The organism is Hyphomicrobium sp. (assembly GCF_019753045.1).
In the GTDB taxonomy this organism is placed as follows: Bacteria; Pseudomonadota; Alphaproteobacteria; order Rhizobiales; family Hyphomicrobiaceae; genus Hyphomicrobium_B.
This window is the reverse complement of record NZ_JAIELN010000003.1, coordinates 1-57,671: the sequence shown is the minus strand read 5'-3', so window position 1 is coordinate 57,671 and position 57,671 is coordinate 1. Positions and strand designations below refer to the sequence as shown.

46 protein-coding genes (1 of these 46 running past the window's edge) are annotated in these 57,671 nt (G+C 58.9%); 24 read left to right on the top strand and 22 right to left on the bottom strand.

Annotated features, from left to right (window positions below; all coding sequences use genetic code 11):
* The 4 genes from K2Q04_RS03390 to K2Q04_RS03375 all read right to left on the bottom strand — a co-directional run.
* Positions 1-76: the start of a Re/Si-specific NAD(P)(+) transhydrogenase subunit alpha gene (locus tag K2Q04_RS03390; RefSeq protein ID WP_291159224.1), read on the bottom strand. The gene continues 1,064 nt to the left of window position 1, outside the view; the window shows 76 of its 1,140 coding nt (coding positions 1-76); the start codon lies at positions 74-76; the stop codon falls past the left edge of the window.
* 109 nt (positions 77-185) lie between these two features.
* Entirely contained in the window at positions 186-329 is a 144-nt protein-coding gene (locus tag K2Q04_RS03385) for an aa3-type cytochrome c oxidase subunit IV (protein WP_291159222.1), read from the bottom strand.
* Positions 330-498: 169 nt separating this feature from the next.
* Complete coding sequence (locus K2Q04_RS03380) at positions 499-2,415, bottom strand: potassium transporter Kup (protein WP_291159221.1); 1,917 nt, start codon at positions 2,413-2,415, stop codon at positions 499-501.
* A 193-nt stretch (positions 2,416-2,608) separates the two neighbouring features.
* Positions 2,609-4,456 (bottom strand): M3 family oligoendopeptidase, encoded by a 1,848-nt coding sequence (locus K2Q04_RS03375; protein ID WP_291159219.1) that lies wholly within the window; start codon positions 4,454-4,456, stop codon positions 2,609-2,611.
* A gap of 339 nt (positions 4,457-4,795) precedes the next feature.
* On the opposite strand from K2Q04_RS03375, the gene K2Q04_RS03370 reads away from it, so the two are divergent.
* The 3 genes from K2Q04_RS03370 (at position 4,796) to K2Q04_RS03360 (ending at position 10,644) form a co-directional block, all read left to right on the top strand.
* Positions 4,796-6,304 (top strand): sigma-54 dependent transcriptional regulator, encoded by a 1,509-nt coding sequence (locus K2Q04_RS03370; protein WP_291159217.1) that lies wholly within the window; start codon positions 4,796-4,798, stop codon positions 6,302-6,304.
* Positions 6,305-6,750: 446 nt separating this feature from the next.
* Positions 6,751-8,874, top strand: coding sequence for a L,D-transpeptidase family protein (locus tag K2Q04_RS03365; protein WP_291159215.1), 2,124 nt, complete (start codon positions 6,751-6,753; stop codon positions 8,872-8,874).
* Positions 8,875-9,090: 216 nt separating this feature from the next.
* Complete coding sequence (locus tag K2Q04_RS03360; protein WP_291159213.1) at positions 9,091-10,644, top strand: DUF882 domain-containing protein; 1,554 nt, start codon at positions 9,091-9,093, stop codon at positions 10,642-10,644.
* A 5-nt stretch (positions 10,645-10,649) separates the two neighbouring features.
* On the opposite strand, the gene K2Q04_RS03355 is transcribed toward K2Q04_RS03360, so the two are convergent.
* The 3 genes from K2Q04_RS03355 to K2Q04_RS03345 all read right to left on the bottom strand — a co-directional run bounded on the left by K2Q04_RS03355 (position 10,650) and on the right by K2Q04_RS03345 (position 12,731).
* On the bottom strand, positions 10,650-11,579 hold the full coding sequence (locus tag K2Q04_RS03355) for a LysR substrate-binding domain-containing protein (RefSeq protein ID WP_291159208.1): 930 nt from the start codon (positions 11,577-11,579) through the stop codon (positions 10,650-10,652).
* A gap of 272 nt (positions 11,580-11,851) precedes the next feature.
* Positions 11,852-12,145, bottom strand: a complete 294-nt coding sequence (locus K2Q04_RS03350) for a DUF2312 domain-containing protein (protein ID WP_092864014.1) — start codon at positions 12,143-12,145, stop codon at positions 11,852-11,854.
* Positions 12,146-12,422: 277 nt separating this feature from the next.
* Positions 12,423-12,731 (bottom strand): DUF1244 domain-containing protein, encoded by a 309-nt coding sequence (locus K2Q04_RS03345; RefSeq protein ID WP_291159205.1) that lies wholly within the window; start codon positions 12,729-12,731, stop codon positions 12,423-12,425.
* Positions 12,732-12,943: 212 nt separating this feature from the next.
* Between K2Q04_RS03345 and K2Q04_RS03340 the strand changes: the two genes are divergently transcribed.
* The 4 genes from K2Q04_RS03340 to K2Q04_RS03325 all read left to right on the top strand — a co-directional run bounded on the left by K2Q04_RS03340 (position 12,944) and on the right by K2Q04_RS03325 (position 17,680).
* A complete protein-coding gene (locus tag K2Q04_RS03340; protein ID WP_291159748.1) occupies positions 12,944-14,239 on the top strand; it encodes a glycerate kinase in 1,296 nt (431 codons plus the stop codon).
* A gap of 89 nt (positions 14,240-14,328) precedes the next feature.
* Positions 14,329-14,757, top strand: a complete 429-nt coding sequence (locus tag K2Q04_RS03335; protein WP_291159746.1) for a DUF1036 domain-containing protein — start codon at positions 14,329-14,331, stop codon at positions 14,755-14,757.
* Positions 14,754-16,199 carry a pyruvate kinase gene (gene pyk / locus K2Q04_RS03330; RefSeq protein ID WP_291159203.1) on the top strand — a complete coding sequence of 482 codons (1,446 nt, stop codon included), beginning with the start codon at positions 14,754-14,756 and terminating at the stop codon, positions 16,197-16,199. The genes K2Q04_RS03335 and pyk overlap by 4 nt, the downstream gene beginning before the upstream one ends.
* Before the next feature lie 149 nt (positions 16,200-16,348).
* Entirely contained in the window at positions 16,349-17,680 is a 1,332-nt protein-coding gene (locus K2Q04_RS03325; RefSeq protein ID WP_291159202.1) for a TAXI family TRAP transporter solute-binding subunit, read from the top strand.
* 43 nt (positions 17,681-17,723) lie between these two features.
* Here K2Q04_RS03325 and K2Q04_RS03320 read toward each other — a convergent pair whose 3' ends face one another.
* Positions 17,724-18,458 carry a tetratricopeptide repeat protein gene (locus tag K2Q04_RS03320; protein ID WP_291159200.1) on the bottom strand — a complete coding sequence of 245 codons (735 nt, stop codon included), beginning with the start codon at positions 18,456-18,458 and terminating at the stop codon, positions 17,724-17,726.
* 83 nt (positions 18,459-18,541) lie between these two features.
* Positions 18,542-18,667, bottom strand: coding sequence for a type B 50S ribosomal protein L36 (gene ykgO / locus K2Q04_RS03315; protein ID WP_013216601.1), 126 nt, complete (start codon positions 18,665-18,667; stop codon positions 18,542-18,544).
* 577 nt (positions 18,668-19,244) lie between these two features.
* Between ykgO and K2Q04_RS03310 the strand changes: the two genes are divergently transcribed.
* On the top strand, positions 19,245-20,150 hold the full coding sequence (locus K2Q04_RS03310; RefSeq protein ID WP_291159198.1) for a Kdo hydroxylase family protein: 906 nt from the start codon (positions 19,245-19,247) through the stop codon (positions 20,148-20,150).
* A gap of 389 nt (positions 20,151-20,539) precedes the next feature.
* Positions 20,540-21,703 (top strand): DUF937 domain-containing protein, encoded by a 1,164-nt coding sequence (locus K2Q04_RS03305; RefSeq protein ID WP_291159196.1) that lies wholly within the window; start codon positions 20,540-20,542, stop codon positions 21,701-21,703.
* A gap of 1,060 nt (positions 21,704-22,763) precedes the next feature.
* Here the strand turns inward: K2Q04_RS03305 and K2Q04_RS03300 are convergent.
* Positions 22,764-22,967, bottom strand: coding sequence for a hypothetical protein (locus K2Q04_RS03300; RefSeq protein ID WP_291159194.1), 204 nt, complete (start codon positions 22,965-22,967; stop codon positions 22,764-22,766).
* A 23-nt stretch (positions 22,968-22,990) separates the two neighbouring features.
* Between K2Q04_RS03300 and K2Q04_RS03295 the strand changes: the two genes are divergently transcribed.
* Both K2Q04_RS03295 and K2Q04_RS03290 read left to right on the top strand, forming a co-directional pair.
* Positions 22,991-23,314: a hypothetical protein gene (locus K2Q04_RS03295; protein ID WP_291159192.1), complete on the top strand. Its 324-nt coding sequence runs from the start codon at positions 22,991-22,993 to the stop codon at positions 23,312-23,314.
* Positions 23,315-23,881: 567 nt separating this feature from the next.
* Entirely contained in the window at positions 23,882-24,307 is a 426-nt protein-coding gene (locus tag K2Q04_RS03290) for an NUDIX domain-containing protein (RefSeq protein WP_291159188.1), read from the top strand.
* A gap of 3 nt (positions 24,308-24,310) precedes the next feature.
* Here the strand turns inward: K2Q04_RS03290 and K2Q04_RS03285 are convergent, their stop codons facing one another.
* The 5 genes from K2Q04_RS03285 to K2Q04_RS03265 are packed head-to-tail and all read right to left on the bottom strand — an operon-like array spanning position 24,311 to position 29,797.
* Entirely contained in the window at positions 24,311-25,033 is a 723-nt protein-coding gene (locus K2Q04_RS03285; protein ID WP_291159186.1) for an HAD family hydrolase, read from the bottom strand.
* Positions 25,034-25,063: 30 nt separating this feature from the next.
* A complete protein-coding gene (locus K2Q04_RS03280; RefSeq protein WP_291159184.1) occupies positions 25,064-25,870 on the bottom strand; it encodes an inositol monophosphatase family protein in 807 nt (268 codons plus the stop codon).
* A 20-nt stretch (positions 25,871-25,890) separates the two neighbouring features.
* Complete coding sequence (locus K2Q04_RS03275) at positions 25,891-27,561, bottom strand: electron transfer flavoprotein-ubiquinone oxidoreductase (protein WP_291159182.1); 1,671 nt, start codon at positions 27,559-27,561, stop codon at positions 25,891-25,893.
* Positions 27,558-28,382: an ethanolamine ammonia-lyase subunit EutC gene (gene eutC / locus K2Q04_RS03270; protein WP_291159180.1), complete on the bottom strand. Its 825-nt coding sequence runs from the start codon at positions 28,380-28,382 to the stop codon at positions 27,558-27,560. The genes K2Q04_RS03275 and eutC overlap by 4 nt, the downstream gene beginning before the upstream one ends.
* Before the next feature lie 17 nt (positions 28,383-28,399).
* On the bottom strand, positions 28,400-29,797 hold the full coding sequence (locus K2Q04_RS03265) for an ethanolamine ammonia-lyase subunit EutB (RefSeq protein WP_291159178.1): 1,398 nt from the start codon (positions 29,795-29,797) through the stop codon (positions 28,400-28,402).
* 391 nt (positions 29,798-30,188) lie between these two features.
* Here K2Q04_RS03265 and K2Q04_RS03260 point away from each other — a divergent pair, with 391 nt between their 5' ends.
* Genes K2Q04_RS03260 through K2Q04_RS03250 form a run of 3 tightly spaced genes read left to right on the top strand, consistent with a single transcriptional unit; the run spans position 30,189 to position 34,385 of the window.
* Positions 30,189-32,633, top strand: coding sequence for an FAD-dependent oxidoreductase (locus K2Q04_RS03260; protein WP_291159176.1), 2,445 nt, complete (start codon positions 30,189-30,191; stop codon positions 32,631-32,633).
* 52 nt (positions 32,634-32,685) lie between these two features.
* Complete coding sequence (locus K2Q04_RS03255) at positions 32,686-33,435, top strand: electron transfer flavoprotein subunit beta/FixA family protein (RefSeq protein WP_291159174.1); 750 nt, start codon at positions 32,686-32,688, stop codon at positions 33,433-33,435.
* An 11-nt stretch (positions 33,436-33,446) separates the two neighbouring features.
* On the top strand, positions 33,447-34,385 hold the full coding sequence (locus tag K2Q04_RS03250; protein WP_291159172.1) for an FAD-binding protein: 939 nt from the start codon (positions 33,447-33,449) through the stop codon (positions 34,383-34,385).
* Positions 34,386-34,395: 10 nt separating this feature from the next.
* Here K2Q04_RS03250 and K2Q04_RS03245 read toward each other — a convergent pair whose 3' ends face one another.
* Positions 34,396-35,163 carry a DeoR/GlpR family DNA-binding transcription regulator gene (locus K2Q04_RS03245; protein WP_291159170.1) on the bottom strand — a complete coding sequence of 256 codons (768 nt, stop codon included), beginning with the start codon at positions 35,161-35,163 and terminating at the stop codon, positions 34,396-34,398.
* A gap of 376 nt (positions 35,164-35,539) precedes the next feature.
* On the opposite strand from K2Q04_RS03245, the gene K2Q04_RS03240 reads away from it, so the two are divergent.
* The 6 genes from K2Q04_RS03240 (at position 35,540) to K2Q04_RS03215 (ending at position 43,459) form a co-directional block, all read left to right on the top strand.
* Positions 35,540-36,475: an ABC transporter substrate-binding protein gene (locus tag K2Q04_RS03240; protein WP_291159164.1), complete on the top strand. Its 936-nt coding sequence runs from the start codon at positions 35,540-35,542 to the stop codon at positions 36,473-36,475.
* Between the two features lie 82 nt (positions 36,476-36,557).
* Positions 36,558-37,553: a glycine betaine/L-proline ABC transporter ATP-binding protein gene (locus K2Q04_RS03235; RefSeq protein ID WP_291159162.1), complete on the top strand. Its 996-nt coding sequence runs from the start codon at positions 36,558-36,560 to the stop codon at positions 37,551-37,553.
* Complete coding sequence (locus K2Q04_RS03230; protein ID WP_291159160.1) at positions 37,550-39,544, top strand: proline/glycine betaine ABC transporter permease; 1,995 nt, start codon at positions 37,550-37,552, stop codon at positions 39,542-39,544. The genes K2Q04_RS03235 and K2Q04_RS03230 overlap by 4 nt, the downstream gene beginning before the upstream one ends.
* Positions 39,545-39,590: 46 nt before the next feature.
* A complete protein-coding gene (locus tag K2Q04_RS03225) occupies positions 39,591-42,011 on the top strand; it encodes an FAD-dependent oxidoreductase (protein ID WP_291159158.1) in 2,421 nt (806 codons plus the stop codon).
* Between the two features lie 9 nt (positions 42,012-42,020).
* Complete coding sequence (locus K2Q04_RS03220) at positions 42,021-42,404, top strand: cupin domain-containing protein (RefSeq protein ID WP_291159156.1); 384 nt, start codon at positions 42,021-42,023, stop codon at positions 42,402-42,404.
* 119 nt (positions 42,405-42,523) lie between these two features.
* Positions 42,524-43,459, top strand: a complete 936-nt coding sequence (locus tag K2Q04_RS03215; protein ID WP_291159154.1) for a phosphotransferase — start codon at positions 42,524-42,526, stop codon at positions 43,457-43,459.
* A 999-nt stretch (positions 43,460-44,458) separates the two neighbouring features.
* On the opposite strand, the gene K2Q04_RS03210 is transcribed toward K2Q04_RS03215, so the two are convergent.
* From K2Q04_RS03210 to K2Q04_RS03190, 5 genes are all read right to left on the bottom strand, one after another.
* A complete protein-coding gene (locus tag K2Q04_RS03210; RefSeq protein ID WP_291159152.1) occupies positions 44,459-45,991 on the bottom strand; it encodes a hypothetical protein in 1,533 nt (510 codons plus the stop codon).
* A gap of 105 nt (positions 45,992-46,096) precedes the next feature.
* Positions 46,097-46,522 (bottom strand): very short patch repair endonuclease, encoded by a 426-nt coding sequence (locus K2Q04_RS03205; protein WP_291159150.1) that lies wholly within the window; start codon positions 46,520-46,522, stop codon positions 46,097-46,099.
* Positions 46,523-46,533: 11 nt separating this feature from the next.
* Positions 46,534-48,297, bottom strand: a complete 1,764-nt coding sequence (locus tag K2Q04_RS03200; RefSeq protein ID WP_291159144.1) for an ATP-binding protein — start codon at positions 48,295-48,297, stop codon at positions 46,534-46,536.
* A gap of 10 nt (positions 48,298-48,307) precedes the next feature.
* Complete coding sequence (locus K2Q04_RS03195) at positions 48,308-50,200, bottom strand: DNA double-strand break repair nuclease NurA (protein ID WP_291159142.1); 1,893 nt, start codon at positions 50,198-50,200, stop codon at positions 48,308-48,310.
* A gap of 87 nt (positions 50,201-50,287) precedes the next feature.
* Entirely contained in the window at positions 50,288-51,784 is a 1,497-nt protein-coding gene (locus K2Q04_RS03190) for a DNA cytosine methyltransferase (RefSeq protein WP_291159141.1), read from the bottom strand.
* 633 nt (positions 51,785-52,417) lie between these two features.
* On the opposite strand from K2Q04_RS03190, the gene K2Q04_RS03185 reads away from it, so the two are divergent.
* Genes K2Q04_RS03185 through K2Q04_RS22170 form a run of 3 tightly spaced genes read left to right on the top strand, consistent with a single transcriptional unit; the run spans position 52,418 to position 54,257 of the window.
* Positions 52,418-53,473 carry a tyrosine-type recombinase/integrase gene (locus tag K2Q04_RS03185; RefSeq protein WP_291159139.1) on the top strand — a complete coding sequence of 352 codons (1,056 nt, stop codon included), beginning with the start codon at positions 52,418-52,420 and terminating at the stop codon, positions 53,471-53,473.
* Positions 53,470-53,757, top strand: a complete 288-nt coding sequence (locus K2Q04_RS03180) for a hypothetical protein (protein ID WP_291159137.1) — start codon at positions 53,470-53,472, stop codon at positions 53,755-53,757. The genes K2Q04_RS03185 and K2Q04_RS03180 overlap by 4 nt, the downstream gene beginning before the upstream one ends.
* Positions 53,754-54,257: a DUF488 domain-containing protein gene (locus K2Q04_RS22170; protein WP_366935736.1), complete on the top strand. Its 504-nt coding sequence runs from the start codon at positions 53,754-53,756 to the stop codon at positions 54,255-54,257. The genes K2Q04_RS03180 and K2Q04_RS22170 overlap by 4 nt, the downstream gene beginning before the upstream one ends.
* Before the next feature lie 888 nt (positions 54,258-55,145).
* On the opposite strand, the gene K2Q04_RS03175 is transcribed toward K2Q04_RS22170, so the two are convergent.
* Positions 55,146-56,141 carry a hypothetical protein gene (locus K2Q04_RS03175; protein WP_291159135.1) on the bottom strand — a complete coding sequence of 332 codons (996 nt, stop codon included), beginning with the start codon at positions 56,139-56,141 and terminating at the stop codon, positions 55,146-55,148.
* A 774-nt stretch (positions 56,142-56,915) separates the two neighbouring features.
* Between K2Q04_RS03175 and K2Q04_RS03170 the strand changes: the two genes are divergently transcribed.
* Positions 56,916-57,671, top strand: a 756-nt coding sequence (locus K2Q04_RS03170) for a tyrosine-type recombinase/integrase (RefSeq protein WP_291159133.1), incomplete at its 3' end; no start/stop codon positions are given.

Below are 57,671 nucleotides of genomic sequence, written 5' to 3'. Positions count from 1 at the left end.
ACTTTTTGACAGTGTCGGGCGAAACCGCAACGCGCGGCTCGTCGGCCGGTTCACTGGTAACAGCTATCGTAACCATGTCTCGGTCCAATTCAGCGGGAGGGACTGCGCGGCCGATATGAAAAAGGGCAGCCCTTATACGGCCCGCCCCGTTTTGAGTCTGTCTGTTGTGCCTGGGAAACCGAGCATCAGACCAGGAAGAACTTCATTCCGGCCAGCAGGATGACGAGAAAAACGATGCCGTACTTCGTCAGACGGAGAAACATCTGGTAGGTCTCGACGTGCTGCTGATAGTCCATTGACGGACTGCCCTTTGACGTATCGATGCTCAAGGCTTTCTCCCCTAGGCGGTTGGTTCGTTTCCTGGTTGGTATCTCAAGTCGCCGCGAGCTTCAAGGTGTCGCAGATCAATCGAGCGGACGGGGGGCTGACGCCGATCGCCGCTGGATCTGCAGAACCACCAAGCAAGAATGAAAAATCGACGCGGACCGGCGTGGAGCGCTAGACCGCGACCTGCGTGCCGACCTCGACGACCCGATCTGTCGGAATCTGGAAATAGGTCGTCGCATCCTCGGCGCTGCCTGCAAGCGCGATGAACAGGCGCTCCTGCCAACGCGGCATTTCGGATTTCGCCGTCGTCCGCAACGACCGCCTCGACAGGAAGAATGATGTCGAGCCGATATCGATGTTGAAGTCTTTGCGGCGCGCATGCTCGAGGATCTTCGGAATGCTCGGCGTCTCCATGAAGCCGTAACGCGCAATGATGCGGACGAAATGATCCGAAATCCGCTCGATCGTCAGCCTTTCCTGCCGTGCGATGCGGGGCGTCTCCTCGGTCCGGATCGAGAGCAGGATGTTGCGCTCATGCATGACCCGGTTGTGTTTCAGGTTGTGCATCATAGACGTCGGCGCGGCATAGGGATCGCCGGTTAGGAAGACGGCAGTTCCCGATACGCGATGCGGTGGCTTCGCTTCGAGCTTGCGCACGAGCCAGTCGAGATCCGCCTCGTTTCGCTTCGTGACTTTGGCGAGAACGCGCGTTCCCCGGACCCACGTGAACATGATGATCGCCAGCATGCACGCAATCGCGAGAGGCACCCAGCCGCCTTCGAAGAGCTTCAGAATGTTGGCCGAGAAGAACGCCTGTTCAATGAGCAGAAGCGGAATGACGATCAGCGCTACGCGCCAGAGCGGCCAGCGCCAGCACTTCCAAATGACGAAGAACGCCATCAGCGTATCGATGACCATGGCGGCCGTAACCGAAACGCCGTACGCCGCCGCCAGATTGGACGACGTGCGGAACGCGAAAATCGCGACCAGAACGGCGATGAAGAGGATCCAGTTGACCCTCGGCATGTAGATCTGGCCCGCCATGCTCTCGGACGTATGCCGGATCTCGAACCGCGGCACGAGCCCGAGCTGGATTGCCTGCCGCGTAAGAGAAAATGCGCCCGTTATCACAGCCTGGCTGGCGATCACCGTTGCGAACGTCGAAAGAATGAGCATCGGGATCAGCATGAAATCGGGGTAGAGGCGGTAGAACGGATTCTCGACCGCGGCCGCGTCGTTCATGACGAGCGCACCTTGCCCGAAGTAATTGAGAACGAGCGCGGGCATGACGAAGTACACCCACGACGCCGTGATGGGACGGCGGCCGAAATGTCCGAGATCGGCGTAGAGCGCTTCGGCGCCGGTACAGGCCAAAAACACGAGCCCCATCACAGTCAGTCCCAGGAACCCGTGATGGTAAACGAACATCATGCCGTAGACTGGGTTCAGCGCAAAAAGCACATGCACATTATCGGCGATATGCGCGAGACCGCCGAGCCCCAGCACGACGAACCAGATCGACATGACCGGACCAAAAAAACGCGCGACCCGATCGGTGCCGCGCGATTGCATCCAGAAAAGAAAGGCGAGAACGATGATGGAGACCGGAATGACCGCTCGCTCGAATTGCGGCGCGATCAATTTAAGGCCCTCGACCGCGGAAAGCACCGAGATCGCCGGCGTAATGACAGCATCGCCGTAGAAGAACGATGCGCCGGCAATGCCGAGCGCGCCAAGCAACGGAGCGCTGCGCCGGGCGACCGTCTGCCCGAGTGCCATCAGTGCGAACATGCCGCCTTCGCCCTTGTTGTCGGCACGGAGCAGCAGCAGCACGTATTTTATCGTGACGACGAGCGTCATCGCCCAGAAAATGAGGGACAGTACGCCGAGCGCAGCCTCGGCGGTCGTCAACCCGCGATGGGCGGCGGCAGTTATGGCCTCCTTGAAAGCATAGAGCGGGCTGGTTCCGATGTCGCCAAAGACGACGCCGACCGAGCCCACCGCCAATGCCCAGAAGTTCTTACTATGATGCCCTTCGCCGACGCCGTATTCGGCGGCGGACTGACCTGAAGCGGGCGCTTGTGCCATTCAGGCACCTCGACCTTATCTGAGGCTGCATCGCAGCAAAGTGGCGGGCTTCTACTCCCACGTCAGGTCATTGGGAAGCGGCAAATTCGCCTCCCACCCCCCGCAAACGCCGGTTCTCCGCTTGACAATGCCCTTGGGAAGGATTCGTCGCGCCCCCTCACCGAGGATTTTTGCTGCCATCGTAATGCCGCCCTCAGCCGATTTTCTCCAATTCGTCGATCATTCCTTCGATGACCTTAAGCCCCTTGTTCCAGAACTCCGGATCGCGGGCGTCGAGCCCGAACGGGGCGAGAAGTTCGGAATGGTGCTTCGAGCCACCGGCCTTCAAGAGGCTGAAATATTTCTGAACGAACTCGGGATGTGCTTCGGCATAAAGACCGTACAGAGAGTTCACGAGGCAATCGCCGAAAGCGTAGGCATAGACATAGAACGGCGAGTGGATGAAGTGCGGAATGTAAGTCCAGAAGACTTCATAGCCGGGCTTCAAGTCGATCGCCGGTCCTAAGCTTTCCGCCTGCACCTCGAGCCACAGGCTGTTGATCTGGTCGGACGTCAATTCGCCCTCCCGGCGCGCCTCATGCACCTTGCGTTCGAACGTATAGAACGCGATCTGGCGCACGACGGTGTTGAGCATATCCTCGACCTTGCCGGCGAGCATGGCTTTCTTCTCGCGCAGATCCTTGGTCTCGGAAATGATTGAATTGAACGTCAGCATCTCGCCAAACACCGACGCCGTTTCGGCAAGCGTCAATGGCGTCGGTGCAAGCAGCGGACCCTGATCGCGCGCCAGCCACTGGTGCACGCCATGACCGAGTTCGTGCGCGAGCGTCATGACGTCCCGGGGCTTACCCAGATAATTCATCATCACATAAGGATGCACTGACGGAACTGTCGACGCCGAAAACGCGCCCGGCGCCTTGCCCGGCCGCACAGGCGCATCGATCCAGTTCTTGTCGAAAAACTGCTTCGCGATCGTCGCCATCTCGGGCGCGAAACCGTTGTAGGCGCGCAGCACGATCTGTTCGGCTTCGGGCCACGAAATCGTCCGCTCCGGCTTGTCCGGCAGCGGCGCGTTTCGGTCCCATGACACAAGCTTCTTCTTGCCGAGCCACTTCGCCTTCATCGCATAATAGCGATGCGAAAGCAGCGGATAGGCAGCTCGCACGCTCGACACGAGCGCATCGACAACTGGCCCTTCGACGCGGTTGGCGAGATTACGGCTATCCGCGACGTCCTTGAAATTGTGCCAACGGTCGGAAATCTCCTTGTCCTTCGCGAGCGTATTCGTGATCCGCGTGAACAGGGGCAGATTGGCCTTGAAAACCTTGGACAGCGCTTCTGACGCCGCCTTGCGCTTCTTCTCATCCGCATCCGACAGGAAGTTCAGCGTCGGCTCCAGCGACAATGGCTCCTTGTAGCCTTTGACCTGGAAGCGGAGCGACGACATCGTCTCGTCGAACAGCCGGTTCCACGCTGCGCGGCTCGTCTGCGATTTCTCCGTGAAAAGCGTCTCGATCTTCTCGTCGAGCTGATGCGGCTTCTCTTTCCTGAGATCGTCGAACCAAGGCTTATAGCGCTTGAGGCTTGCGTGCTTCAGCGCCTCGTCGATGACAGCATCGTCGATCTGGTTGAGTTCCAGCTCGAAGAAAATGAGATCGGTATAAAGCTTCGTCAGCGCTTCCGAGATATCGGCGTTGAACTTGGCGCGCGCCGGGTCCGTCTGGTTCAGGACGTAGTACAGCCCCGAAAAAGAACCGAGCTTGCCCGTGAGATCGGCGAGCTTCTCGTAGTCCTTGATGGGCGCGATCAGTTTGTCGCCGTCTTTCGCGAGGTCCGCGAGACGACCCTGGTATGTCGCCTTGATGCGCGTCGCCTCAGCGGCAGCCTCTTTGAGATCCCGCCGGATTTCAGGTGCATCCGGACCCGAGTAGAGGTCGCTCAGATCCCATTCGGGCATCGCTCCAAGCGACTGCCCATCTGCGGGCGATTGCGAAGGAGCTTCTGGGGCGAGGTTGATGTCCGAAAAAGACTGACTGCGCATGGGTGTCCTTTACAAACGGAAATTTCGTGGTGGCTTACCACAGGCTCGCCGAAGATGAAATTCGAGTGGGCTTGTGCCCCTTTTGCGAAACTGACGGCGCATCGAGTGGGCTCTGCAACGTCCGAAACAGTCATCGCGAGCAAAAACTTCCGCGCCACATCAGCCGCTTACCGATGCGCGAAGAATATTGTGCCAATCCGAAACCTTACATTTACCCTTGTCGGGCAATCTTCACTCGTTGCGTAAGTTCTAGGTCACCGCGTGTTTGAAGCTGGGTCAATTCCGGCGTCGCCCGCAGCAAGCTGACCGGTATGTCCGTAAGAGTAAAGTTGCGTGCAAATGTCCAAGCGTATTCTCATCGTCGATGACGATCCTGCCCAGCGTCGCATTCTCGAAGAAACGATCAAGCGGTTCGGTTTCGAGACAAGAACTTGCGGTTCCGGCGAACAGGCGGTCCAAATTCTCGAAGGCCCCGAGCATTCACAGATTGGCTTGGTGCTGCTCGACCTTGTCATGCCCGGCATGGACGGCATGGCGGTTCTCGATCGCATCGGCCGTGTAGCCGGCATGCCGCCGATCATCGTTCAAACGGCGCATGGCTCGATTGAAACGGCCATCAATGCGATGCGCCGCGGCGCAGTCGATTTCGTCGTCAAACCGGCTTCGCCCGAGCGGCTCGACGTATCGATCAAGAGTGCCCTCAAGATCGAAGCGCTCGCTGACGAGATCAATCGCATCAAGAAGACGGTCGACGGCACGCTGACCTTCGGAGATCTTGTTCTGCGCGGCGAAGCCATGAAGCGCGTCATCACGCTCGGCAAACGTGCGGCTGCTTCGAACATCCCCGTGCTGATCGAAGGCGAGAGCGGGGTCGGCAAAGAGCTGATCGCACGCGCCATCCAGGGCGAGAGCGATCGCGCCGGAAAGCCGTTCATCACCGTGAACTGCGGCGCCATCCCGGAAAATCTCATCGAAAGCATCCTTTTCGGCCACGAAAAGGGAGCCTTTACCGGCGCTGTCGACAAGCGCATGGGTAAGTTCCAGGAAGCCGACGGCGGCACGCTCTTCCTCGACGAAGTCGGCGAGCTTCCGCTCGAAGCACAGGTGAAACTGCTGCGCGCTTTGCAGGAAGGTGAGATCGATCCCGTCGGCGCCAAGCGGCCGGTGAAAGTGAACTTCCGCCTCATCTCCGCGACCAACCGCGACATGATCCAGCAGGTGAAGGACGGCAAGTTCCGCGAGGACCTCTATTACCGCCTCAACGTCTTCCCGATTTTCGTGCCGCCGCTACGTGAGCGCGTGGAAGACATTCCAGAGCTTGCCCGCCACTTCATTGCCCGCTTCGCCGCCGAAGAAGGCAAGCGCGTCGCGACGATCTCCGACCGCGCGATGAAACTGCTTCAGTCGTATTCTTGGCCCGGCAACGTCCGCCAGCTCGAGAACGCAGTTTTCCGTGCCGTTGTTCTGGCTGATGGACCGGAGCTTTCCGTTGCCGAATTCCCGCAGATCGCAGCCCACGTCGAAGGCTTCGAGACGGAGATCCCGGCAGCGCCCGCAGCCGTTCAGAAGCCGCCGGCATACACCGGACCGGCTCTCCTCGGCGCCGAGAACACCGTGCCGCACACGGTCGAAATGAAGTCGCAGATTTCCGGCAGCTCGCTCGGCATCCAGGCGGTCGCGGAGGACGGCGAAATTCGCTCCCTCGAGGCGATCGAAGCCGACATGATCCGATTGGCCCTCGGCCGTTATCGCGGACACATGACGGAAGTGGCGAAACGGCTCAACATCGGCCGCTCGACGCTCTACCGGAAGATGCAGGAATACGGATTAGAGCCCCGCACCAACTAAGCACCAAAAGACCCGGCGTGAATTCGGCAGAGTTCGGACCCCGCGCCGGAGTACGCCGAGTCTTGCCTGACGAGCTTCACCTAGTCGTCACATTCTCGCCCGGTGGCCGAACTATCTAATTACGTGAGAGCGGAGGCCCCTTCGTCCTCACCCGCAAAAGCCCTGGCTGCATCCGGGGCTTTTGCATTTTTGGGATACCGCGACATGAAGCTGCGGCCCGGCACGACACAGAATTCAATAAAATCGCAACTTTCTTCGCCCAATTTTGTTAGCTAAGCGCATTCGTCGGACAGGCGGCGTCATTATTGCCGGCATACGCTTCCAGAGCACGAAACAGCAACAGTTTCGCCACAGCGCTGTGCAATACAGCCATGTCGCGCGATCGGGCTAGTAAGGCGGAGTGCTGGCGCGTATCTAGGGCCGGTAACTAAGAGGTGAAAATTTCTATGCGTGTCGCGACACTTCTGGCGGTCGGCCTGCTGCTGACCACCGGCTCGGTATCTGCAGCCTTCGCTGTTGAATCCGATACTGCACAAACCGATAAAGCGGATCGCGCATCGACTGCAGACCCCGCACCCGATGATAGATCTGGAGGCGCCACGTCTGACGCTCCGCAGACCGCAATGCGGCCGGAGACGACGCCTGAGACGACGCCGGAAACACCGCAGGTTGCACCTTCTTCAACACCGCCCGCCGAGTCAGCTGATGCGCCCGCTGCGGCAACTGCACCCGCTTCTGCCGAGCCCGCCCAAGAGCCCGCCAAGACTGAAACCGCTGCGCCCGCTGACGCTGCTGCAGCACCCGCCGAGAGCACCGCGGCAGCCCGCACGATCGTCCCCTCGGACGACCTCCTCTATCTTCCCGTTTCCCGCTACCTGCAGGACAACGCCAAAAAAACGTTGGCAGGCACCGACCAGGCGGATCGCCAGGTCCTGATCCAATTCTACGATTCCCGCATGGGCTCGACGCTTTGGGTGGGCAAGACCGGTTACAACGACGCCGCAAAAAACGTCATCGCGACCCTCAAAGACGCTGACAGCTGGGGCCTCCGTGCGGCCGACTTCAAAATCGCTGATCTCAAACCTGGTGCCAATGGCGAGTTCAACCTCGACGATCTGACCGCCGCCGAGACACGGCTGTCGCTCGCCGCGATGGAATACGCGCGCGATGCGCGTGGCGACCGGATCACGGACCCGTCTTCCCAGCTCGGTACGTATCTCGACCGGAAACCGGTGGTTCTCGATCGCAGAACAGTCATCGATAGTTTGGCGAGCGTCCCGGACAAGGGCACGTATCTGACCGAGCTTCACCCGAAGCATCCGCAATTCATTCGTCTGCGCGAAAAGCTGTTGGCACTCCGCACCAATGCCAAAGAAGCGGAAGCTCTGAAGATCGCGGACGGCCCGAAGCTGATGCCCGGCGCCAGCCATGCCCAGATCGCGATCCTCCATAAACGCCTCAAGGTCGCTGCCGCGACCGTAAAGGACGACGGCTCGCCCGCAGACGACACCTACTACGATAAGGCGCTCGCCACCGCAGTCGTCGCTTACAAGGAAAGCAAGGGAATTCAGCCGGCCAATCCCTCGATCACCGCAGCGCTACGCCGGTCCCTCAACGCCAGCAACGACGTGAGCGACGCGAAGCTTGTCGCCAACATGGAAGAGTGGCGCTGGATGCCGGATGACCTCGGCAAATACTACATCATGGTCAACATTCCCGAGTTCAAAGTCCGCGTGATCTCGGACGGCCAGGTCATTCACGAGGAGCGCATCGTCTCGGGCCGTCCCGATACGCAATCGCCGATCTTCTCCGAAATGATGCGGACCGTCGTGATCCAGCCGCGCTGGAACGTGCCGGATTCCATCAAGATCAAAGAGTTGTTGCCGAGCCTCAGAGCCGGCGGCGATCCGCTTCGCCGCCAGGGCCTCGTCATGGAGCGCAACGGCCGCAAGATGGATCCCTACAGTGTCGATTGGAATCGCAACGACATTCGCAACTTCAACGTCTATCAGCCGCCCAGCGGAAGTAATGCCCTCGGCGTCGTGAAGTTCCTGTTCCCGAACAAGCACGCCGTCTATTTGCACGACACGCCGAGCAAGAGCCTCTTCAATGAAAGCACGCGTGCGTTCAGCCACGGCTGCATACGCGTCCGCAATCCTGTGAAGCTTGCCGAAATCCTTCTGGATAAGGACAAGGGCTGGGATGCGTCCATGGTCCAAAACCTCATTGCGAAGGGGCCCGAGGAAAACGAAATCAGCCTCGACCAGCCGGTACCCGTCCACGTCACGTATTTCACCGCTTGGGTCGACGACAGCGGCGAAGTCCAGACCTTCGGCGACGTCTACGGTCACGAGAAGCGGATCAATCTGGCGCTTGCCGGCCGCTGGAACCAGATCGCCAAGGCCGACGAAAAGAAAGTCTCGCCTGAGGATATTCCGCAGGGTGACGGTTGGGGCGGCGACGGCTTCGGCTCGCTGTTCGGCAGCTACGACGAACGCGACAATCGTGGCCGCAAGAAATATGACCCGGGCCTCGGCGGCTTCTTCAAGCAGGTTTTGGGCGGGTTTTAACCTCCGCTAACTGATCTTCCGCAGCCGGCCGATCCCTGATTGGCCGGCTGTCGTTTGTCCGGACCTGAGCATTCCGGCCATTTTATCGCCCTTTCCAACCGTTTAAATGTTCGAACAGGATAGTTACCGCCTCTTAACGGTTCGGGATTAACCGTTAATGGCCGAGCATTTTTGGCCCCAGTCGGGCTCGGGGATTTAGTAGGGACGGGGGAATTCGTGGCCTTTCGCCGATCAGGCCTGGTTTTGGGCTCGTTGACGCTTGTTGTGTCCGTGTTTCTGCACGCCGATAAGATGACGGCGGCAGGCGAACCCGAAGAACGCACGATCTCGCTCTATCACATCCACACCCAAGAGCGCTTGACCGTCACGTACAAGCGCAACGGCCAATACATTCCCGAAGCGCTGAAGCAGATCAATTGGATCATGCGCGATTGGCGCAAGAACGAGGTCAAGGAAATCTCTCCGGCAACGCTCGATATCGCGTGGGAGATGCACGAAGAACTCGGCTCCAAAGAGCCCATAAGTATTATTTGCGGTTACCGCTCCTCGGGCACCAATGAAATGCTGCGCCATACCCGCGGCGGCCAGGCCAAACAGAGCCAGCACATCACCGGCAAGGCGATCGACATCACGTTCCCCGACATTCCGCTGAAAAAGATGCGCTACTCCGCATTGATCCGCGAACGCGGTGGCGTCGGCTACTACCCGACGTCAGGCATCCCGTTCGTTCACATCGACACCGCAAACGTCCGCATGTGGCCGCGCATGCCGCGCCAGGAACTCGCTCTGCTCTTCCCGAACGGCCGCTCGAAATACGTTCCCGACGACGGCCGGCCGATCACACCGAGCGATGTCAAGGCTGCCCAAAGCAAGTACAGCGAACTCGCAACTCAGGTCGCCGAATTCTTCCACGATCGCCGGACGCCCGGCACGTCTAGAACGATGGTTGCGTCGGTCGGAATCAGCCCGCCGAAAAAGAGCCTGAACGTCGTCGCGTCTCTCGGAAACCCATCGCGGCCCGTGGCCCAAACGGCAGACGGCTCGCTGCGCCGAAACGTCAACCTGACGACCGAACCCGATCCGGCCCTGACAGCGCCGCGCCCGTTTGCACCGGCACAAGTTGCTTCGCTTGAGCCCGATGCTCAACCGGCGCCCCAGCTCAAGTCCGCGCCGAAGCTTGTCGATCGCTCGTCACGCTTCACGCTTCCCTCGCAGGCGGATCGCGGCAAGCTCGACGCCTTGGTGACGGCCGCAGCCACCATGCCGGTGCCTGAACTCGTCCAAGGACCACGCCCCGCCGTCCGGCCACAAAAGGCCCTGGCAGCCGTCGCCCTGGCTGAAACCCGTCAGCCCGCAGCGCCGTCACCGGCGGCGCGTGTCGCGAGCCTCGATCCCGCCGTCGGCACCGACATGCACCCGGCAAGCCTCGGCAACGGCTGGGCGCAAGCCCCGCAATTCGACGACGACCACCCTGACGAACTCGATTATCGGCCCTTCCCGCTCGCGCCGCTTCTGAGCGACACGCCGGCCCCGCGCGACCAGCTTCTTGCCGAAATGCAGGCCCCCGACGTCGCGGCGACCCTTGATGTTCTGGATGACGTCGGCGGCATCGTGCCGATGAAGCTGAGACCCGGCCGGCAATTGGCGGAATCGTCGAAGTCCGACCAGTTCCAGGGCAAAGCCGTGCACGCCGAAGCCCTGCTGGAGATCGAGCAAAACAGAATGCCAGCCGGTATTGAGAGCAGGCCGGTTCAAACCAGCGCGCGCTGACCCAGTCAGACCTGCACGGCCTGAGCGCCTCGCTTCAGCGAGAGCTGACCCGCTTCAGCCACGAGTTGTCCCAGCGCTAGAAAATCGTCGCGCCGCGGACTGGAGCGCCGCCATGCGAGCCCAATGGACCGCGCTGGCTCGGGGTCGACAAAGCGGATGATCTTGATCTCCCGGCTCCGGCCTTCCACCCCGAGGCAGATTTCAGGAAGCAACGTGATCCCAAATCCTGCCGACACCATCTCGACGATGGTCGAAAGGCTGGATGCACCGAACGTATTGACGTCGTCGACCTGTTGCAGACTGCAGTACGTGAGCGCCTGATCGCGCAGGCAATGCCCCTCTTCCAGCAGAAGCAGCCGATCGTGCTCGACCATTTCCTTCGTCGCGCGAACGCGGCCGGAGAGCTTCCTCGACTTCGGCAGAGCCAGCAAAAACCTGTCTTCGAAAATCGGCAGCGTTTCGATGTCGGGATTCTTTATCGGAAGAGCGAGAAGCAGAACGTCGAGCTTACCCTCGACGAGTTCTTCCGTCAGAGGCTGAGTTTGCGTCTCGCGAACATGCAGCTCGAGGTCCGGATATTTGGCCTTGAGAAGGGGCAGCAACGGCGGCAGCAGATAGGGCGCGACTGAGGGAATGACTCCGAGCCGAAGCGTGCCCGAGAGAATGCCGCCGGCGTGCTGCGCATAATCGACGAGATTGCGGACATCGTTGAGCAGCCGCTGCGCACGAATGGCAATTTCCTCGCCCTTCGGCGTCAGCTTGATGCCGCTGCGCGTGCGCTCGACGAGCGCGATCCCGAGAGACGCCTCGAGATCCTGGATTTGCATCGAGAGCGCCGGCTGGGTCACCGCACACGCATCGGCCGCGCGTCCGAAATGCTGCTCGCGCGCGAGAGCATCGAAATACCGAAGCTGCTTCAGAGTAACGTGGGTCATCAGCGGGACTAATGCATAGGACAAGAAATGACGATTTGTCCTTATCACAGTCGAGCGGTACCGTGAATAATCCGACGCGTGGAAACGATATCACTTTTCCGCGCGCAGATAGACGACCGCCGTGAGGCTGTCATCGCCAGCACCGTCCCGGCCCCCAGCGCCGAATGGGGATGGGGCGGTGCTGTTTTCAGGTTGCAAGGGTAACCAGAAAAGCCCGCGCAGGGGCCCCGATCGGCACGCGAGCAAACGTGCCGCAAGCACGAGGCAGACGCCTACTCGGCGGCCATCATCTTATCGACGACCGAGGTGTCGGGAACAGTATCCAGCATGCCGAGCGCATGCATGTAGACTTCCAGAATGCTTTCCTCTTCCTGCCGCTCCTCGTTCGACTTTTTGCGAAGCCGCACGATCTGGCGCAGTGCCTTGACGTCGAAGCCGACAGATTTCGCCTCGGTGTATTTGTCGCGAATGTCGCTCGCGAGCTGCTTCTTTTCCTCTTCCAAGCGTTCGATTTGCTCGACGAACTGGCGCAGCTGATTTTGCGCTGAGGCTTGAAGCGTGCTCATGAAGGCTCCTACTGATATCAAGTGCCCGCCGACGCTATCGGCCGAGCCTCTTCGCAGCAAGGCGACGAGCACAGCTATCCCAAGGGATAATATCGAGCCGAGGACTTGACGTTGTATATGTCGCGGCGCGACTCACTTCTGTGCGCTGGCGGCCGGCTCGCGGAACTCGCCCGGCGGCCGGCTCCCCGGCGGGGAGTCGCCGGGCTAAACAGAAACTTCTCCCGCGCCGGCGGCCGGCGCGCGGAACGCGTGTCGCCGGCGCCAATGTAAAGAGTCTCTAATGATCCCGCGGCCTGTTCTGCTCGAAGGCCGCCTGCTTCTCGGCGGGCGCATCGGTCTGATATTTGGCTTTCCACTCTTTGAATGGCATGCCGTAGACGATCTCGCGGGCGTCATCCTTGGAGAGCTCGAGCCCCTTGGCTTCGGCGGCGTCCGACATCCAGGTCGAAAGGCAATTCCGGCAGAACCCGGCCAGATTCATCATATCGATGTTCTGAACGTCCGTGCGCGACTGTAAATGCTCGACCAGGCGCCGAAAGACCGCCGCCTCGAGCTCGATTGTCGTCTGCGGATCGAATGTTTTCATATTGAGCTCCTGGCTTCTCCGGCTGTCTCGAAAGGCAATTACGACATAAGCGCCGCTCCAGCCACCCGGAAGCCCCCATCCGAGCCCCTGCCGGACCCCCAGGTCAAACCCGAAGTCTGGCTGCGGCCTCTGATGCCTTGACGCGCGTCAGGCGTTTGCGCAAACCAAGACCAACAATCACAAAACAACCAGGAACCGGCCAGGGCAATATGATGAAAGACGGGTCGAACGGCGGCGTCCGCGAAACTTTGAGCACGCTGTTCGAAGCCGCGCATCGAACAGCTCACCCCTCGGTCTGCCTGCCGGCGCACCTTCCGCCCGTGCCAAAGGGCGGCCGGATTATCGTCATCGGCGCCGGCAAGGGCTCGGCCGCAATGGCCGTCGCGGCGGAAGCGCACTACATCGCCACCGGGCAAGAGAATAAGATATCGGGCCTGATTTCGACCCGGCACGGTTTTGGCCTCCCGACCGGCATCATCAAGATCCTCGAAGCTGGCCACCCGGTCCCCGATGCGAACTCGATCGTCGGCGCTGAACGCGCCATCGCCCTTGCCAAGAGTGCGGGCCCCCACGATCTCGTGCTCTGCCTGTTGTCGGGCGGCGCATCGGCCATTTGGGCCGCGCCCGTCCAGGGCGTCAGCTTCGAAGCGAAGCAGGCTCTGACGAAACAGCTGCTCAAATCCGGCGCACCGATCTCGGAGATGAATTGCGTTCGCAAGCATCTCTCCGAAGTCAAAGGCGGCAAGCTCGCAGCCGCCGTTTATCCGGCACGCCTTCTGACGCTCGCGATTTCCGATGTGCCGGGCGACAATCCCGACGAAATCGGTTCCGGCCCGACGGTCGCTGACCGCTCGACCCTCGCCGATGCACGCGCCGTCCTCGAAAAATGGAAAATCACGCCGTCGCCCGAAATCGCGAAGGCCCTCGCCGACCCCGCGAATGAAACGCTAAAGGCCGGCGATCCGAAGCTCGCGAATTCGACCTACGAAATCGTCGCAGCTCCGAGAGCATCGATCGAAGCGGCGGCGAAAATCGCCCGCGAACTCGGCTACCGCGTCGTATCGCTCGGCGACGACCTCGAAGGCGAAGCGCGCGACGTTGCACGCGCCCATGCTGAAATGGCGCTCGAAGCCAAGCGCAAGCACGAGAAGGTTGCGATCATGTCGGGCGGCGAGTTGACCGTGACCGTCCGCGGCGACGGCTCGGGCGGCCCGAACCAGGAATACGCCCTCGGCCTCGCATTGGCCCTCGATGGCGCGACTGGAATTGCAGGTCTTGCCGGCGATACAGACGGCATCGACGGCGGCGGCGGCAACGCCGGCGACCCGGCGGGCGCAATGGTTTTCCCCGATACGCTGAAGCGTGCGGAGGCCGCCAATCTCAATGCCGCCAAGTTCCTGGAGAACAACGACTCGACCGGATTTTTCCGTCCGTTCGGCGACCTTATCCTCTGTGGCCCCACCCAAACGAACGTCAACGATTTCCGGGTTATCCTTATTGACCCGTAAAATGCGAACGACCTCGGCGACGGACAGGACTTACGACCGGAATTCTCACCTTCGAGACCGGAGGCTCTGACGTGCCACTCCGCTTCCGCATGCGCACTCTCCGCCGGAACTTTGCGCTTTCATTGGGCTTTTGCCTCTATGCGACGGCCGCGCACGCCGACTTGAAGCTATGCAATGCCACATCAAGCAGGGTCGGCGTCGCAATCGGATATCAAGACACGTCAGGCTGGGCGACGGAGGGCTGGTGGAACATAGCCTCTCAGACCTGCGAAACGCTTCTGAAAGGCGCGCTTCCGAGCCGCTTCGTCTACGTGCACGCCGTTGATTACGATCGCGGCGGCGAGTGGGGCGGCAAAAACGACATGTGCACGACTGAAAAATCCTTCGCCATCAGGGGGGTTCAGGATTGCGTCAAACGCGGATATAAGCGCACGGGTTTTTTTGAAGTAGATACCGGCGAAGCAAAAGAGTGGACCATCCGCCTCACTGATCCCGGGCAAGGAAAAGCAGACAAATGAGACGTAACAGGCGGGTCAAGATTGTAGCGACGCTAGGACCCGCGTCTGCTGCACCGGAAATGATCGAGCGGCTCTTTCTTGCGGGCGTCGACGTTTTCCGCATCAACATGAGCCACTCCACACACGATGGCTCCAAGACGCTTTACAACGCCGTCCGTGCCTGCGCCGCGCGCCACCGCCATCCGATCGGCATTCTCGCCGATCTCCAGGGCCCGAAATTCCGTATCGGCAATTTCGAGACCGGCCGTGTGAACGTCGCGACGAAATCGATCTTCAAGTTTGATCGCGACGAAACGCTCGGAACCGAAGAGCGCGTCCACCTGCCTCACGCTCAGATATTCGAGGCGATCAAGCCCGGCCACATGCTCGTCCTCGACGACGGCAAGCTGAAGATGCGCGTCGTCGAAACGACGCCTGTACAGATCAAAGCCGAAGTCCTGACCGGTGGAATGCTGGCAAGCCGCAAGGGCATCTCGATGCCCGACACGCTGTTGCCGATCAGTCCGCTCACCGAGAAAGATAAGGCCGACCTCGCGCACGCGCTGAAGCTCGGCGTCGATTGGGTCGCGCTGTCGTTCGTCCAGCGCGCTGAAGACGTCCACGACGTCAGGAAAATGATCGGCACCCGCGCGGCCATCTTGTCCAAAATCGAAAAGCCGTCGGCCGTCGCCGACCTCGAGGACGTCATCGCGGCATCCGATGCCATCATGGTCGCGCGCGGCGATCTCGGCGTCGAAATGCCCGTCGAGAAAGTTCCAGGAATTCAGAAGCGGATCACGCGTCTGTCGCGGGCGGCCGGTAAGCCCGTCATCATCGCGACGCAGATGCTCGAAAGCATGATCTCTTCGCCCATGCCGACGCGCGCGGAAGTTTCAGACGTCGCAACCGCCGTCTTCGACGGAGCCGACGCCATCATGCTTTCGGCGGAAAGCGCCGTTGGCCAATATCCCGTCGAAGCCATCCAGATGATGGACAAGATCGCTGTCCAGGTTGAGCACGATCCGGTTTACGAGCCGATGCTCTACGCGACGCAGACGGAGCCGCAGCCAACGGGCGCCGACGCAATTGCCGCCGCCGCGTCCGCCATCGCCGACACGGTCCGCCTCGGCGCGATCGTTTGCTACACGGCGACCGGTTCGACGGTTCTTCGCGTGACCCGCGAACGGCCGGGCATCCCGGTCATCGGCCTGACGCCGATCGAGTCGACCGCGCGGCGCTTGGCCCTCGTTTGGGGCGTGCACACGATCCTGACGGGCGATCCGGAAAACCTATCGCACATGGTCCGGAAAGCCTGCCGTATCGCGTTCGAGGAAGGCCTCGTCAAAGCCCGCGAGGGCATCCTCATCACGGCTGGCATTCCGCTCGGAAGCCCCGGCGCAACGAATATGATCCGCATCGCCTTCGTCGACGAATCCGGCGCCCCGATCGCTGAAGAGGTCTAAAGTCGTCGAAATGTTGCGCGACCCGCGCAGGGTTTCTCTAGCCCCCTACCCTTGAGCATCTCAGTCACAATAGACGTGACATGTTCGCGGCTATCCATCGTGTTATGTCCCTTGCTGGCACGTAGCGATTGAAGTCGGGGGGACATCCAATGCGATCTAGATTTGTGCGCTTCCAGCTTCGCGATTTGCTGCTCATCGCGGTGCCGGTGCTGCTGGCCGTCGCCGCCGCCACCTGGTTTACCTTTCGTTTGGCTCATCCGGCGCCGCCCGATACGCTCGTGCTGTCGGCAGCGGCTGCCGGCAGCCCCTATTATCGTTATGCCGAGCGGTACCGGGCGGTCTTTGAACGCAACGGCGTCAAGCTCGAAATCCGCGAGTCCGGCGGATCGCTGGCCAATCTCAAATCTTTATCTGACCCTGGCTCTGGCGTGGACGCGGCCTTCGTCCAAGGCGGACTTGCACTGAACAATGACACGCACGGGTTGCTGTCCCTCGGGCGCATCGCATATGAGCCGCTTTGGGTTTTCTATAACGGCAGCACGCCGCTTGAGCGGCTAACCGAGCTCAAAGGCAAGCGCATACTGGTTGGCCCTGCAGGCAGTGGAACCAGTAGCCTGGCCTTGCGGCTCCTCGCAGCCAACGGCATCACCAATGAAACGGCGACGCTGATCAATCACGAGCTACCGGATTACGTCGACCTCCTCGCCAAGGGAGAGGCGGACGCCGGCTTTCTCGTGCTCGCGCCCGAGGCAAAAACGATCCAGCGGCTGCTGAGAACTCCCGACATTCACTTTATGAGTTTTGCGAACGCTGATGCTTACGCCCAGCGCTTCCCATTCCTTTCACGACTCGTATTGCGAGAGGGCGTCGTCGACTTCGCGGCCAACGTCCCACATAGCGACACCACGCTCATTGCAACGACCGTAGCAGTGGTGGTGCGGGAGAGCCTGCACCCAGCGCTAGTCAACCTCCTGGCCCAGGCACTGCAAGAGGTGCATGGACAGTCGACGGTCAACGATGCCGGCGAAGTGCAATTGTTTCAGAACGCCGGCGAATTCCCGACGGCCAACGATCCGGAATTCGCATTTTCCGACGAGGCGCGTCGGGTTTACCGCTCGGGAGCGCCTCTTCTGCAGCGCTACGTTCCGTTTTGGGTGGCGACGACCGTTGATCGCTTGATGATCTCTCTTGTGGTCTTGGTGCCAATTCTCATTCCGCTGCTGCGCTTCGCGCCACAGATCTATGACTGGCGCATTCGCCGCCGCATCATCCATTGGTATGGAGAACTCAAGCGTTTGGAGGCCTCCGCCAAGAGCGCAACAACCTCCGAGGAACGCGCGGCAAAGTTGCGAGATCTCGAGACGATCGAAGCGGCTGTCGACAACCTGCCGATTCCACTTGGCTTTGCTGACCGGCTGTATCAATTGCGCCAGCACATTGAACTGGCGCGCCGTCGGCTGACGTTCGCCGGACGGTTCTGACGCTTCAATTGCGGGAGTTATTGAACGTGCCGGGCGCGGGGACTCAGATCCCCTGTCCCTGGATTTCTTTCTTGAGCTTATCGCGCGCGGTCTCGGCGCCCTCGATGTTCGGGTGCACCTTGAGAAGCTGGTTGTAGACCTCGAGCGCGGCCTTCTTCTCACCCATCAGAACGAGAATCTTCGCCATGCCGTCCAGCGCCCGGAAGTGGTTCGGCTCGATAGCAAGCGCACGCCGGAGATCGCCCAGCGCAGCCGTATAATTGTTCAGACGATATTCGACATAGGCGCGATGGCTCCACGCCTCGGCGTATTCGGGCGCGAGTTCCACCGCCGCGTCCAGGAACGGCATCGCCTTCTCGTTCTCGTTTCGAGAAGAGAAGATCTCGCCGCGATCGATGAGCAGGTTGACGGTATCGCCGCCTTCGAGCCGCCAGAGCCGCTCAATGGCCGCACCGATTTCGCCCCCTTGGCGATGATCGCTCTCGGTTGCGAGAAACGCGTAGAGGTTATCGAGGGTCTTGGCGGTTTCTTCCGGCGTCTTCGGCCAGGGCAAACCCATCATGCCGGGTTCGCCCTTTTGGCTTGCAGCAGCACCGGGTGAAGGGGCGACCGGAGGCGACTTCTTCTTTACCGGCAGCTCCTCCCGCGGCCGCGCGGGCGCAGGTCCGGGCACATCGGGGAAAGGCCGGGTCTTCAGCAGCTCATCGTCGGCTGCGGCGTTTGCCGCGCCGGCCGAGACCGCCAAAAGTAGGAGAAGAAGGCGTGCGCAAAAAATCATGCCTCGAAGCTAATCGAGGCATGGGATTTGGTCAAAAAGACTCTCGTGAATTCGCCGTAACGTCGCGCTCTGGCGCAACGATCTCAACCCTGGCGGGCCTTGAAGCGGCGGTGAGTCTTGTTGATGACGTAAACCCGGCCTTTGCGGCGGACCACGCGGTTATCGCGGTGCCGTGAGCGCAGGGACTTCAAGGAATTTCTAACTTTCATAACGACACCGGTTAAAATGGTAGGCGCGAGAGGAAATCGACCCTCCGACCCTGACCATGTCAAAAGAGATGGAAGCCGGGCTTGTAACCGCCAGAAGCCGGGAAAACAAGGCCATTCCGACGAAAAGCCGCGCCGGAATCAGCTGCGAAGCCCAAAGTCCCGAAAACGACGGCCAATTCAGGTCTAAGCCACCGGAATCCGGGCGAATTTTCCGGCAGGCCACCGGGAGCATCCCGCCCTTGCATTTAGACGCCCCGGACTGCGGATTGAAAGCTCAATCGCCGCCAATATGAGCTTGGCCACCATATTCATTACAACGCATTTGAGCCCTCTGACTTCCGGATTTTCTGTGGATAAGCAGAAGGCTAGCCCCTGAATAGGCCGGATGGCAGCTTCTCGACTCCCTCGCGGCCGTGCTTCTTTCCGCCGGTGCTTGCCCGGATTTTTCGGCACCCCCGGCATGTCACTGATTTTTCGACGGTAATGCTCGCATAGGCCCGCATTTTTATTAGGCCGGGTCGGATTTTTATTTCGCACGAATTTTTACTTCATCAGGCACCGATATTGGGAGCCGCCAATGCTTTCAGGGAATCCGTCGCTCGAAATATTTAGCGCTACCATGTGGAATGACTCGTTCGCGCCTGAAGATCAGCGCCGGGCGGTCAGCAGCTTGGAAGACGGCCGCATCCTTTACTTCAGACACCTTTCGTTTCGGCTCGATGAGCCGGAAAGATTTCTGCTGGCCACAGCCTGGTCCAACCACAAGGCAAAAAACATCAGCCTCGATCCGAACGAGGGCAAGTTGCGCGGGACTAAGGTCGAGGGAACGGACAACGATCAACTAAGGGTGATGATGCGGCGGTACGCATCTTACACGCAGCAGTTCATGCAGGCGCTTTTGCCTGGGTACGCCCCACGCCTGCAGCTAGGGCGAACCAGCTTTCGGCCGGAGGAGATCGAAGGTAGAAAGCCCGCCTCCTATCGCAAAGACGATCGGCGCCTCCATCTGGATACGTTTCCTTCGCGGCCGTGCCGGGGAGCGCGCATCTTGCGCGTGTTCACCAACATCAATCCCGCCGGCAAGCCGCGTCAGTGGCAAGTGGGAGAACCTTTCGAAGCATTTGCCGGAAGGTTTCTGCCGAGCGTGAGACCCGCGGTGCCCGGCCTTTCGCGCATCGAGTATGCGCTCGGCATCACCAAAAAGCCGAGAACACCCTACGATCACATCATGCTGCAATTGCACGACCGCGCTAAAGGCGACACTCGCTATCAGCGCGACGCGCCGCGCCAGGAGGTCGCCTTCGCAGCAGGCAGCACGTGGGTGGTTTTCACGGATCAGGTCGCGCACGCCGCAACGAGAGGCCAATTCGCATTGGAGCAAACGTTTGAACTCCCGGTCGCTGCACAACAGCGGCCCGACCGGTCCCCTCTGCGCGTTCTCGAACGGATGACCGGGCGCTCGCTGGCTCCGGCAACAAACTGAAGCAAGGCTCTCGTGCGCAACGCGGGTAAGCGTTACGAAACTTTGCTTAAGTGAGACGGCCGCCTTGCGTACCGGGCGGCCGTTTGCTTAGAAAAAATGCATGTAAAGTTGAAATAACGCAGCTCGCATGCGGGAACCTCTTCAGAACGCGAGCGAAAAGTCTCTGGTTAGTTTTTCTTAAACGACTTCGAGACGATCTGCGCGCCGATTGGCTCCAAATTTCTTACCAGAAAACGGCCTAGACTATCGTCGGATGAGCGCGCATATGGCCATATTGTGTGTACGCTGATCAACAAGGCTCAGATCAGCACCCCAAAGCGACGGCACGTAAGTAAGCAACGTTGGGGGAATTCTCGCGTCGGGGGGACAACCGATAAGGAGGTTGCCCCATGGACTTGGTCTCCAACATCACTCAGATGCTCAGCTCTAGTTTGGTATCGCGTATTGCTTCGAGCCTCGGCCTCGATAGGACACTCACAGAAAAAGCAATCAGTGCTGGCATCCCCGGCCTACTGGCTGCGCTCACATCGCTTGTTTCAAGACCCAACGGCGCTGCGGCGCTGAATGGCGCCATTGCGCGACAACAGCCTGGATTGCTCTCGAGTTTAGGCAACATGCTCGGCGGCTCTACGCAGTCGAACATTATTGAAACAGGCACCAGCACCCTCACGTCGCTTCTTGGCGGCGAAACAATATCTGCACTCACCAACGCGGTCGGACAGTACGCAGGGATTGGGAGCGCCGGCTCGAAGAGCCTTTTGGGCCTGCTCGGACCGGTCGTGATGGGCGCGTTGGGCCAGCAGCAGCGCGCGAGTGGGCTCGATGCGACGGGCCTCGCAAACTTGCTCAGTTCCCAGAAAGATAATATCACCCGTGCGCTTCCCGCTGGCTTCTCGAATTATCTTAGCGGCACCGGCATTCTCGATGGTCTTGGCGCTTCGGCCGATGCGCGGGCGAGACCAAGTTACACCGCGATGCCGCCACCGACACCGAGATCATCGGACCGGTCTCCCTATATGCAATCATGGGGCTGGGTACTTCCGGCAATCGCCGCGCTGATACTCGGCGGCCTCGCTTGGCACTGGTGGCGCCCAAGCCCGACGGAGACTGCTCTCAATACTCCTCCGCCGGCCACGGCACCGGCAGGCACCGGAGCCAGCACAGGCGCCGCTGGTCTCGGCCCGAAGCCCGCATCCATTGAGGCGCTCGAAAATCTGCGTGGCATCAAGGTCGGTGACGTCGATATTGGCACGCAACTCGCCGACGCGGAGACAGGCATGCGCTCCGCGATTATCAGCGTTCAAGACGTGAGTTCAGCCCAAGCGGCAGTTACGCCGCTGACAAATTCCACAAACGAATTTGTCCGGCTGACGAAGCTCCTCGATCAGCTTCCCGCTCAGTCCCGCAAAACGGTCGTCAACACGATCATCGCCACGAGACCGGCGCTTGATCAGGTCTTCGACAAGGCGCTCGCGATTCCTGGGGTGAGCCCGATCATCAAGCCGGCCATCGATAAAGTTCACACTCAGTTCGATGCGCTGACGACGGCCTGAATGGATGAACAAAATAGATTCGATAAGCGGTCGCCGTTCGGCGACCGTATGCGCTGTCCGTTGGCCATCTCAGTTTGTTGGTCGAAACTGATTTCAGCCACTGATCAAGCCCAAGGCTGTGATGCGGCGCGCCGCTCGCTCGAAATACCGATGCTAGGGCAGACGTTGTCCGGAGCAGCGGCGCAAAGCAGCCGAGACTACACGATCGCCTCAAGGTGAACCTGTTCCGGAAAAACCATCGAACCCGGAGGTTTCGATGGTGGGCACTAGAGGGATCGAACCTCTGACCCCTACCATGTCAAGAGACACGGAAAAGAGGCTTCAAGGCGCGCAGCCCCAGGAAAATAAGGGCCTCCAGCCGAAAAGTCCGGCTAGAACGTGTTTAGAACTTGCAGAGAACTTGCTGAGACCAAAAGCAAAGCGCTGACACGTGGCTGACACAGCCAAATTCACGGCTCGGCGCACTCATTATCTCAAACGGAATTCGGAATCTGCGCATTCAGATTTTGCCCGGATCCGAGACGCTCCTTACCGCTGCATGAATATTAAGAGGGAGGGTCCAGCGTGAACGATCAGATGGCCGATTACGCGATGGCGTTTATCCTGATTATGCTCCCTGTCTACCCTCTGCTACTGGTTGTACGGCTCGCCTTTCGCGTGAGCAACGCGGCAATCGTTCTTTGTCATTCCGTTGGCATGTTCGTGCGCTCGTTAGTCGTGGGCTTTGCCAAGACGTTACCGTCGACACCGCCGTCCAAGCCGCCTGCGGAGAGCATTCAGCATGCCCACAAAGAGGCGGCGTTACCGGTAACTGACGACGCGTTGCCGGCAACTCCTCTGACCAGATTGCCGGTAGCCTCACGGCCAGTAAGTTCGCCCGAGAGATCGGCGCCCTGCGCGAAGGGGTCGGCGAATGAGTTGGCAACGTCGCCAACAGACACGCCGTCGCCAACAACAGCGTCTCCGCCAAGTGTTCAAGAGGCGGCAACATCGCCATCTAGATCCTCGCCAAGTACGCCAACAGCGCACGGGTCGGCAACGCTGCCAACAACTCCCCCTATTAAATCAGCCACTTGTCATCAAGGGTCGGCACCGAGTTCGCCAGATCGATTGCCGACACCAGCGCCGGCAAAACCTCGCCATCTGGCAGCGTCACATGTCGGCGCGTCGATGTTAGCGTCGACGAAGGCCGCATCGATGACAATGGCTCGGCGCTGTCGGCGATCAACGAAAAAGCGAGCTGGCAAGAAGCAGTTGTCAGCAACGGTCGCCATCTCCGCACGGCGCATGAGTGCTAAAGAAGCCGCCGAAATCACGCACGCCTTTCATCGTTGGATGGTCGACAGGCGACAGACCGGAAAGCGCATCGCCGTCGATGACATCTGGGTCGAAGCCCAAGAATTTGCCCACGCGCGGGGCATCCGCCTTCCCAAGGAGAACAGGTTCCGTGAGTTCCTTGCCCGAACGCCCGGCGTCGCCCGCGAATACGACGTACGAATCGACGGCGAGCCCAAGACAACTTCTTATACGTTCAACCCGATAGTTGGCGCTTCGCAAGACGAGTTCGTCAACTGGTTCGATTCAGCCGCCCTAGGGCTGAACTCACGATAGACTCGGCAAGCTGCGCTCCGCACCGCAACCTCAGTGAACGATGGAGCGCGTCTATGCTTGGCGTGGATGGGATGTCGGCTTTCTCTGCATTGCGAGATAGCTGCAAGGTCCCAATTCCGGACTTCCATCGGGGGTGGCATCGGCCGCATCTTCAAAATCGGCGACCAGTCGATCAATGCAAATATTGCCGCCTACTACAATGCCGTCAGGCCGGACGACTCCGGCGCCGATTGGCAATTGCGCGCCGAGTGGACATTCCTTTTTCCGACAAAGTGAGAGAGAACGTAAAACAGTCGAGGGCAGCTTCCCTTGGACTCGCGATCCTAGGCATCGTCGCCGTCTTAGGGACGATGCTGCGCGCCTTAGTCGATCACTTGGTAATGTATTATAACTCATCAGTGTCGGACTTCGGCTTCTGGCCCGTAGTAGTCACGAAGCGGCGGTCAGTGAACTTTGGCTTTTGATCGAAACCGGACTTACTCGCCAGGCGCGCCATTTCGAGTGGGAGGATTGCGACAGACAGATGGGTAACTACACTTCAGGAAGCTTCGCAATGCAGAGCCCCGCATGACCGATTCGAACGTCTACGCATGCGGCATTCCTTTTCTCAACAATCGCGTCCTGCTCGGTTTTCGGGCTCCCCATCGCCGTATCTATCCTTCCCGATGGGACGTGCTTGGCGGCAAGGTCGAAGCGCAAGAATCGCTCGAGGAAGCCCTCGCCCGCGAGCTTGCGGAAGAAATTGGAATTGTGCCCTTGTCCACGTCTTATTTACGCGCGGTGACAGACGATGTCCCAACGGCCGGAGGTCTCTTGCGATACGAGATGTATCTCGTAAAGAGCTGGCGCGGCGATGCGGTCAACGCAAGTCCGGAACATACGCGCATTGCTTGGTTCACGATTCCGGAGGCGATCGCTTTGCCGGATCTCGCGGTCGAAGCCTACCGTGAGCTTTTCAAGCAGATCGAAACACTCACTTCTGCCGACCGGTAAAATTCACGCGTGCGCGACGGGATGCTCCAATATGGAATCGAGCTCAAGGATGCTTTCGAGAACATGATCGGCATGAGGCGCCAAGTCTTCGCGTCGATTGGAACCGGTCAGAACTCCAACTCTTAGACCGAAACCTGCGAGGCGCCCCATTTCCAAGTCATGCGCCGTGTCTCCAATCATTGCGCAGGCGCTCGGCGGATAGCCAATCGCCTCTGCAAATGCGATGCCCATGCCCGGCAGGGGCTTCGAGCCGTGGCCGCTATCGCAGCCGACCAGGAAATCAAACAAATCAATTAGACCATCGAAACGCCCCAGCGAGGCGCGAAGACCGTCCTCGGTATCGTTCGTGGCAAGACCAATATGATAGCCTCGCTCACGCAGGGACTGAAGTTTTTCGATGGCGCCTTCAATGATGACCGCGTATTTGCCGCCGCCCTCGCGAAAGTGCTTGGCGATAAGAGGCACCATCTCCGAAGGCGTGGTGTTCTTCAGTTGAGCTGCGAAACATTCGGCGATCGCTTCGACGCTCGAAGCGCCCAAAATCGCCAGAGGCTCGATCAGGTCCGTATCGGGATCATGGCCGCCGGCCCTCAACAGAGTGCGCGCGAGTCCCTCGTCACCGTCGGCAGCATCGAGCGCCATCGCACGGTTGATCGGCACCCAGGTTTTATAAAAATCAAGGATCGTCCCATCCTTGTCGAAGAGCAATCCTTTGATCTCGGGCATCGGCATCCGGTCTCTGCGTTGTTGTTGAAATTAGCTGTTGAGCATCCGCAGCGCTTCGTCGTGCAGCTGGGGCGTCGCGGCCGCGATGACTCGTTGGCCAGAATTGACCGTAAGCGGTCGGCCTTCCCAATCGGTCATTTTGCCACCCGCTGTCTCAACGATTGGCACCAATGCAAGAAAGTCATACGGCATCAACGAGGCTTCGATGACCAAGTCGCAGTAACCTGAAGCGAGCAGTCCGTATTGGTAACAATCGCCGCCGAACCGACGAATGGCGGCGGCGCGGCTCACCCGATCGTAACGGTCCCAATCATTCGGATCATGAAAGAAGTCCGGGGAAGACGTATACACACGGGCATCCTTGAGCGAGGTGCATCCGCTTGTGTGGCAGGGCTTTTGATTGTGTCGAGCGGCTCCAGGGAATGCCGACCAGCGTTCTCCCAATGGTGGGATTTCAATCACGCCGATCTTTGCCTCGCCATCCTGAAGGAAGGCGATCAACGTACCGAACAACGGCATCCCTGTGAGAAAGCTCTTGGTGCCGTCGATCGGATCGAGCACCCACAGCAAATTGCCATCAGTGTTTCCGCCCATTTCCTCCCCAAGTATTCCATGCTGCGGATACCTCCTCATGATCAACGCACGAAGCTCGGCCTCGATTGCCTTGTCAGCGATCGTAACGGGACTCTCGTCAGCCTTGCGTTCGTATGCGGTGGTTTTTCTGAAGTGCTTGCGCGCGAGCCGTCGCGCCTTATCGGCTAGGACGTTTGCGAAATCATGCAAGGCGAGAATGTCGTTGCTCATGGATGCAGATCTATCGAAAAGGGTTGAGTTCATTTCGTTCTCGCGACGTCAATTCACATACCGGGATAGTTTGGACCGCCGCCACCTTCGGGGCATGTCCAAGTGATGTTCTGGCTTGGATCCTTGATGTCGCAGGTTTTACAGTGGACGCAGTTTTGTGCGTTGATCTGGAAGTGCGTCGCACCAGATTGATCGCGCACGACTTCGTAAACTCCGGCGGGGCAGTAGCGCTGCGCCGGCTCAGCGAACTTCGGAAGGTTCACCGCGATCGGAATCGCAGGATCCATCAATTTCAAGTGGACCGGCTGGTCTTCATCGTGCGCCGTTCCCGAAAATGCGACGTTGGTGAGCTTGTCGAAGGTCAAAACGCCATCCGGCTTGGGATACGGTATCGGTCGCGCCGCCGAGGCATGCACCAACGCTGCGTAATCGGGCTTTCCGTGTCGAAGCGTGCCGAGCGGCGACCAGCCAAACAGCAACGTGCGGCACCACATGTCGAGACCAGCCACGGCGATCCCGGGAATCGTCCCCAGCCGCGACCAAAGTGGCTTTACGTTCTGGACGGGCTTCAGATCTTCGGCGATGGGGCCACTGAGGACAGCCTTCTCGTATGTTTCGAGGCTCGGAGTGGGGCCTTCCTCGGCTAGCGCCGCGAAGACGCTGTCAGCCGCGTGCACGCCGGAGATTACCGCGTTATGGCTTCCCTTGATCCGAGGAACATTCATAAAACCGGCTGCGCAGCCTAAAAGCGCTCCTCCCGGAAATGTCAATTTGGGGATCGACTGCCATCCACCCTCGGTTAGCGCCCTGGCGCCATATGCGATGCGCCGCCCCCCTTTGAACGTCGGCGCAATTGCCCGATGCGTCTTGAATCTCTGGAACTCGTCATAGGGAGACAGATAGGGATTCGTGTAGCTCAGGTGGATAACGAACCCGACCGACACCAGGTTTTCGCCGTAGTGGTAGAGGAATGATCCGCCGCCAGTACGCGCGTCGAGCGGCCACCCGAAGCTGTGTTGAACCAGCCCCGGGTGGTGCTTCTCTGGGGGAACCTCCCAGAGCTCCTTGAGACCAATCCCGAACTTTTGAGGTTGCCGATCCTCGTCAAGCTTGAACTTGGCAATGAGTTGTTTCGAGAGCGATCCGCGCGCCCCCTCGGCAATCAAAGTGTATTTGCCACGCAATTCCATACCGCGTGTGAAAGCATCCTTTGGTTCGCCGTGCTTGTTCACGCCCATGTCACCAGTGGCAACACCGATCACAGCGCCCTTCTCATCGTAGAGCACTTCAGAAGCCGAGAAGCCGGGGTAGATCTCAACTCCGAGCTCGCTCGCCTTTTCCCCGAGCCATCGACAGACATTCCCAAGGCTCGCGACGTAGTTGCCGTGATTACTCATGAGCGGCGGCATGAGAAAGTTCGGCAGTCGAAGAGCTTTCTTGTTTGTCAGGAACAGGAAGCGGTCCTCGGTGACGGTTGTCTCGAGCGGCGCGCCAAGCTCCTTCCAATTCGGGAAAAGCGTCGCCAATCCGTTCGGATCGATGACAGCGCCGGATAGGATGTGGGCTCCGATCTCGGATCCCTTTTCCAGGACCACCACCGAAACTTCTTTTTCTGCAGCGGCAGCCAGCTGCTTGAGGCGAATGGCGGCCGACAACCCAGCGGGTCCCGCGCCGACGATCACAACGTCGAACTCCATGGCTTCGCGTGGCGGCAGGGTGCTCATTGTTTTAGACGCTCATCGTGTTCATCAATTTCGGGTGTCTCAGAGGAAAGAAGTGCAGAATCGTTGCCAGGCGCGGCGCTCAATTGTGCGGAGGCATCTTCCTTCAGATGAATCCCGGTTAGCGAGCGGCGCAACGCCTCCCGCGTGAGCCATGCGATTTTTCCAGCGGCATCCTCGTAACCGAGCCCACCCTTGCCATGGATGTTCGAGATGCAGTTGCGTTCACTGTCCTGTCGGCCGAGGCGCGGCGCATATGTGAGGTAAACGCCGAGGCTTTCCGCAACGGAAAGGCCGGGTCGTTCGCCAATGAGCATCGCTATCAATTTCGGCTGGAGAATTTCTCCGATGTGATCGCCCAGCGCGACGCGTCCGCGCGTTGCCAAGAGAACAGGGCCGATCACAAAATCAGTCAAGCGCGGGACCAGCGCCTTTAAGAGTGGAACGGAGTGTGCTTGCACGGCGGCGGCCGACAGGCCATCGGCTACGACCAGAATGATGTCAGCCGCATGTACCGCATCCTTGAGCGCGGCTTCGGAGTCAGCGTGAAGGATGCGGCCAAGATCAGGGCGTCGAAGATAGGTAGCCCGGTCCTGTGTCGCGCTTGAAATATGCAGCGTATGCAGGGTTGGCGTTTCTAATGCCGCCGAGATTGCATCGAAATCGACTTTCGCGTGGACCGCATCGCGCGCGCGGGCATGCGCGTGCTGGAAATCGAGCACAGCATCCAGTGGCATCGCGTCGCCACTTCGGCCCAAGCCGATCCGCGCGCTGGTGGCTGACTTCAGAAGGGTCCAAGCATCTTTGCGAGATATATCTGCCATCGACTCCATCCCCAAGGTCACGCGATCAGCGTGGCTCCCTCGACCAGTCGGGAGATCCTAGGGTCTCGAGGCTCGATCATCCGCATGCGCCCGTCCGGCTCGAGCATATCCATTCGCTCGAGCCAGGCTTCGAACTCGGGCGCTGGTTTGAGGTTCAGCGTCGAACGAAGATAAAGGACGTCGTGGTATGAAAGAGATTGATAATTCAGCATCACGTCGTCCGCGCCCGGCACAGCAATGATGAAGGTGCAGCCGGCGGTTACCAGCAACGTCATGAGATTATCCATGTCGTCCTGATCGGCTTCCGCGTGATTAGTGTAGCAGACGTCACATCCCATCGGCAGGCCGAGAAGCTTCGCGCAGAAATGGTCTTCGAGACCCGCGCGGATAATTTCCTTCCCGTCGTAGAGATATTCAGGGCCGATGAAACCTACTACTGTGTTGATGATCATAGGATCGAAGGCCCGCGCTACAGCGTACGCTCGCGCCTCCATGGTTTGCTGATCGACGCCGTGATGCCCGTTGGAGGAGAGCGCTGCCCCTTGTCCTGTCTCGAAGTACATGACGTTATGACCGACCGTGCCGCGCTTGAGCTCACGCGCAGCGTGATGAGCTTCTCTGAGCACCGACAGATCAACGCCAAAACCGCGATTGGCCAACTCTGATCCAGCGATCGACTGGAAAACCAGGTCCACCGGCGCGCCGCGATTGATGATTTCGATCGCATTGGTGACGTGCGTCAGCACGCAGGTTTGCACCGGAATGTCATAGGTCTGGCGGATGCCATCGAGCATCCTCAAAAGAGAGATGGCGTTTGGAACATTGTCAGTTGCAGGATTGATCCCGATCACGGCGTCGCCCGTTCCGTACAATAGACCATCGAGAAGCGAGGCCACGATTCCTTTCGGGTCATCTGTCGGATGATTTGGCTGTAGGCGCGAACCCACGCGGCCGGGAAGACCAAGCGTGGTTCGGAATTTTGTGATGACCCGACATTTGCGCGCGACTGCGATCAGATCCTGGTTCCGCATCAACTTGGATACGGCCGCCACCATCTCAGGTGTGAGCGCCGGCGCCACCGTCGCGAGCCGCTCCGTTGTCGCCTCGTATCCAAGCAGCCAGTCTCGCAATTCTCCCACCGTGAAATGCGAGATCTGCAGAAAGGCGTCCCGATCGTGGCTGTCGACTATAAGCCGGGTGACTTCGTCTTCTTCGTAGGGAACGAGGACTTCGACCAAAAACAGTGACAATGGGACGTCGGCCAGGGCATGTCGCGCCGCTACCCGCTCGGCGTCGCTCCCTGCGCTGATTCCGGCCAGATCGTCGCCAGAACGGCGGGGCGAGGCCGCCGCCAGCAAATGCTTTAAGTCGCGAAAGACGTAGCGCTCACCACCGAGAGCGGATTGGAAGCTCATTGCTCTTTGCCTCTAGGGGAAGCACAACCGCGATAGGACGCGGACACAACACTCAAATCCCACACTAGTCAAACAAAAAACACGAAATGCCACATTTTATGTGGATATGAGATGAAGCTTAAGCGGAAATAACTCGACTTGATCGAAATGCCCTGAAGTTACATGCTTCCGGAGGAGGCTAAACTGCGAACGAATGCCGCTCTGGCCGTGCCCCGCCTGCCGTCCAGGGCGTTTAAGCACACAAAACCACATAAACTCACAAATGATGCACAAAAATCGTTGCATCATGTTGTATTGTAGGCTAGGCGTCGGCGAATTCGGGCGCAAAGGTTTCTAGCGCGCCTCTCGCGGCTTTAATTCCTAAGCGTTGCGGCAGACCAGGGTGGCACTCATGACAACCTTTCCAACACAGGCGCGCGTCGTCATCATCGGCGGCGGCATCATCGGCACGTCGACCGCATACCACCTGGCCAAGCTTGGCTGGAAAGACGTAGTCCTGATCGAGAGAAATAAGCTGACCTCCGGTAGCACCTGGCACGCGGCAGGACTCGTCGGTCAGCTTCGTTCGAGCGCTAACATCACCCAGCTCCTCGGCGAGTCCGTCAAACTTTATCGAACGCTCGAGCAGGAAACCGGCCTCGCAACTGGCTGGAAGATGAATGGTGGATTGCGCCTCGCTTGCAACCAAGAGCGATGGACGGAGGTGAAACGCCAGGCGACTACTGCGCGTTCCTTCGGCCTCGAGATGCATCTACTAACGCCCTCAGAGGCGCAGAAGCTTTGGCCGCTCATGGATGTTTCGGACGTTGTCGGCGCCGCATTCCTTCCCACCGACGGGCAGGCGAACCCCTCTGACATCACACAATCGCTTGCTAAGGGCGCTCGCAACAACGGCGCCCAAATCTTCGAAAACACTGAAGTACTCTCGATTGAAGTTGTGAAAGGTCGCGTGAAATCGGTCGAGACGAGCAAAGGCCGGATCGCTTGCGAATTCGTCGTGAACTGTGCGGGTCAATGGGCTGCCGAAGTAGGTCGGATGGTAGGCGTGACTGTACCCCTCGTCTCGGTAGAGCATCAATACATGGTCACCGAGCCGATCGAGGGCGTCACCGCCAATCTGCCCACGCTGCGAGACCCGGATCGCCTGACCTACTATAAGGAAGAGGTTGGCGGCCTCGTTATGGGCGGTTACGAACCAAATCCGATTGCGTGGGCCGTCGATGGCTTCCCGAAAAATTTCGAGTTCCAGCTCCTGGGATCGAACTTCGATCACTTCGAACAATTGATGGAACTCGCACTCGGCCGCGTCCCGGCACTGCAGAAGGCAGGCATCAAGAGCCTGATCAATGGGCCGGAGTCCTTCACACCGGACGGCAATTTTATCCTGGGCGAAGCGCCAGAAGTCGCGAACTTCTTCGTGGGAGCAGGCTTCAATGCGTTCGGCATCGCTTCTGGCGGCGGCGCCGGTAAGGTTCTGGCCGAGTGGGTCGCTGCCGGGCAACCGCCATACGATTTGTGGCCTGTTGATATTCGGCGCTTCGGTCGCAACCATCGGGACATGGAATGGGTGCGCAAGAGAACGCTCGAGGCATATGGGAAGCATTATACAATCGCATGGCCACATGAGGAGCACAAAAGTGGTCGGCCGCTACGCCGGTCGCCCCTTTACGATCGGCTCAAAAGCCAAGGCGCGTGCTTCGGCGAAAAGCAGGGCTGGGAACGACCCAATTGGTTCGCCCAAGGATCGGAAAAGCCGGAGGACAACCACACGTTCGGCCGCCCGAACTGGTTTGACGCCGTCAAGCGTGAGCATATTGCGACCCGAGAATCAGTCGGCGTCTTCGATCAGACCTCGTTTTCAAAATTCATGCTGACAGGGCCGGATGCTGAATCCGCGCTCTCATGGATTTGCGCCAACGACGTGGCCAAACCCGTTGGCAGCCTCATCTACACGCAGATGCTCAACGCCAAAGGCGGCGTCGAATGCGACCTTACTCTCGCGCGGCTTTCCCATGATGCCTATTACATCGTCACAGGAACGGCCTTCGCGACACATGATTACGACTGGATCCGCCGCAATATTCCCGAAGGCAGCAACGTCCAACTCACGGACGTCACGTCCTCCCACGCTGTGCTTAGCGTCATGGGCCCTAACGCTCGGCGTGTCCTCGAGAAACTGACTCGCGACAACATTTCCAACGAGGCGTTCCCGTTCGGCCAGGTCCGCAACATCTGCATCGCAGGCGCGCCCCTTATCGCCCTACGTGTCACATACGTAGGTGAGCTCGGTTGGGAACTGCATATCCCCGTCGAGTTTGCGGTGACCGTCTATGATGCGATCATGCAGGCCGGCAAAGAATTCAACATCGTGAACGCCGGCTATCGAACCATCGAAAGCATGCGCCTCGAGAAGGGCTATCGCGCTTGGGGTTCGGACATCGGACCAGATCATTCGCCGCTCGAGGCAGGCCTTGGATGGGCGGTGAAGTTCAAGCGGAACATTCCTTTCCTCGGCCGCGACGCGCTCGAGGCTCAACGCGGACAGAAGCTCAAGAAATTCATGTGCACATTCACAGTCGACGATCCGAACGTCGTCTTGCTAGGACGCGAAACCATCTACCGCAATGGCGAGCGGGTAGGTTGGCTCACCGGCGGAGGCTTCGGACACACGATCGGCAAGCCGATCGGCCTTGGCTATGTCCGTCAGCCCAACGGGCTCGACAACGACTACCTGAAAGAAGGGAAGTATCAGCTCGAAGTCGCCACCGAGCGTGTCGATTGCGCGCTCCATCTCAACTCGCTTTTCGATCCCGAGATGTCACGCATCAAGACGTGAGATCGGTCCTGAGCCGGTCAGCAACACCGTTTCCTCAAGGGTATAGGACACGATGAAGATACTTGTACCAGTAAAGCGAGTCACAGACCCCAATATTAAGATCCGGGTCAAAGCTGACGGATCGGGGGTTGATCTCACCTCGGTCAAAATGGCGATTAATCCCTTTTGCGAGATTGCCGTCGAAGAGGCCATTCGTTTGCGCGAAGCGGGGAAGGCGCGAGAAGTGGTCGTGGTGTCCATCGGACCGACAGCCGCGCAGGACACGCTGCGAGCGGCGCTGGCAATGGGCGCCGACAGAGCAATCCTCATTGAAGCGGAGACCGGCGTCGAGCCGTTGGGTGTCGCGAAAGCCCTCAAGCGCATCGCGGAGGCCGAGAACCCCGACATTATCATCGTTGGCAAGCAGGCCGTTGATGACGACTGCAATCAGACGGGGCAGATGCTCGCCGCGCTCCTTGGGTGGCCGCAAGCCACGTTCGCGTCAAAGGTCGAACTGGGCGAGGGCGTCGCTACCGTCAAACGCGAAATCGATGGCGGTCTCGAAACGCTTGAATTGAAGCTGCCCATCGTGGTGACAACCGACCTCCGGCTCAATACGCCTCGCTACGCATCTCTCCCAAATATCATGAAGGCGAAGAAGAAGCCGATCGACGTGCGCAAGGCCGCAGACTTTCCGGAACTCGCGGATCTCCGGCTCGAGGTCCTTAAGACCATCGAACCACCCGGGCGAGCCGCAGGGATCAAAGTCAATTCGATCGCGGAATTGGTTCAAAAATTGCGCTCGGAAGCGCGAGTGATCTAGGGAGTTTGGCGATGAGAATTCTTGTGATCGCAGATCACGACGGGACCACCATGTCCGATGCGACCGCGCGTACGGTGACCGCCGCAACCACGATGGGCGGCGAGATTCACATCCTCGTCATTGGACACGGCGTGGAGGCCGTCGCAAGCCACGCGGCCAAGCTTCAGAGCGTAGCAAAAGTTCTGTGCGCGGATGCGCCATCGCTCGCGCACGGCCTTGCGGAACCGGTCGCCGCAATCGTGGCGCGCGTTGCAGGGGGCTACGACAACATCGTTGCCCCGGCTACCAGCTTCGGAAAAAGCATAGCGCCGCGTGTGGCCGCGCTTCTCGATGTGATGCAACTCTCCGATGTCACATCGGTCATCAGCGCCGACACTTATGAACGCCCCATCTACGCCGGCAATGCGCTCCAAACCATTCGCTCCAAGGATAAGCGGCGTGTGGTGACAATCCGGCCCAGCGCCTTCCCCGCAGTTGGAGAAGGCGGCACCGCGCCCATCGAAACCATCGAAGCCGAGACCGTTCCCGAACTTGTTACCTTCAAGGGCTCTGAAGTGACCAAGAACGAGCGACCGGAACTCACCTCAGCGAAGATCGTCGTTTCTGGTGGTCGCGGGGTGGGCTCCGAGGACCAATTCAAGCAGTTGGTCCTCCCGCTCGCCGACAAGCTCGGTGGAGCTGTGGGCGCATCACGTGCTGCCGTCGACTCGGGCTATGCTCCGAACGATTGGCAGGTGGGCCAGACTGGCAAGGTGGTGGCGCCGGATCTTTATGTCGCTCTTGGTATTTCAGGCGCCATCCAGCACTTGGCAGGCATGAAGGATTCCAAGGTGATCGTCGCGATTAACAAAGATGCCGACGCACCCATCTTCCAGGTTGCGGATTACGGCCTCGTCGCGGACATGTTCCAGGCCGTGCCGCAATTGATCGCCGAACTCGATAAAACCTGAGGACTCGCTCCTACCGGTTGTTCTCCGGCGTGATGAGTCTCACGTCCGCCTCTTTGCAACGCCGCAGGTATTCGACGATGGGTTCTTTGTCCGTAATGAGGACGTCGATGTCAGACAGTTCACATACGCGAACAGGTGCATTCCGGCCAAATTTTGTAGAGTCGGCGATGAACCAGGTTTCGTCCGCTTGGTTCATCGCCGCGCGACTGAACTCTGCCTCGAACAGATGGAAATCGGTCAGGTCCCCATTGGTGTTGATGCCGCCCATCGACATCACCGCGTAGCGCACCTTAAACTGTTTAACGAACTCAATCGAACCGGGGCCGAATGCGGAGGCATCTTCACCGCTCAGTTCGCCGCCCGCCATGAACACGCGATTGTCGTTCCGCGATGCCAACCGGCATGCGATTTCTGCTGAGTTCGTCACCACGACGAGCTGTGAATGATGCGCTAGTGCCTCGGCCACGTATGCGGTGGTCGTGCCGTTGTCGAGAATGATGCTGTCTCCGTTCTGGATCAGCTTCGCAACAATTTCGGCCACCGCCCGCTTGCCTTCTTCATGGACACTCATCCGCCGGCCAAACGGTGGCTCCTCGCTATGATCGGGTTTCATGATCCCACCGTGGAAGCGGACCACACTTCCCTGCTCCACCAGCGGCTTGATGTTCCGTCGGATGGTTTCAGTCGACACGTCCAGCTTTTCGGCGAGTTCCACGATACTCGAACTCCCGGCGCGTCGGACGGCCTGCAGGATCTCCGTTTGGCGTCTCAATGACATTCTAAGCGTCCCACCCGGCGTTGCCGTTCGATGCACATTAAACCTACAGAGCACGCGCGCGTATGAGGTTTTTTGTGGCATTTTCTGCTTGTCGACAACGAACCACCACACACCGGCACCTGGTCTTTTAGCTGATTTTCGCGCGATTCGTCGCCCGGAAACCCCTAAGCCACGCAAAATAGTCAACAGCACAATTTTTCGTCAATGTGGATTCTCGCACCACATTCAACTCTGACACCCTCGAATTCCCACATTAAGCCTGATTAATGCACATTTTTCGTTGACATTCGTGGTTTTTGGTTGCAAATCCGGCCGGTCTGAGTTGTCAGTAACGCAGACCAAATGTCGTCACGCTGTCACCTTGGGAGGAGACGCAATGGAACGGCTCTATAAGCTCTTGAAGCTCGCTGGCACTGCAACCGCCGCCGCAATACTGATGGCCGCGCCTCAGGCGACGGCCGCACCTGAATCGCAAGACCCCATCAAAATCACGCTCAACGATTGGTCCGGTCAGCTGATCTCGTCAAAGATCATGGGGTCGGTGCTAAAGAACGCCGGCTACAACGTTGAATATGTCCAAGCCGACTATCTGGCTCAGCTCACGGGCATGCAGTCAGGTGATCTCGACGTCGCCATGGAAATTTGGGCCACAACCGGCCGCGAGGCTTTGGAAGCGGCCGTGAAAACCGGCAAAGTCGTCAATTTGGGCGAGACGGGAATGGTCGCCAAGGAAGAGTGGTGGGTTCCCGACTATACATTCGAGGTTTGTCCAGGGTTGCCGGATTGGAAGGCGCTCAACAAATGCGCCGCCAAATTTGCTACGACAGAGACCGCGCCAAAGGGCAGATACCTCGGCGGTCCCGTGACCTGGGGCGGTTTCGACGAAGAACGCATCGCCAATCTGCCGCTCGATTTTACGGTTGTGCACGCAGGAACTGATGCGGCGCTCTATGCTGAGCTCGATGCGGCCTACGCGAAGAAAGAGCCGATCGTCCTCTGGGTCTATCAGCCCCACTGGGTGCCAATAAAGTACAAAGGGCACTTCATCGAATTTCCTCCGTACACGAAGGAGTGCTACGACAGCAAGCAGTACAATTGTGCGAAGCCCGGCGGCCCAGTGTGGAAGGCGGCCTGGGTCGGCGTTGATAAGAAGTGGCCCGGCGCCGGCAAAGTTATTCGCAACTTCAAGATCTCCAACGAAGAGATGGGCGAGCTTGTGAAGAAGGTCGACGTCGACGGCAAGGACCTCGACGGCGTCGTGGCCGACTGGATCAAGGCTAACGAAGCGACCTGGAAAAAATGGATCCAGTGATCCGATGAAGGGGTGCCGCGCATGGCGGCCCCCCTTTTTGTTTTTGAATCCTTTGTTTTAGCGCGGCCGGCGGAGTAACGTCGTGGTTCAGCCTATTATCTCATGCCAAGACGTGTGGAAGGTCTATGGGGGCGTAGCAAAAGCCGGAGATGGCGGTGCTTGCTCGGACGTCGTTGCCCTTAGGGAAGCGACGCTCGACATCTCCGAAGGCGAATGCTTCGTCATCATGGGTCTCTCGGGTTCGGGCAAATCGACTCTTGTTCGATGCCTCACACGACTTATCGATCCTTCTCGCGGAAAGATTGTCGTCGATGGCGCCGACATCACTTCCGCATCAGAGCGCGATCTGACCGCAATCCGCCGTCGAACGATGGGGATGGTGTTTCAAAATTTCGCCCTCCTGCCGCACCTCACAGTTCTCGACAACGTGGCGTTCCCCCTCGGCATTCGGGGCATCGAAAAGAAGGAACGTCAGGATCGGGCGCGTGTACTTTTGCAAACCGTTGGCCTCTCCGGTCGCGAGAACCATTATCCAAGCGAACTGTCGGGTGGCCAGCAACAACGTGTCGGCATCGCGCGGGCGCTGTCTTGCGATCCCAAGATTCTTTTCATGGACGAGCCGTTCTCCGCGCTCGACCCTCTCTTGCGCAGGGAACTCCAAGACGAATTTCTCCGTTTGCGCGCGAAGCTCAGGAAAACGATCGTCTTCATCACCCATGACTTTGACGAAGCGATCCGTTTGGCTGATCGGATCGCTATCATGAAGGATGGCGGCATCCTGCAGATCGGGACGCCAGAAGAACTTATCGTTCATTCGAAAGAGCCTTACGTGCGCGAATTTACCCGACACGTCGACAGGTCACGGGTACTGACTGCCAAAACGATCGCGCAGCCGGCCAATGGGCACGCGCCGACACGTTATGTTGATGGCGACGCGCTGCTCTATCAGTTCGCGAACGAAGTCCTTTCATCTAACGAGCCCGTGGGGGTTCGGCACCAGGGGGCAGTGATTGGCGTCCTCAACAAAAACGACGTCATCTCTATCCTTACATCGACCGACCAAAAGGCCGTTGCATGACGGAAGCGGTCGCAACAAGCGTTTCTTTGAACACGCGCTGGCGAGCCTGGGCGATACCCGCCGTTGTCGTGATCCTGGTTTGCGGATCAACCCTCTTGCCAGATGCGATGAAAGTTTACCCCAAAGCGTGGATCGTGCCGTTCATTGACTGGTTCCGGGAATTAATGGCTTGGCTGACCCAGGATACGCCGCAGATTCCAGGGTTGCCACCAATCAGAGAATTCACCCGAGCTTTTGCAGGCGGCCTCAATTACCTGCTGGATTTTTTCAAGAGCCTGTTCGCCACTGGCTTCCATTTCCGTCCTGGCGATGGCCCGGCGGATTTGCCGCCGCTACCCTGGTATCTCGTAATCGGCCTCGCGGCTTTATCGGGTTGGCGGCTGGGCGGACGAAAGCTCGCGATCATCACTTTTGTCGGTCTTCTTTTTATCGCTTTCACAGGCAATTGGACGTCAGCGATGTTGACGCTGGCCTCCGTCATCGTCGCAGCTGCCGTATCCGCGATTGCTGGCGTCGCGATTGGTGCCTTAGCCTATAGAAGCAAAACTTTCGACAGATTGCTGTCGCCGTTTTTGGACTTGATGCAGACGGTTCCCGTCTTTGCTTATCTTGTTCCCGCCCTGATGCTGCTGGGTTTCGGTCCTGCGGCGGCGTCAGCAGCAACCATCATCTACGCACTCCCTCCTATGATCCGCAGCACCGTGCTTGGACTGCGGCGAGTCCCGTCGGAAACGTCCGAATTCGGGCGCATCGCTGGATGCACGCCTTTCCAAATGATGATCAAGGTGCTTTTGCCATCCGCCCTGCCATCGATCATGCTCGGCATAAATCAGATGACAATGATGACGCTAAACATGGTGATCATTGCCTCCATGATCGGGGCTGGCGGACTGGGATATGATGTTCTGACCGCGCTACGCCGACTCGATATCGGAAGCGGGCTAGAGGCTGGCCTCGCGATTGTAGCGCTGGCGGTCATCCTCGACCGTCAATCGCAGGCGGCCGCGCAACGCTCCGGCGACCACAAACATGACGAGCAAGCCAGCTTCTTCATGCGACACCGCGTAACCCTGGCACTGATCGCGATAACCGCAGTCACATACGCAATCGGCCTATTCGAGCCCGCGACCGCTTACTTCCCGCATGACTTTGTGTTTTCCGCGCGTGCTTCGTTGAACGAATTCGCCAGATGGATCGCAGTCAATCTTTCAGGGCCGCTCAACTATATCAAAACGGCCTTCCTATGGACGGTGATGATCCCGACCAGGAACTTCATCGGAGGGCTCCCGTGGTTCGTTCCGCCTCTTCTCGTCGGCATAATCGGCTACGCTTTCTCGGGCTTCGCGCTCGCGCTGCTATCGAGCGTTCTGGTGTTGTCAATCTTCGCGGCGGGTCTGCAAGAACCAGCGCTTAACACGATTTACCTATGTGGACTTGGCACGATCTTGTCACTGCTGTTTGGCATTCCTCTTGGCATCTGGGGCGCCAAAAGCGAGCGCGCCCACGCGGTGCTCGGCGCGATCTGTGACACTCTGCAGACATTACCGTCTTTCGTGTACCTCATCCCCGTGGTCATGCTTTTCCGCGTGGGCGACTACTCGGCGCTAATCGCCATCGTCGCTTTCGCGATTGTTCCGGCGATCCGCTATACTGACTTCGGTATCCGGCGCGTGCCCAAGCATTACATCGAAGCGAGTCTCATGAGTGGTGGCACGCGCGAACAGGTGTTGCGCGAGGTCGAGTTGCCGCTTGCCGTCCCCGAAATCCTTCTCGGAGTCAGCCAGACCATCATGATGGCCCTATCGATGTTGGTGATCACAGCGCTGGTCGGCACTCGCGATCTCGGCCAAGAAACTTATATTGCACTCGCCAAGGCCGACGCGGGACGCGGCATCGTCGCGGGCCTCGCGATCGCCTTCCTCGCAATCGTAGCTGACCGCCTCGTCTCCGCCTGGAGCCATTACAGATTCCGTCAGCTGCATTTGACTTGAACAGATCCATCAAACGCTTTGTGGACGCATCGGAAAGGGAAGCCCAATGTCTCAATCGTTCGATCGCTACGCGCGCATCGTCATCATCGGCGGCGGCGCGATCGGCTGCTCCGTCGCATATCATCTCTCGCGGCGCGGAGAGCGCGACGTACTCCTTCTTGAGAAGTCCCAGATTACCAATGGCTGCACCTGGCACGCAGCCGGTCTGGTGGGCCAGCTTCGCGGCCGCAAGAACCTCACGCGTCTCATGCAAAACTCCGTGGCAGTATTCGACCGCCTCGAGGCAGAGTCCGGACAAGTTATCGATTGGAAGAAGGTCGGTTCAATCCGTCTTGCTTCGTCGCACGACCGCTGGAGCGAAATCCGCCGTTCAATGACGCTTGCAAAGAGCTTCGGCTTCGAATGCCATTCGTTGACGGCCAAGGAAGCCTACGATCATTTCCCTTTTATCGACCAGGAAGGCGTTGTCGGGGCGGCCTATATTCCTTCGGATGGCTATGTTGATCCCTACGCCCTCACGCATGCCTACGCCGCGACGGCGCGCAAGAATGGTGCGGTCATTCAAGAAGGCATTTTGGTCACCGGCATCATCAAGGAAGGACGGCGCGTGGTCGGCGTGACCACCAATCATGGCACGGTCGGATGTGAAATCCTCGTCAACTGCGCGGGCCTTTGGGCAAAACGTGTAGGTGACATGGCTGGCGTGGCGCTCGCCGCCGGCGTCGTGGAACATCAGTATTTCCTCACGGAAAAAAAGCTGGACCTTCCAAAGGCGCTGCCTACGTTGCGTGATCCCGACAAGAATTTTTATCTTAAGCCCGACGTTGCCGCGTTTGCGATCGGCGGTTGGGAAAAGGGCACAAAGGGATGCTGGCGTTCGCGTCCCCCCTTCGAATTTGGTCGCGAGCTTTTCCCGGAAAACATGGAGCGGCTCGAACTCTTCGCAATGCCGTGCGCAGAGCGCTTGCCTGTGCTCAATGAGGTTGGCATCCAGACCATCATCAACGGTCCGATTCCAGCGTCCGCTGATGGCGAGCCGATCATGGGGCTCGCGCCGGAACTCGACAACATGTTCGTTGCCTGTGGTTTCACCGCTGGTATCGCCGCGTCCGGCGGCGCCGGCGAAGCAATGGCAAACTGGATCATTGATGGCGATCCCGGCATGGACCTGTGGGCGTTCGACGTCCGCCGCTTTGGCCGTCCGCACAGTGTCGGACGCTTCCTCGAGGAACGCGCCATCGAGGCATACGGCAAATACTACAGCATCCATTGGCCCGCCGAAGAAAACGAGGCAGGACGCGGCTTGCGGCGTTCACCGCTTCACGAGCATCTCAAGTCCGCGGGCGCGATATTCGGCGCCCGCTTCGGCTGGGAGCGCCCTCTGTGGTTCCCCGCACCAGGCGTCGATCGGACGGAGGTTCCAAGCTTCGAAGGCAAGCCAAGTTGGTTCGACCATATTGGCACGGAGCATAGGCAAATCCGTGAGCGCGTGGCGTTGATCGATCAGACCTCCTTTTCGAAATTCACAATCGAGGGCCCCGGCGCCACGGACTTCCTAGAAAAAATCTGCACCGCGCGCATCGCCGGCACCCTTGGCCGCTGCATTTACACGCTTATGCTAAATTCCAAGGGCGGAGTGGAGGCCGAAGTCACCATTCTGCATATCGGCGTCGACAAGTTCGTAATGATCAGTGGTTCTGCGTTTGGCGTACGTGACTCGAATTGGGTCCGGCGACAGCTGCCGAAGGATAGTCCGATAACACTGAACGAAGTGACCTCAGCCTGGGCCGTAATCAACATCTGTGGACCCAAGTCTCGCGAAGTGCTGCAGGCGGTTTCGGACGACGACCTTTCAAACGATGCCGTACCGTTCCTCGCAGTCCGCGACATCGAAGTTGGCTACGTCCCTGTTCGGGCCGTACGCGTGGGTTACGTGGGCGAACTCGGATACGAACTCCACGTACCGACAGAATATGCAGCAATGCTCTATGAAACGCTCAAGAAGGCGGGAGAGCCTTTCGGCATCCGAGACGTGGGTTACCGCGCGATCGAGACCTGCCGCCTCGAGAAGGGTTACGTCTATTGGTCGGCCGAGATAGGGCCCGACTATGATCCAGTCTCCGCCGGTCTCGATTTCGCAATCGACCTCAACAAGGACTTTCTCGGCAAGGAAGCCTTGAAAGTTATCGGCGCTAATGGTCCGAGCCGCAAGCTCTGCGTCTTCACCCTCGACGACTTCGCACCTTTGCTCAGCGGCGAAACCATTCTTCGCGATGGCAAGGTTGTCGGACAAACCGCAAGCTGCGGTTTCGGTTACTCCATCGGCAAGATGGTCGCCTTTGGATGGCTTCCCGTGGAAATGGCCGACGAGGACTCTTTTGATATCGAGGCCTACGGCAAGAGTTACAAAGCAACGCGGCGCGGACGCACCCAGTACGATCCCGCCAACGAGCGGCTTTTGGCTTAGGAGGCGACTTTGGCACCCGTCAAATGGGCGAAAGAGGCTCTCGTGGGAAGCGGCCCCAAGACACGCTGGTTTATCCCTCCTTCAGAGGATGGATGGACCCAGCCGGTCATCATGGAATGGGAGCTCAAAGGCGAAGCGTGGACCGACTGTCACGCACACGACGAGTACGCTTACGTTTTGGAAGGCCAACTCTTCGTCTCATGCGATGGAACCGTTGTTGAAGCGTCTCCCGGCGAGCTGGTGCGGGTGCCAGCCAACATGCTCGGCCGCTACTGGGCACCCGAATACGCCAGATTGCTTGGAATTTACGCTCCCAATCCCTCGGGAGTAGCGATGTCCGATGCTACGTTCGAAAAGCTCAACCCATCCATTACCGAGGACCGTTCCGCTTGAGGACGCTTGCGAGGACCTGGCGCCTTCTTCTCGATCTTCTCCATCGAGGGGAACGGCGCCAGGCAGAAGGGCAGGATCACGCAACCACAAGAATAAAAAAACAAAATGGGAAAGACGCCATGAGCACTGAGCAAGAGCAAGCTCTAAGTACGCTTGCGTCCATCAACTACTATACCGACGATGAACTCGCGAAGACCTCGGTCTCACGAATGGGAGGCCTCACGAATAGGGTCTACCTGGTATCCAGCCCTCGCGGACGCCATGTACTCCGCATTCCCGGCGCAGGAACGGAAGAATACATCAATAGAAGCGTCGAATTGGTAGCGGCGCAGGCCGCGTCGGACGCAGGCATCAGTCCCAAAATCGTGGCGGCGACAAAGGCCGGTCTTTTGCTAAGCGAAGCCGTCGACAACTGCGAGACGATGACGGCAAAAACCTTCAACGCCAACCCCGGCGCCGTTCGGAAGGCTGGAGAGGCGCTGCGGCGGTTGCACGGGAGCGGCGCAAAGTTCGCCAACCGGTTCGAGCTGTTCACGATGATCGATGACTATCTGAAGATCCTGAGCACCAAGGACGTCGAGCTTCCGGAAGGCTATAATGAAGCCCTTGCATCAGCAGAGAGTGTGCGTCGCGCGCTAAATGCCCATCAGCTCCCTCTGGTCGCCTGCCACTGCGATCCCCTTTCCGAGAATTTCCTCAACACTTCGGACCGAATGTGGATCGTCGACTGGGAGTATTCAGGGATGAATGATCCCCTTTGGGATGTTGGTGATTTCGCCATTGAGGCTGAACTTACAAAAGAAAACGAAGAACATCTCCTTTCCGCATATTTTGAAGGCAATCCAACTCCAGCGGAGATGGGCCGCTATGTGATTTACAAAGCGATGTGCGATCTTCTTTGGACGCTCTGGGGCCTCATCCAGGTCGCGAACAAAAACACGGCCGATGACTTCAAAGCCTATTCTCAACGCCGCTTCGACCGCTGCCGCGCATTGATGAACACCACGGAATTTCCCGAACACATTCGCAATGTCAGCAAGGGAGATTGGCAGTGACACACGGGGCTAATTGTAGGTCGACTTCAATCCAGTGAGACGTTCCGGCCTGCTACCGTCGCGTCCGCCGATTCGTTGCAATGTCAGACGTTTTTCCCGAGCAAGCTGACGAAAACTTTGAAGGCCTCATACTCGACCAGTATGCTCCGCGACAGATCTTTGTCGCGGAAGGTGAGGGAGCGCGCTGTCTTCTGGATCTTTTTTCAAATTCGGTAGACGCGACAGCGAGAGGAGCACACTTTTTCTTGCTCTATGCCGATACCGCATCCCCGGGTCGCTGTTACGCAAAATCGCTGAAGGAAATCGAGTTCAAACACACAGAAGTCTATTCCGCCCGCCTCCAGTTAATGCGCAATATATCGGCATTTTCGGCAGCGCTCGGCCCATTCGATCGAGCATATCTCGCGGGGGAGGTCTGGTTCGTAGAGGCAGTTGCTCGGCTGCTACGAGACACAGGGCTCGAACAAACACAAATCATGTACGAGCGTTGTCCAATCACGTCTTGCAAGGTTACTTGCTCTTCCTGCGGAACCATAAACATCTTCGAAGATCCCGTTGGGCTCTGTAAATGTTGCGCAACGTCCCTCTATGTTTCGCCATTTTTCTCCACACTCACAAATAGCTTTTTCGGCCTAAAAAACGCTATTTCTGCCTCAACTGGCTAGGGAACGCCAACTCGTCCATTATATCGGCCTCGGGCACTACGATCTTTAGCGTCCCCTATTCAGTACTCTTTCGGCGTGTCGTCGAAGCCTATTCCTATCGAAAATTTCCATTATCGCTGCTAATCAGCTAATTCCGCCGGATGGGTGCTTACCACCCCAAACCGACATTCGAACTAGACGAAGTCGCAATCGCGCCTTGTCCGCAATGCCGAGAAAGCGGAAGTCGCCCCGATGTCGCAATGAGCACGCTCTGGGTGTCTACACTATAACTTGCTCAGCGGACACTAATTCCGCTCATTCTGGCAAATGCATCCAAACCCGGCGGCCTCGCAGACTAGAGAAAATATCGCTTGCGGATGCCCGGGTGCCTCGCGATTGCCCGCTCCAATTCCAGGATGGAGAAGTGTCTTTGCATCACGTCCCGTTTGTCGCAGACGCGATCCAGTTTGTCATAGAGCGTGGCATCAATCAGAGCAGACGTCATGACGCCGAACCCATGGGCACCATAGTGGTCGAGCATGTCGCCAACATCCACGAGCTTCGTGGCCCCAAGCGATGAGCCGTTGGTGACGAGCTTGCATTGGAAGATCCATTTCCGAGGATTGCCGCCCTGCCATCGCCGGACCTCATGAACCTCGATGTCGCGTCCGCCGTCCCTCGAACGAGACTTGCCGTGCTTGCGGATGGTGTTGGTATCGAAATTGGGGTCGGAATAGATCACGTCATAGCAGAGTTCCTCGAAGCGCTCGTCGGAGAGGGACGCCCAGTCGAGGTTCAATCTGTCGGACAAGCCCGCAGCAGCCGACAGCTTGTCTAGCAAGCCGGCAACGCCGTCCCGGACCGCCTTGACCGCAAAGAGATTCAAGTATCGGGTGTCATAGAGAAAATGCCTGTGCCTTCCATCGTTCACCAAGACGATGCTACCGGTCTCATGCACGAAGTATTCGGCACTCCGTTTCGCTATGAAGTGCTGACGCCAAGCGCCATCTTCGTTCCTCAACCCCTTGGGTGTGGTTGTATCGCCTAGCCAGCAATACAAATCTGATAGGTAATGGTCTTCATCTTTCGAATGAACCACGCTCGCACAAACCAATGACCGCAAATACTGGGTCGATGGAAACTCGATCACCTGACGTTCTGAGCAGACGAAGGCGCCTCCGGAAAGCATGAAGAGCTCTCCCTGCCTGAAGTCATTGAGGCGGAAGTGCTGACCGGAACGCGCGAAGAAGTCGTCGACTTCGATGGCCGCATCTATCACCCAGCCGTCATGGGAGGCATAGCAATCGCCGCCAATCCTACTGCTGTAAGCGCTTTTGAAATATCCAACTCGGCACTCCGGAAATGCGCGCATCTGGTCTTCGTAGAAATCCGGAGCTTCCGATTGGAACTCACCGTTTGCGGCCATCAGGTTTGCCAAGTACTGGTCAACGATGTCGGGAACCGCAGGCACGAGCGTCGGAAGCATGTCCTCGTAGTCGGCAATCTGGCCGCGAAGATCCTGCAACCGTCCCGTTTCCGAAGGGTCGACATCATAGTCCATGAACACTAGGGCACAATCGACCAGGGTTGCGTGCATGGATGATCTTGGCTGGTGAAGCTTGGCAATAATGTTGGGCTTGAAGTAGCCATCGCCCACGGTGGTCTCGATGCGCTCGGCATCGGTCGCGAGTTTCTCCAGCGCCCAGGAAGCATCGAGAAGATCGCTACAAAGGTCGATGTGCGAGTTGGAACTGCCGAAGCTTGGCAGCGGAATATGCACAATGACAAGATCGAGCCCGCGAAAATCGACCTCGTTGAGGTCAGGGCGATCCTCGGCGGAAAAGTCGACTTCTAATACCTTGCGTGGCCGATTCGTTGCTTCGCTCATGAACTGCCCGTTTGTGGCGGGTAAAGTGAGCCCGCGCTGATATCTGTCTTGAAGCACATCCACACACAGCGCCCGGTCGAAATTCGTCGAGCGAAATTTTTTGTTTCAGACGGCTCGCATCAGGAAGTCAGCACATTTGTCGATTAATTGATCAAGCTTTGGCTTTTGAGAGTTCTTCAACTGGCACTCCCAGACCACCATGGAGCGCCAACCTAGAGTACGAAGATTGCCTTGAGTCTTTTTGTCACGTGCTTTGTTGCCACAAATCTTTCGCTGCCAGAATTCGCGTCGCGTTTCTGGCCATTTGAAGCGATGGCACTCATGTCCGTGCCAGAAACAGCCATGGATCAACAGGACCGCACGGTATTTGGGGAAGACGAGATCGGGTTTGCCCGGAAGACGTTTGTCGTGTAGGCGGTAGCGGAAGCCGCGCCCATGCAGTGCGCGCCTTATGATCATCTCGGGGGAGGTGTCCTTACCCCGGATGCGGCTCATATTGAGCCGGCGCTGCTCTGGCGTCAGAACATCCATCGTTGATCCGCTCAGTCCTGCTTCCTGCGCCTCTTTTTTACCTCCTTCATCGATGCGGCGATGCCATCGCGGGTACCGGCGTCTTCATCGGGTTCCCACTCGCCCAGCTGCTCGAAGAAGTCCTCGTCACCGATCTCGGCGAGCCGCAGCTCAGTGTCCATGTCTACTTTGACAGCAAGCGGGAAACGGACAACCTGACCGCTCACGATGCCCTGGCCGGGGCCAAAACCTGGGATCATCCGGGCATCGGAGTCTGTGAGGTTCTCCATCACAGCCCTGACGAAGGTCTGGTCGCGTGGATTGACGAGGCGCAAGATCAGGAACGAATTGCACTGGGAGACGATCGTCTCGTCGAGCCGGCTTGGTCGCTGCGAGATCAGCATGAGACCCGTGCCGAACTTGCGGCCTTCCGTGATGATGCGGCGGATGACGGGTAGGGAGACAGCATCTTCTGTCCCCTCACGGGCAGATGGGATAAAGGTGTGGGCCTCCTCCACGACCGAGAAGAAAGGCGGAATGCGATCAGTGAGATTGGCGCGGAACTCGAAGAGGGTCTCCAGTGTCAGCGCGGCGATCGAGCACTGTGTAATGTGATCGTAGCCTGCGAGATACAGGATCGAGACTTGGCCGGGCTGGATGATCTTATCAGGCTCGGCGAACGGATTGGGGAGCGGCTCGAAAGGAAGCTCCTTGAGCTTCTTGCTGGCCCGCATCTGACTGCTCGTGCGCTGCATGCGCGCAAGGCGATCTCGCACAATCCTGAGGCCACGGGATACCGCGCCGATGGTGCCGCGCCAGTTGCCTGACGATGGCGCTCCAGCCGGACGCTGGCCGTTGTCGGACGGCGAGGAGATATCCTGGCTCGTCTGGCGCAGGAGACGCTCGATGTAGGATAGGGCCTGCTCGCCATCGCTGGCGCGGATGCGATCGTAGAGCGCGCGTAGATATTCGCTCTGGGCTTCGGTGAGTCCCGTCGTCATCTGCAGGATCAGCCGGGTGATCAGATCCTCGCCATCCTGCTGGATCAGAAGCTCGGGATAGAACAGCTTGATCGTGCAGTCCGGTGCTGCTTCTTGCAGCAACGGCACGCATCGCGAGAGGCCGATGTAATCGCCATGCGGATCGAGAATGAGCAGCGGATATCCGTGACCGATCAGCTCGCGAATGATGCGCCGAGCCGCCACCGTTTTGCCGCCGCCCGTCATGGCGAGAATGGCGAGATGCCGGGCCACCAGTTTGGGCGCGGACAGCGTGACCTCCACGTCCTGGCGCGCGATTAGGGTGCCTATGCGAATACGGCGCTCGTCCTCGACCTCGCCGATCAGCAGCTGCCGCACGGCCTCAGCCGGCGGATGAAAGACCGTGCAGGCCGGCTTCACGGGATAGGTAAGAGGGAAGAGGCTGGCGAGATTGATATCGGTGGTGGCCCCAAGGATAAGGGCAGAGGCCTCCAGCTGATCGCGCGTGTTGGCGAGCACCGTCGATTCCAGCGAAATCCCCTCCTGTGCCAGCTCCTGCCCGGCTTCGAAGGGAAAGAAGGGATTGAAGCGGCGAATATCCGTGATGCGCGCCCAGACGTAGATTCTTGCTCGGTCCGTGAAGGTGCCGTCCGGCACTTCCATGCTGAGCGCAACGATGTCGCCCACGCGCGCCTGATACTGCTTAAGGATGAACGTGAACTCCGAGATGCCGGCGTTGCCGACAACGGTGCCGACAGCGCGCCAGGATTGCTCCGGCGCATAGGCAGTCTCCGGCTGCGGAGCCGCATCGTTCATCTCATTCCCCCTATTTCATGATGCCAGGCCGCAACAGCCACTCGCGCCCTGTGCCGCAGAGCATGCGGCGAAGGGCATCGAAACTCCGCGTATCGCCAGAATCGAGGGCTCGCTTGAGTGCCTGAACGGTTGTGTATGTAGCGATCGGCCGCGTCATCCAGTTCGGGACCTTGGCGAACTTATCGACGATATCGAGCCCCACCGGAAAGGAATAACGCGGCAAGAGCAGCGAGCAGTGCGTCACGAGCGCAGCTGCCTGCTCGAACGATCCGAGATCCTTCTCGAACATCTCAAGCCGGATGGGCGCGCTCCACTCCGAGACCTGAACATAGGAGAGGAAAGGCTTGGGGTAATGCGCGATGTACTCATCACGCCAAGCGAGCGGGGCGCGGCGAAGCTCATTTCGGTCTACCACGACCGGCTTGAGCGCTTCGCCTGGCTCGAGGACGCAGCGGAACAGAAGCGAGTCGGTAATCCGCTGGCCTTCGCTCGCGGGATCGTCGCCGGGATCAATTGCGGCAAGGAACTCTTTCTTCCACTGTGCAGGCGGGACGGGAAGGAGCCTCGCGATCTCATGGTCGGCAAGTGAATCCAGAACCGAGCGGATAACGGACGATGTGGTGGCTTCGCGCTCGACCACGCCGCAGACGATTGGGGCTGAGTCCCGCAGCAGCTGGAGCTGGCGGAGATAGACGCTGATGAAATTGCGATCCCGACCGCTCCGCGTAGGCTCGCCGGGCAGTAGTTCCGAAAGTGCCGAATCCGAGAAATTGGGAAAGCGGTGTTTCACTCGGCCACCTGTCAGCCGCGTGAGCAGGCCTTCTTCCATGATGTCGGTGTAGCGGGAGACGGGATTGACAAGCGCACCGTGAACGAGAACCCACTGCACCTTGGGATAGTCGCGGATCATCTGGACGGCCCCAGCCGTCTCGACGGAGATCCGCGCCGCATCTCTGAGCGCGCCGGTATCAGGAAAGCTGTTGTCGTAAACCCCGCCCTCGCCCGGATCGTATAGTTCATCGATCAAGTGCTTGAGCATCGTGAAGTGCTCACGGTCTTCGCCGCTCTGGCCGGGCGTGACGAGATACCCGCCGACGCGCGCCGCGATCGGCGCGGACCCCAGCATCGAGAGATTCGCGAGTCCGCCATCGATGAAACCGACAGGCTTGCCGCTGAGGAGTGGCCAGAAGTCTTTATGGCTTTGCGGGATCGTTACGATCCGTGCGGTCGCCAGCAGAACCTTGCGAAGCTGATCGGCGAGCATCTCGACGATCTCGATGAAGCGCAGCTGGGCCGGCGCGGAGAGATCGCCTGCAACCTTGAACATCCGCTCCATGATGTGCGGGCTGCGGATCTTCTCATGAATCGTGGGTTTGCGAACGAGCTTGGCCGTCACAGGGTCGCGGGGCATCGGCGCAATCGGGGAAGGCTTGGGTCTTTCCCGCTTGGAAGGCCGCTTGGCGGGGCGGGCAGGCGGCGTGTGAACGGCGGGCTGGCAATACGGGGCCAGAGACGAAAAGCCCTCCGAGCCCCGCGAATAGACAGCCATGCTGTCCCGCAAATCCTTCTCGACTATCGCTGCCAGACCTGCGTGCGTAACGCGGTCGGTATTGCGCGAGACGAACGTGATTGATAGCGGTGCAGTCCCGTCATTGGCAGACCGGGAGCGGATCAGCACAAAGTCCTTGCTGTCCAGAACAGCGAAGGCATCGCCTTCAATCTTGGTGCCGCCGAGGCGCCAATTCTTGCCTGTCTTGCTGAGCGTGCGGGGCTGGTGAATGGTCTGATCACCGAACCTGACAAAGCATTCGAAGATAGCGCCACCGGCATCGAACACGCCAGGCGAGAGCAACTGGCGGGCAACGGGAACGGTGATGGCAATAGCGCGTTGCTTACTGGACATACCGGCTCGGTGCGCCGCGAACAGACCGAAGTCAGAGTCGGTCAGGGAGCGGACGACGATAACCTCACCGGGCGGCGTCGGCATAGCTCAGACTCCGGCGAACGCGAGCTGGGCGGGTGCTTGCCGCCTCTTTGGCATCAAGGCTTTGAGCACCGTCGTCGCCACGGCCTTTGCGAGCAGCGGCGGCACTGCGTTGCCGATTTGTCGGAAGGCGGGATTCATAGTCCCTGAGAAGCGGAAGCCGTCCGGGAAGGATTGCAGCCGCGCGGCTTCACGAACCGAGATCGTCCGCGCCTGCGCGCTGTCGTAATGGATGTGGCTGTAGCTGTCCTTACCCAGATGCGCCATGAGCGTCCGCGCTGGCAGATCGGGCTCCATCTTGCGCCACTTGTTGGGGAACTTAGTTGGATCATAGGGTGGGACGATGCTCGCCTTCAGCTCCAACCATTCTGTCGAGCCCTTTTTGGGGGCGCGATCCTGACGGGCGAGCTTGGCAAGGGCTTCATCGAACATCCGGAGAGCGGTCTGGTAGGCTTCCGGATACTGATCACCGGGCTGCAGGCGCGCAAACAGGGCGTAGTCGCGCGGCAAATAGCGGATGACGTGATCAGTTAATTGCGGAAGCCCTGCAAAACCGGGCCAACTCCGCATTGCCCTCCCATACGTGCTCATACGCCTTGGCGGTGCGTAGGGCATCGGCTCATCGAAGCGCCTTGCTCCCCGCCGCAGCTTACCAGAGACAAGCTGGGCTCGCGCATCGATTACAGGAAGATCAGCCAGAGCCTGTTTAGCGCTTACGGCTACTGGAAGCCGGGCCGATGCCGTCGGAGTGGCCTGAAAGTGGGACCGCAGCGAGTGCGCCTCGCGGGCGGCGAGATTTTTGAGCGCTACTGATCGCGTGCCTTCGTAACCCGAAGGGAGAGCGATCGTGTGGTCGGGAGCCGGAAAGCAAACATCCTGGCCGACACTCTCGTGCAGGGCAATCAGGAACATCCGCTCGCGCATCTGCGGCACGCCATAGAAGGCGGAGTTAAGGAGCGTGTACCCGCTAACATAGCCTCGGCTGCCCAGCACTTCGCAGATCTCTTCGGCGAGGTTGTGCCCGCCGTGATTGAGCATGTCCGGGACGTTCTCCAGGACGACGGCAAGCGGCTGGCAGGCTTCGACGTAGGCCAGATATTCGATGTAGAGGCGGGAGCGCGGATCATGTCGGAAGGCTTCCGGATGATCGGCGACCTCGCGGAGCTTAGAGCGCCCGACGCGCGCGAAGGCTTGGCAGGGTGGGCCGCCCACGATCACATCGAAGGCTGAGGCTGGATCGCCAAGATCCAGCTCGCGGCAAAGCTGCGCGGGCGTAGTGGTGGTGATGTCACGAGCCTTGCAGTGGCGCTCATTGCCACGATGGAAGTTGAGGCCGTGGGAACGAGCCGCGTCGGGGTCGAACTCGATGGCTGCTGCAATCTGCGCGCCGGAAGCGTAGAAGCCGAGCGAGAGGCCGCCGCAGCCGGAGAAAAGATCAAGGACGCGAGGAGGCGATCCGTCAGCCAGACGGCCAAGCTTGCGCCTTATCACCCGCGCGTCCATACCCCGATGTGCCCCTGCAGTGCCAGCCAGCGTTCGCCGCCAAATACGCGCGTGAGCCAGCCACAACGAATCGTGAACGATCGCAGTATCGGCTGGCAATGGCTTCCTAACAAGCAGGGATTGCACGGACAACCGCTGAACTGTTGAAGCCGGGGACGGCAGTGTCTGATGCGTTGCAAAGCAGTCCGGTGGATGGCTCTGACCGAGGATCTATCGGTCGAGGGCGCATCAGTTCGTTGTCGCGGAGCTCCTACCAAAGAACGGAGAGCCCGGCACCCTTTTGGCGAGTGCGCGGCGCGCGAGCCAGTCCAGGGAACATCGTCTTGGATGCGTCCTGGATCTCCGCCATTGCAGAGAGCAGCAGCTTCTCCGTTTACACGGTGAGGTACCAGAGCGGGTAGAGCTGCACTCCCACGGGATCTTCGAGGAGCAGCCGGATACTCATGATCCGCCCTGAGGTTGCGATTCTTCAGTTAGCGGACCTAGTGAGCGGCCGGTGCCGTGGCATGATTCGCGCTCGGCATTCCGCTCGCGTCGCCAGAGTGTGATTTTCTTCGCGTTCAGAACCCTAATTCCCATTGAAAATTTCTCTTATCGATAGTAATATCTCTAAGAGTTTCAATGAGTTATTGAATGTTGGACGCCTCGCCCATATCAGAGATCTCTCAATTCAACTCGGCCCGACTGTCGGAGGGCGCACGTCAATACGCAGCGAAATCATTCCGCTCTGGCACGCGCAGACAATATGCGACGGCCCTCAAACAGTGGCTCCAATGGCGGGGCCTTATGGACCTCGAGCCTGCCAACGCAATCGACGTCGCCAACTTCCTTGCAGAGCTAGCTACTGCTGGCAAAAGCATTTCAACGTTGAGGACCGCTATCGCCGCGTTGAGAGCGGGACATGCAGCAAAGGGCTGGTCGTTCGATACATCGGCTCCTCCAATTCGCCTCGTGATGCGCGGCATCGCCAATGCGGACTATCGACTGCCCGAGCAAGTCGAACCGTTGCGCGGAAGCACCCTGGCAGGCATCCTGGCCGCGATTGCTGAAGGCAATCCTTCGCCTCGTGATCTTCGTGACGCGGCCGTTCTCGCGATCGGCTACGCCTTCGCCCTCCGACGTTCAGAGGTCGTCGGTCTCGACTTCCAGCTATTGGGCCAAGGAAAGCAACGTGGCACCGGCGTGCTCAGCCTCGCCCCGGCGACGATCCAAATCACGTTCGCGATCTCGAAGACCTCACGCGGGATGTCAGAAGTTGTCTCAGTCCCGCGAGACGAGCTGACTTTGGCCGCATCGGCAATCGAAGCCTGGCTTGTCGCTGCCGGCGTCGAACCCGGGCAACCGGTATTTCAGCGGGTGTCAAAAGCGGGCAAGATCCAAGGCCGTCTTTCAGCTCAGACCGTCGCGGCAATCGTAAAGACCCGCATCGCTAAGCACAGCCGTTCGAAGAACGGCGCGCAGAGCTGCTTCGCTGAATTTGAAGCTGCACGTTTTTCTGGTCATTCGCTTCGGGTTGGCTTTTGCGTATCGGCAGCAGAGGCAGGTGCCGACATCCGATCTATCGCAAGCGTTACCCGACACCGATCCATGATCATGCCGGCGCGCTACTCCCAGCGCGCGGACCAACTCCGGGCGTCACCGCACCGGCTTGCAGGAGTGGGTCTTAAGGCGCCGGGAGGCAAAGAATGACAACAGTCGTTCGGTTTCCTCGAGCTCACCGCCCCGAGGGGCCTGATGCGGATATTATCGACACGCTCGCAGAGCTCTTGGAGAAGGCAAAGTCTGGAGAGCTGCAAAGTCTCGTCGCGTTGAGCGTTGGAAACGGCCCGCCCGAGCTCGCGATGAAGATGGTCAAGGGACACGCGGCGAGTCTGATCGGGGCACTTCATGTGGCGTCGTCAACAATAGCAAGAATGCTGGACGTAGCTCTCGAAGACGAGCCCGACGGTTCCGACAACGAGGAGGAACAATGACCTTCGGCTTGGGGAAGGATCCTCAGAATCCAACGTCCATCTCTTCCTCGAGCCCGAGGATTGTAACTTCGTCCTGGTCCGTTCAGCTTGATCCGACCCAGTATTGCCGCGTTGGAATTTCGCGGGGCGCGCCCCGCCGACAGGCAGGTTATCGTCGCTACCCTGCTTTGGCGCCGGGAAGCTGGTTTCGAGATCTGTCGCCCGATGAATTTCGGCGCCGTTACAACGATGAGATATTGAACCGGCTCGATCCCAAGCGCGTCATCGCCGACCTCGAAGGGATGGCCGAACGAAGGACCGTGGCCCTCTTATGTTTCGAGCCGCCGACGCCGGAGTCTCCGTGGTGCCATCGAGGTCTCGTGGCTCTCTGGCTCTATGAGACGCTCGCACTTCGAGTGAGCGAGTTTGGACAGCAAGGTTGCTGCGCCGCGCATCCGAAATTGCATCCGGCATTTCGTCGGGATGCACCGGCGCAGCACGACCTATTCGGCAGCAAATAGAGGTATTCGTTTTTCTCGTCCCAGCTAACTTCCAGGACGGTTCACCTCTTGGTGAATTCAGAGAATGGCTTGAATGACATGGGACGCCGAAAGCAACGGCGTGAGCTCGGCAGAGCACGTCCTGTTCCGATAGCGTTATGTCGGCCAAAGTTTGAAGACGACATGTTTGTCGCTCGCCGGGTTATGGAACGGCCCTTGGCGAGCACTGGTGGCGACAGGAGCGGCCGCATCGATATGTCCGCTACCTGACTAGCGGCGGTAAGGATCGGTCGCCAGCAAAGCCACCAAAGGCCTTTGACGCGAAATACGGGCAAGCGACAAATGCGGCCACAATCGCGGTAATCGGTAAATCTGATGAAACGGCGCAAAACTTTTCGTGAGGCGCCTTAGATCGCTCTCGCGCAGCTTTGGAAGCGTAGCCGGTTACGCGCGCACGCGCGCAGGGGTGTTCAGGATGTTCAGCTTCCTTCGCGCAATCGCGATATTTGGGGTAGTCGCGGAAGAGCCCGACGAAGGCGACGGCCTGCCGGAGCCGGAGACGGGTAGAGCTGTTCACTTAACGGAACTGGAAGGGTAGCAGCGGCTCGTGACGACGATGTGCGGTACTGTCTTCTCGCGGTTGAAAACCTTCGAGCGATTCACCGCCTCTTCTCGATGTTCGATCGCTTCTTGCAGTTCAGATAGACCTGCATACTGTTCTACGGGTTAGCTTCTCGGCACGAAAGCCGGGTTAGGCACTGGGGCGAGAGCCGGGTTAGGCGCCAGTATCTGGACTGGGTGAGGTTCTCGGCAAACCTGGGTTGGGCTCTCGCCGGCGCCGGGTTGGGCTTCCGGGTTGACCGCCGGGTTAGCGGTCCGGGCGACCAAATTCGCTCGGAGATCGCCGGATTAAGTTTCCGGAGCGACCCATATTTTCGAAGCGTCAATAGCATTGAATCGTCCCTCTTCAACCAGCTCCGGCAACGTGACCCGCCCGTAGCCGATAGCCGCGAAAATCCCGCGCTTCACGCATTTGCCGTCGCCGTCGTATTGGCTGAGAAGCCGCTTCAATCCCTTGTCAGCCCAGGCCAACGACGCGAGGCCTGCCGTCGTCAGATCGTTACGGGAAAACTCGGCGAATCCTTTCGCGCGGTGAAACTTCCTTAGAATGAACGTCGCCACGGGAATTTCGGCGGACAACCGAAATTTTCCCGTCTGAATGTGCCGCTGGACCTCGCCGAGCAGGTCGTCTGGGAATACGTATTGATTGGGCTTTTGCCGTTTCAATCCAGGCTGATTGCTCTTTTTGACGGTCAGGAGGCTGGCATCGCTTCGCTTTTTGTTCAAGGCGTAGACCATCCACGGCGAGAGGCCCGATCGCACCGCCAGCGGCCCCGGAAGCTTCGCATCGGTGCTTTTGCCATCGGCGCCCCTTGGGACCACGCCCCTCGGCCGCTTTGAGGTTCGAACCTCGCACCGCTCAATCACGTTCGGGTCGTTCGGCCTGTTCTTGAAGGAGCGCTCCGCGAGCATCAATCGCAGAAGGCCTGCTCCGTACAATCCGGGATTGGACGACGCCAGCGAGATGTATACGTGCTCGATCTGGGCGCGCCACGCTCTCAGATTGATCAACGTTTTTGCGCCCGAGTCCGATACCAGTCCACCTGCAGCGGCGATTTGCCGGAGGAGATCAGCATCCCGCCCGCGATGCCAATCGACCCATGGTACATCACCATTCGCGTTCCGCGAGGACAGCCCATCCGGGAAGTGACGTAGCCAAGTGCGGGATCCCAGATCAGGTCCGTTGGTCTCCAGGGACGTATCAGGTCCGGACGCAAAAACTTCACGGTCCGATCGTATCGAGCCTTTAACGACGTCTTCGGCGTCGCTTGGCGTATCCCCCATGTCGGAACTCCCATTCGAATGCTCACGCGTTCGCTGCCGCGCGGCACCGCCCAATACGGATATCGCGAAAAGCGACGAATTCCATTCCGACGAGAATGACAGCTCAAAAATACGCAGCCGATGAACAAATCGGACCGAAATTAGAATTCCGCAGCGGATTCAGCGCATCGAGAATTTGGAAAGTACAATAATATTGTACTTTGCTGTTTTTGCAGGCGTTTTCTCGCCAGTTTTATTCACAGGTTTATTCCGGTTGCGATATGCAGGAATTGCCAATTCGGCGCTGATGACGCTATTTGTCGGGCTAAGGACAGGTGAATAAATATTCCGAGGGGAGAAGATCGATAGATTGAGAGAATGGACGGCGTCAGAACAGAAAGAACCTTCGTAATAGCGCTCCGAAAATCAAAACACCGTTGCGATGAGTTGCTACAGCATGAAGTTTTCGCACAGACCTCAGGAACAACGCCGACTGTGCAAGCTCATCGGCGCAGCCGGGCCAAATATCATTCGCGACCGCATGCGCGGATCACGTCAATGCGCGCGCACCAAACATGTTCCGACAAATGCCTTGACCGTTGAACGCTCGCCGCTGCCGCAAGCGAAACCGAACCGTTATTTCACGCCGGCAGAGTGCCTTAGGCAGCTGCCGATCAAAATGTCGGAACGCGTGTTTCGGGAACGCGTTCGCGGACTCGGACTCTGCTATCGTCACGGTCACCAGATCAAACTCGACGCGCTTCAACTCTTGGCATTCATCGAGACACTGAAAACATGTCCGACCTCAAGCTCGACCTCCGTGCCGGCATCTGGCAAGTCACCGGGACGGTCAAAGTCCCGGGTCGGGCGCAAGGAGTCCGCGTTAGAGAAAGCACGGGCTTTACTCGCCGCCGCGACGCCGAAACCTACCGCGACAAGCTGCGCCAGGAAGTGATTGAGCGGGAAATCCACGGATCCGGCTACAGCCTGACGTTCGCCGAATGCTGCTTGATCTATTTGGAAAAGGGCGGCGAGAAGCGATTTATGTCGACCATCCTTGAGCACTTCGGGCCGATGCGCATCCGCGATATCACCGCTGACAAAGTGACGACATTCGCGCTTGAGAAGTACGGTCACCTGACCCCAGCAAGCGTGAAGCGGTTTTTCTACACGCCGCTCAACGCAGCCCTCCGCAAAGGCACAAGGGCTCATAATCTCCCGCCGATCTCGTTCGAGGCTCCAAAGGTTGAGAGGAAAACGGTCGAGTATGCCCCTCGGGGATGGTTCCCCGAGTTTTTTAATGCCGCGCATTTTCGGATCGCCGCCGCAGTGTTCTTTTTGACGACGACAGGCGCCCGTGTGTCAGAGATGTGCAATCTGACCATTGGCGACCTCATGCTCGACCATGAGGGGGGCCCCCGCGCGCTCTTGCGGAAGACGAAGAACGGCAAGCCGCGCGTGGTCGTGCTCGACCCCGTGCTGGTCAAAGCAATTCAGAGGCTCGTCGCAATAGATGGTGAGACCGCCCTAGAGAAAAGCGTCTTCGGTTAC

Coding starts and splice junctions, on each gene's coding strand:
- K2Q04_RS03380 (WP_291159221.1), bottom strand. CDS start 2,415: ATGGCACAAGCGCCCGCTTCAGGTCAGTCCGCCGCCGAATACGGCGTC.
- K2Q04_RS03375 (WP_291159219.1), bottom strand. CDS start 4,456: ATGCGCAGTCAGTCTTTTTCGGACATCAACCTCGCCCCAGAAGCTCCT.
- K2Q04_RS03370 (WP_291159217.1), top strand. CDS start 4,796: ATGTCCAAGCGTATTCTCATCGTCGATGACGATCCTGCCCAGCGTCGC.
- K2Q04_RS03365 (WP_291159215.1), top strand. CDS start 6,751: ATGCGTGTCGCGACACTTCTGGCGGTCGGCCTGCTGCTGACCACCGGC.
- K2Q04_RS03355 (WP_291159208.1), bottom strand. CDS start 11,579: ATGACCCACGTTACTCTGAAGCAGCTTCGGTATTTCGATGCTCTCGCG.
- K2Q04_RS03350 (WP_092864014.1), bottom strand. CDS start 12,145: ATGAGCACGCTTCAAGCCTCAGCGCAAAATCAGCTGCGCCAGTTCGTC.
- K2Q04_RS03345 (WP_291159205.1), bottom strand. CDS start 12,731: ATGAAAACATTCGATCCGCAGACGACAATCGAGCTCGAGGCGGCGGTC.
- K2Q04_RS03340 (WP_291159748.1), top strand. CDS start 12,944: ATGAAAGACGGGTCGAACGGCGGCGTCCGCGAAACTTTGAGCACGCTG.
- K2Q04_RS03335 (WP_291159746.1), top strand. CDS start 14,329: ATGCGCACTCTCCGCCGGAACTTTGCGCTTTCATTGGGCTTTTGCCTC.
- pyk (WP_291159203.1), top strand. CDS start 14,754: ATGAGACGTAACAGGCGGGTCAAGATTGTAGCGACGCTAGGACCCGCG.
- K2Q04_RS03325 (WP_291159202.1), top strand. CDS start 16,349: ATGCGATCTAGATTTGTGCGCTTCCAGCTTCGCGATTTGCTGCTCATC.
- K2Q04_RS03320 (WP_291159200.1), bottom strand. CDS start 18,458: ATGATTTTTTGCGCACGCCTTCTTCTCCTACTTTTGGCGGTCTCGGCC.
- ykgO (WP_013216601.1), bottom strand. CDS start 18,667: ATGAAAGTTAGAAATTCCTTGAAGTCCCTGCGCTCACGGCACCGCGAT.
- K2Q04_RS03310 (WP_291159198.1), top strand. CDS start 19,245: ATGCTTTCAGGGAATCCGTCGCTCGAAATATTTAGCGCTACCATGTGG.
- K2Q04_RS03305 (WP_291159196.1), top strand. CDS start 20,540: ATGGACTTGGTCTCCAACATCACTCAGATGCTCAGCTCTAGTTTGGTA.
- K2Q04_RS03295 (WP_291159192.1), top strand. CDS start 22,991: ATGAGTGCTAAAGAAGCCGCCGAAATCACGCACGCCTTTCATCGTTGG.
- K2Q04_RS03290 (WP_291159188.1), top strand. CDS start 23,882: ATGACCGATTCGAACGTCTACGCATGCGGCATTCCTTTTCTCAACAAT.
- K2Q04_RS03285 (WP_291159186.1), bottom strand. CDS start 25,033: ATGCCCGAGATCAAAGGATTGCTCTTCGACAAGGATGGGACGATCCTT.
- K2Q04_RS03280 (WP_291159184.1), bottom strand. CDS start 25,870: ATGAACTCAACCCTTTTCGATAGATCTGCATCCATGAGCAACGACATT.
- K2Q04_RS03275 (WP_291159182.1), bottom strand. CDS start 27,561: ATGAGCACCCTGCCGCCACGCGAAGCCATGGAGTTCGACGTTGTGATC.
- eutC (WP_291159180.1), bottom strand. CDS start 28,382: ATGGCAGATATATCTCGCAAAGATGCTTGGACCCTTCTGAAGTCAGCC.
- K2Q04_RS03265 (WP_291159178.1), bottom strand. CDS start 29,797: ATGAGCTTCCAATCCGCTCTCGGTGGTGAGCGCTACGTCTTTCGCGAC.
- K2Q04_RS03260 (WP_291159176.1), top strand. CDS start 30,189: ATGACAACCTTTCCAACACAGGCGCGCGTCGTCATCATCGGCGGCGGC.
- K2Q04_RS03255 (WP_291159174.1), top strand. CDS start 32,686: ATGAAGATACTTGTACCAGTAAAGCGAGTCACAGACCCCAATATTAAG.
- K2Q04_RS03250 (WP_291159172.1), top strand. CDS start 33,447: ATGAGAATTCTTGTGATCGCAGATCACGACGGGACCACCATGTCCGAT.
- K2Q04_RS03245 (WP_291159170.1), bottom strand. CDS start 35,163: ATGTCATTGAGACGCCAAACGGAGATCCTGCAGGCCGTCCGACGCGCC.
- K2Q04_RS03240 (WP_291159164.1), top strand. CDS start 35,540: ATGGAACGGCTCTATAAGCTCTTGAAGCTCGCTGGCACTGCAACCGCC.
- K2Q04_RS03230 (WP_291159160.1), top strand. CDS start 37,550: ATGACGGAAGCGGTCGCAACAAGCGTTTCTTTGAACACGCGCTGGCGA.
- K2Q04_RS03225 (WP_291159158.1), top strand. CDS start 39,591: ATGTCTCAATCGTTCGATCGCTACGCGCGCATCGTCATCATCGGCGGC.
- K2Q04_RS03215 (WP_291159154.1), top strand. CDS start 42,524: ATGAGCACTGAGCAAGAGCAAGCTCTAAGTACGCTTGCGTCCATCAAC.
- K2Q04_RS03210 (WP_291159152.1), bottom strand. CDS start 45,991: ATGAGCGAAGCAACGAATCGGCCACGCAAGGTATTAGAAGTCGACTTT.
- K2Q04_RS03205 (WP_291159150.1), bottom strand. CDS start 46,522: ATGGATGTTCTGACGCCAGAGCAGCGCCGGCTCAATATGAGCCGCATC.
- K2Q04_RS03200 (WP_291159144.1), bottom strand. CDS start 48,297: ATGAACGATGCGGCTCCGCAGCCGGAGACTGCCTATGCGCCGGAGCAA.
- K2Q04_RS03195 (WP_291159142.1), bottom strand. CDS start 50,200: ATGTCCAGTAAGCAACGCGCTATTGCCATCACCGTTCCCGTTGCCCGC.
- K2Q04_RS03190 (WP_291159141.1), bottom strand. CDS start 51,784: ATGGACGCGCGGGTGATAAGGCGCAAGCTTGGCCGTCTGGCTGACGGA.
- K2Q04_RS03185 (WP_291159139.1), top strand. CDS start 52,418: ATGTTGGACGCCTCGCCCATATCAGAGATCTCTCAATTCAACTCGGCC.
- K2Q04_RS03180 (WP_291159137.1), top strand. CDS start 53,470: ATGACAACAGTCGTTCGGTTTCCTCGAGCTCACCGCCCCGAGGGGCCT.
- K2Q04_RS22170 (WP_366935736.1), top strand. CDS start 53,754: ATGACCTTCGGCTTGGGGAAGGATCCTCAGAATCCAACGTCCATCTCT.
- K2Q04_RS03175 (WP_291159135.1), bottom strand. CDS start 56,141: ATGGGGGATACGCCAAGCGACGCCGAAGACGTCGTTAAAGGCTCGATA.